Here is a 57,671-nt window from a genome sequence, read left to right on the forward strand (position 1 = left end):
GGTCTGCATCATTTCTTCCGTCACACCGGACAGATATGCGGAAAGTCCCCTGCTGCCCTTCACGGACGGTGTCAGCGGAGCATCCAGATTGCTAATGGTTCCGATCACATATTTCGTCATATCGCGCTCATCCGGGTCAAACTGCTCTAAGTAAGCCGGAATGCCCTCGTAGATCTCGTTTGTCTCTTTTAAGTTCGGGTCGCGGTACGATACCAGATAACCCTCGCCGGAACGTCCAAATCCGCTCATGCAGCCATACGCGCCGCCTTTCACGCGGATGTTCAGCCAAAGGTAATCGTAGCTTAAGATCACCTGAAGGATCTTTAATGCGCCGGTATATGCAAGGCCTGCATCGCGGAAATTGCCGCAGCGCGCCACATAGTCGACCTGCGCAGAGGTCTTTAAGCCCTCGTTCACATTCTTGACCGGATGGGTAAATGCATACATTTCGCGGCTTCCCTCCGGGAGCTTTGCGGAAAGCAGCTTTAAGGTCTCCGGAAGCTTTTCATAGCCATTTTCATCTGCCGTGTAGTTTACCAGCATATTGGAACGGGTGAAAAGCTTTCTGCTTACTTCCTGAAGCTTTGCAATGATCTCCTGTTTCTTTGCCGGATAATCCTTTTCCAGCTGCTCCAGGAAATGGTAATATGCTGTGCCGCCCGTCAGCTCATTGTAGTAAGCGGTCGCAGAGAAGTAAGAGGTTGCGCGGGATACTGCCGTGCTATGTCCTGCATTCTCCAGTTTCATTCTCGCACGGGAGCGTGTCTCCTGGATCACCTCGCCCAGACGCTTTTCATCCGTAAATACGGAGTGGTTTAAAATTTCTTCCAGCATGGTAAATCCAAAATCCAGCTTATCGTACAGCACACGGATGCTTGCCACAAACGCTCCGGTAAACTGCTCGGCATCCTGCAGGTTTGCGTAGGAAGTCACGGAAAAATCCATGCCGCCGCTGTTTAAATGGATCTCACTTGTCAGATCCGAATAGCTGTAATGCTCTGTGCTGATGGAACCCAGCACGGATTTTAACAGACCTGCATACGGAAGGTCTTCCTGCGGCAGTACGCTGGTATTGAATAATACCTTTAAATAGCCGATTCCGGAGGTAAAGAAATTGTGGTGCAGCACTTTGATGCCGTCCTCCTCTTTCTCGGTCCAGAAGAAGGTCTCTGCTTTTTTGTCAATGTCCTCGCGGGTTAAGAGCGGGATTTTTGCCAGGATTTCCGGAGTGGACGGGGTATCCTGGTACTCCTTTAACTCCCTGGTTGCCTTAACCAGCTTCTCCAGTTCCTCCTCAGAAAGAGATGCCTTATAATCGGCCAGCTTCTTAGCCAGCTTTTCATCTTCTTTTGCGGTCAGGTTTTTCTCCGGGGCTACCACGATCACAGCCTCAAACGGGTTATCCAGCAGGTAGTCTTTGATCAGCTGCTCAAAATAACCATTCTCCACTTCTTTTTTCAGGAAATCGAAGGTTTCCTGGTAGCAGAGGTGCGTCATCGGATCTCCGTCGTACAGCCAGCTGTCCAGGCACTGCAAACCATACATCAGGCCCTTCGGTGCAGAACCATAATCCGCCTCGCGGTATTTAAACTCAAAATAATTCATGCCGGCAAGCAAACTCTTGCGGTTGATGCCCTGGTCAGCAAGCTTTCTCAGCGTGCCCTTTACGATTGCCAAAAACTCGCCCTTCTGCTCTTTGTTGGCATCCTTTGCGATGACAGAGAAGAATGGCTGTAAAATGCCGCTCTCGTATCCGCCCAGGATGTCCTTACCGATTCCGGCATCGATCAGTGCCTGTTTTAACGGTGCTCCCGGTGCATCTAACAGGGTGTACTCCAGGATCTGGAATGCCACGTAAAGCTTCGGGTCCAGGTCGTCACCTACGACGGTATTTACGGAAAGGTAGGTTGCATCCTCCTCGGATTCTCCATCGGTGATGGAATAGGAGAACTCGCGCTCTACCGGTTTTTCAAATGCCTTCTGCTCCCGGATGCGGGAATCCACCGGGCGCTCCTCATAGTGGCTTAAATATTCCTCATCCAGCCATGTAAGCTTCTCGGCCATATCCATATCGCCGTAGAGATAAATGTAGCTATTGGACGGATGATAGTAGGTTCTATGAAAATCCAGGAATTTTTCATAGCTCAGCTCTGGAATATGAACCGGGTCACCGCCGGAATCCTTGCCGTAACAGGTATCCGGGAACAGAGTCTTCTGGGTCACACTGTCTAAGAGACTCTCCGGGGAAGAATACGCACCCTTCATCTCATTGTATACAACGCCATTGTAAATGAGCGGGGCATCCTTGCTCTCCAGCTCGTAATGCCAGCCCTCCTGGCGGAAAATCTTCTCTTCTTTGTAAATGTTCGGATGCAGGACTGCGTCCATGTAAACATCCATCAGATTCTGGAAATCCTTATCGTTGCAGCTTGCAACCGGATACACGGTCTTATCCGGGTAGGTCATGGCATTTAAAAAGGTATTCAAAGATCCCTTTACCAGCTCTACAAACGGATCCTTTAACGGGAACTTGTCGGAACCGCACAGCACGCTGTGCTCCAGAATATGCGGCAGCCCGCAGTCATTGTCGGGCGGAGTCCTAAACCCGATACAGAATACCTTGTTCTCGTCATCATTTGATACCAGGAACAGTCTGGCTTTTGTCTTTTTGTGTTCCAGGACAATGCCTTCTGACTGCATTTCTTCAATGGTTTTATGCTCTACCACACGGTAAGCACTCAGTTTTTCTATTGCTTCCAGCTGATTCATCCGTTGTCTTCCTTTCCTGTCTGTTTACGATCTTATTTCTTTGTCTTGCTTTCCTCTATAGATTGCCCATCAGGCGGTCTTTTAATAAAGCAATGCCGTCGCGCAGGGAAAAATGCACCAGAAGAACCTTATCAGCCTCCGATGCAATCCCGTAAATCATATCATAATGCTGTTTTTTTGCGATCATTCCTGCCCGGCAGAGATGAAAATTACTGGTCAGGACCCCAATCCGCACAGGCCGCGCAGATATCTCCTCCTGCGCTCCCTTACCATTTTTTTGCAGTTCTGGTTCTCCGGGTGCACGAAGAAGCTTCTCTGCCTCTGTCTTTCGTTTCTGCTCCTGCAAAAGCTTTTGTTCCCTGTTTTCGATCAGAAGCTTACTGTAGGCCAGATTCTCTACCGTACTAAAGGACTGCTTCTCCAGTAAAAGCTGTTCTGCAGCGGCTCCCTGCCCTAAGAGATACTGTTCCATGGCCTCTGCTTCCGGGCATGGCTCATCCTCACCTTTTGCGCCGGAAAGCACCAGTATGGTCTCCGGGTTTTCCTTTGCGTATTCCAGCGCCTTATCTAACCGCAGCTTTAAGGTCTTGCTCAGCGTTCCGTCCGGCTTCACCTTAGCGCCCAGCACAATCACATAATCCAGGGAAGGCTCTGCCGTCGCCGGGATCCGGCCAAAAATTAAGATCTGCGTGACTAAAAGGATCATAAGACCGGATGCACACAGGGTCACAAAGGAAACCGGAAGCCAGAGCGGCACCCGCTCCGGATACTTCTGGTAGAAATGGATTCCTGCCGCAGTCGTACCAAAGAATCCAGCGATCAAAAGCCATAGCACTGCAAAAGACGTGCCAAAGCCTGCATACACTACGATGATCCCGTAGTACACCAGGCAAAGCACTGCAGCCGCAGTGAAGACCCATATTAACATTGTTTCACCTCACATCATGTTTAGGCCGCAGCAAAGCGCCAGACAGCGGATTTCTACGGCCTTTTTATTCCATTGCGTATCGCAAAGGTACCAGTGGCGCATCTGCTGAATTCAAAAATACTGCTGCGCACGGGTACATTTATTTTCCTTCATAGATGATTGCAGATTCCACATCATATCCTTTGAGGCGGTCACGTCCCTTTAAGCCAGCTAACTCCATAACGAAGCAGAGCTTTACGACTTTTCCGCCCAGCTGCTCGACCAGGCTTACGATAGCCTCGGTGGTGCCTCCGGTCGCGATCAGGTCATCGACCACAACAACCTTCTGTCCCGGCTTGATGGCATCCTTGTGGATCTCGATCTCTGCGGAACCATATTCCAGATCGTACTTTGCAGTGATGGTCTCTCTCGGCAGCTTGCCTTTCTTGCGGATCGGCACGAAGCTCTTATGCTCTGCATAAGCAACCGGCACGCCAAAGATAAATCCACGGGATTCCGGACCGACCACAACGTCGTAGTCGAGATCCTTTATCATGTCACGGATGCTGTCAATGGCCAGAGCCAGTCCGTCTGCATCCTGAAGAATGGATGTAATATCGCGGAAAATAATGCCCGGCTCCGGAAAATCCGGAATACTTACTACATAATCCTCTAATTTTTTCATCGGTCAACCTCTCTTCTCTTTTCACTTGTTTTTATCGGAATACCTTTAACAGGTTCTTCACTTCCTTCTGGCATATGTCCTCCTGGAAGGAGCCATATTCATAGAAACAGTACCCGGCTACTGCACCGCTGGCCCGGCCGGCCTCTACCTGCCGGCTTATGATATTGTCATAACGCTTCCACTCCGGGATTCCGGTGTTGTCCCTCGCATTGCTCCCGGCCTTATACATGGCAAGTCCGATATAGAGCTTTGCATGGCCCTTCTTTACCAGGCTGATCCAGGTCTTCAGGTTATTTTCAAAAGCAAACGGTGCCGGGCTTCCATTGGAAAGCTGGTGTTCAAAACCCCAGTAGATCTGCGGCATAATGTAATCCACATACCCGTCGTGGGACAGCCAGGTGTCAATATCGGTAAACAGGCGGTTGTCACTGCGCAGATGGTCTACATACCCCTCCGGGCTGATGCCAAACTTGGCCGACGGACGAGCCTCCTTGACTGCACGGTACACGCCGCGGATCAGCTCATTGACATTTTCCCGCCGCCACTGGGCAATGGTCAGGCTGCTGCCAGAAGCGTCGTACTCCGGCTTGTCAAACCAGCGGCTGGCATTGGAGTTGTCCACCTCCGGATAAAAATAGTCATCGAAATGGATGCCATCCACTGTATACTTCTGCGCGATCTCCCGCACCCCGTTTATGATCAGCTCCCTGACCTGCGGGATCGCCGGATTAAAATAATAGGCGCCATTCTGCTTTAATACCCAGCGGTCATTGGACGGGTCCGCATCGGTCAACCACTTTTTCGCCGGATTCTGATCCGATACCTGCTCCCAGGTATTGTGGTATCCGGTCACACGGTACGGATTAATCCAGGCATGGAACTGCAGCCCTTTATTGTGCGCAGCCTTCACAAAGATCGCCAGTGGATCGTACCCCGGGTTCTGGCCCTGGGTACCCGTCACAAAGCGGGACCACGGAAAATATGCGGACGGATACACCGCATCCGCATCAGGACGCACATGCACAAACACCGCATTCATTTTTAATTCCAGACAGCGGTCAATCATCTTATCGACTTCCCGCTTAAAGGATTCCTGGTCTGCCGGGAGTCTTTCCCAGTCCAGATAGGAGATCCATACGCCCCGCATCTCATCAGAACGGATGACCGAAGCCGATGGTGCAGCAAAGGCAGTGAGCAGTCCTGTCTGCAGGAGCATAAGCCCTGTAAGCACCAGACATACTGCCCTCCGGAAAACAGAAAAGTGCTTTCCGGCACATATTGTATCTCTCTTTTGTATCAGCATTCAAATCCTCCCGGATGCCACAGCTTCTGGCATCGCAAAACGGGATTGTTTCCGCACTCCCGCCTTCCTTTTTCTTCCATTATTATTTTTATAATAGTATAGCAAAGGACAGCGAAAAGAACAACAAAACAAATATAAAGCAATCCTTAAGAAAAACTATAGGCAATGCACTACTCCCGGTCGATAAGGAATTCGCTTAAGACCACATTGCTGACATCGATGCCGCGCTCAGTCAGGCGGACCATAGGTGCCTCCACCTCAATGAGCCCCTGCTGTTCCAGTTTTTTTAATACATCCCCGTAAACATTCCACATATTCAGGCCAAAACGCTCCAGAAATTCACTGCCGGAAACGCCCTTCATCATGCGCAGGCCCACAAACATGAATTCCTCCATCTTGTCTTCGAGGGAAAGCTCCTCGATATCCCGTGCTGCCGCTCCGCCCTCGTAAAGATTTAGGGAAAGATATTCCTGCAGGTCCTCTGTATTGTGGTAGCGGTAGCCATAAGTGTAGGAGGAAGCCCCAAGTCCCAGGCCCAGGTATTCCACCCCGGTCCAGTAACCGGTATTGTGGCGGCATTCATAGCCCTTTTTTGCGTAATTGGATATCTCATAACGCTCATATCCCTGAGCCGCCATCATCTCTTTGGTCAGGTGGTACATCTCCCGGTCTGTGTCCTCGTCTGGAAGATCCGGCAGTGTCATAACCGCTGCCCGTGCCGCAACCTCGGATGCTGTTTCCGGCTTTTTACTGTTTTCCTGCTGTCCACCGGAAAGCAGGCCCTTTTTACATTCCGGCTCTCCAAAGCGCTCGAAAAACGGAGTTCCCTCCTCGATGATCAGGCTGTAAGCAGAAATGTGCTCCGGCTTTAACATCATGACCTTTTTTAACGTAGTTTTCCAGGAATGTACATCCTGCCCCGGAAGTGCCGACATCAGATCCACATTGATATTTTTAAAGCCCGCCTGTCTGGCACGCTGGTAGCTCTTTAAAAAGGAATCGTAGGAATGGATCCGCCCCAGGTATTTTAGTTCCTTGTCATCGGCAGACTGCAGGCCGATGCTCAGGCGGTTGATGCCGCTCTGGCGGTAAACCTCCAGCTTTTCCATGGTAAGCGTTCCCGGATTGGCCTCCAGAGTCACCTCTGCATCCAGTGCGATATCGAAATTCTCGGAGAGCGTCGCAAACAGCTCCATAATAAGGTCAGCCGGCAGAATCGACGGAGTACCGCCGCCCACAAAAATGGTGGACACACGGTACTCCTGAAAATTCGGGCCCTGACCGCAGATTTCTTCGATCAGCTTGTCCATGTATTCCCGGTACACCCGCTCCGGTGCTGCGAAGGATAAGAAATCGCAGTAAGAGCACTTGCGGGCGCAAAAGGGAATGTGAATATAAAGTTCCAGTTCTCGTTTATTCATCGTCTAATTTCAGAACACTCATGAATGCCTTCTGCGGGATCTCTACATTGCCCACCTGACGCATTCGTTTCTTTCCTTCCTTCTGTTTTTCCAGAAGCTTCTTCTTACGGGAGATATCGCCGCCGTAGCACTTCGCAAGGACATCCTTGCGCATCGCCTTTACGGTCTCGCGGGCAATGATCTTGCCGCCTACCGCTGCCTGGATCGGAATCTCAAACAGGTGGCGCGGGATCTCCTCCTTTAACTTCTCGCACATTTTTCTGCCGCGCTCGTAGGCGGAATCTGCATGTACGATGAAGGACAGGGCATCCACCTCCTCTTTATTGATGAGGATATCCAGCTTCACAAGCTCAGAGGTCTCATAGCCCTTCATGTCATAGTCGAAAGAAGCATAGCCTCTGGAGCGTGATTTTAACGCATCGAAGAAATCGTAGATGATCTCGTTCAGCGGGAGATCATATTTTAAGAGTGCCCTGGTTTCCTCAATGTATTCCATACCATGGTAGATACCGCGCCGTTCCTGGCACAGTGTCATAATGGCACCCACAAACTCGGTGGTAACCATGATTTCCGCACTGACGATCGGCTCCTCCATATACTCAATCTCGGTCGGGTCCGGGAGGTTGGACGGGTTGGTCAGCTCGATCATTTCGCCGTTTTTCTTGTGGACACGGTACACAACGCCCGGTGCCGTGGTAACCAGATCGAGGTTGTACTCCCGCTCCAGACGCTCCTGGATGATCTCCAGATGCAAAAGTCCCAAAAATCCGCAGCGGAAACCAAAGCCAAGGGCAATGGAGGTCTCCGGCTCAAAGAACAGGGATGCATCGTTTAACTGAAGCTTCTCTAATGCATCGCGCAGGTCATTGTACTTTGCACCATCTGCCGGGTAAAGTCCGCAGTATACCATGGAGGTTACCTTTTTGTAGCCCGGAAGCGGCTCTGCGCACGGACGCAGCGCATCGGTGATGGTATCACCCACACGGGTATCCTTTACATTCTTAATGCTGGCAGTGATGTAGCCAACCATGCCGGCACTCAGCTCGTCGCACGGAATGAACTGGCCTGCGCCGAAATAACCAACCTCAACCACCTCTTCCTCGGCTCCGGTTGCCATCATGCGGACACGGGTTCCTTTCTTTACGGTTCCCTCTTTGATGCGGCAGAACACGATAACACCCTTGTACGGGTCATAAAGCGAGTCAAAGATCAGCGCCTGAAGCGGTGCCTCAGGATCGCCCACCGGTGCCGGGACCTTGTGAACGATCGCCTCCAGCACATCCTCCACATTCAGGCCGGTCTTCGCAGAAATGCGCGGTGCATCGTGTGCTTCAATGCCGATGACGTCCTCGATCTCGTCTGCGACCCAGTCCGGCCTTGCACTCGGAAGGTCGATCTTGTTGATGACCGGGAACACATCCAGGTCGTGGTCCAGGGCTAGGTAAACATTGGCCAGGGTCTGTGCCTCGATTCCCTGTGCCGCATCCACGACAAGGATCGCACCGTCGCAGGCAGCCAGGCTTCTGGAAACCTCGTAGTTGAAGTCTACGTGGCCAGGGGTGTCGATCAGGTTAAAAATATATTCTTCTCCGTCCTTTGCGCGGTAAACGGTGCGGACTGCCTGGGATTTAATGGTAATTCCACGCTCCCGCTCCAGGTCCATGTTATCGAGTACCTGCGCCTGCATTTCACGGCTGGTCAGAAGGCCGGTCATCTCGATGATGCGGTCTGCCAGAGTGGATTTGCCGTGGTCAATATGGGCGATGATACAGAAATTACGGATCTTGCTTTGGTCCATTGATGCCATGTATTGATTTCCTCCAAATAAAATAAAACGTATAAAACCAGTTTTTGTTTCTTGTTTCTGTCCCATACAGAATGGAGACAATTCGTCAATTTATTATAATAACATTTTTTCAAGTCCCTTGCAAGACGGTATCGATGGCTTCCGCCAGCAGCTCCATGGCGTTTCTGGCTTCTTCTATGGTGTTGGTCTGCGCTCCGGCTTCAATCAGGGAAGACCGTCCCCTCAAATGCAGGTTGTAGCGCAGCCCCTTTAAATAGATTTTTCTTGTAAATCCCGGATAGCGGTTTAAGGCCAGCTGCATCTGAAAGCAAAATGCCAGGTTTTCCTTCAGATACGGGTTTGGCAGATAGGCGATCTCCCCCTCCGGTGTCCGGCTCATTCCCTGGAAAAACATGATCCGTGCCGCTGTTTTCCCCGAAACCTTCTGTACCAGACGCACCGAATCTGCTACACCGTCCCGGTGTACATCCAAAATCACCTCGATGCCCGGATGCTCCTGCAAAATTCCCTGGATCCCCTCCAGCGCATAGGTATAGGCCCGGCTACGCTCCAGCTTTCCCTCCTTCTGGTCATACGCTGTGGTGTCATGGATGACATTCCAACCTCGCTCTGAGAGAAGCTGGGCCAGATATGCTCCGGCTCCTGCCACAGTCGCATCGGGATGCTCCGGCCCGTAATCGGCATAGGTCTCGCTGGCATGGGTATGGTAGATGAGGATCTGGGGCTCATCCGGGTGTTTTTCCAGCTTGAGATCTGTTTTTAGCAGCGTATCTGCCGTCATCAGGCTCCGCTCCGCTGTCGTGGATGCGTGTACACTGAAATAATGCTTCATCAGGTAATCGTAATCCTGGATGCGGGAACGCTCCGCAGCTTCCACCTGTGCACTGGCCGCACTGCTTCCTTCATCAACAGCAGCTTCGCCATTTGTAGCATTTTTGCTGTCTGCGCCAGCCAGACTTCCCGTAGCACCAGCCCTGAATGCAGAAGCTTCGCCAGCCACAGCAGCCGTGCTGTTTTCTTGCGTTCTCCCATCTGCCCCGTCTGGCAACACTTCTGTATCAGAAAAGCTCCCGTCACCTGCTGCTTTTGGGTCTTCTGACAGCGCAAACAGGTATCCGTACTGCCTGTACGCATACCTGTAGGTTTCGTATATCTCATAAGAAGGATCCCTGCGCACAGGCCTTTCCTCACAAAAACGCACTGCCGGATACCGGATCTGAAGACACAGTGCCAGCAGCGTGCGCAGGATCCAGAGGACCAGACTATTCAAACCGGACGATTTCCTTTTTCAGCCGCTTCATGATCTTTTTCTCCAGACGGGAAATGTACGACTGTGAAATTCCCAGACGGTCTGCTACCTCCTTCTGGGTCATCTCCTCCCCTTCCGTATTTTTGAGCCCATACCGTAATTCCACGATCGTCTTCTCCCGCGGGCTTAAGCTCTCAATGGCGCTCTTTAAGAGCTGTCTCTCGGTCTCATCCTCCAGGCCCCGGTAAATCACATCGTCATCGGTCCCAAGAATATCCGAAAGCAGCAGTTCATTTCCGTCCCAGTCCACATTCAGCGGCTCATCGATGGAAACCTCTGCCTTTGTCTTGCTGCTCCGGCGAAGATACATCAAAATCTCATTCTCAATACAACGTGAGGCATAGGTAGCCAGCTTGATGTTTTTCTCCGGGTTAAAGGTATTGATCGCCTTGATCAGGCCAATGGTTCCGATGGAGATCAGATCCTCCACGCCCACTGCCGTATTATCAAACTTCTTTGCTATGTAAACCACCAGACGCAGATTATGTTCGATCAGAACCGATCTGGCTGCCTTTTCCCCCTCTGTTCCCAGAAGCGCGATCATCTCTGCTTCTTTTTTGCTTTCCAGCGGTGGCGGAAGAATGTCCGCCCCTCCAATATAATGAACCTCGCCCTTCTTTTGCCACAGCATGGTAGTAAATGAAGGAACTGCCTTAAACTGAAAACGGTTTGGTACTGAAACTTTTACGATCACTTTTCCATCCTCCCGGGTCTTTCCATATTATGATGCCTGGGGCAAAAAATCTTGCCCTGCGATATTTCTCCATGTAAAAGCATCCCATACCGGTTGTGTGGTGATAATGCTTCCCCGCTGAGTGCCACCCATGGCCGCTCAAGCTCCCAGACCAGCTTTCCCTTCTGCCTGACCTCCATGCGGTCCAGACGGACTGCCGGCAAAATCCCATGGCTGTTACCCACCGAGGTAAACGGAACATATAAGACCTGGCAGTCTTCTTCTAAAAGCTCCCCGCAGGCACGTTTCTCCAGAACGTGGACCGGCTGGTGCCCATACGGCTCATAGAGCTGGTTTCCGGTATCACGCAGGGCCAGAACCGTCTTTGTCCGCCCCCGGTAATACAGCGTTACCTCGTACAGGTTATTCCGGAACACTTCTCCCTGCCGTAAAAACCTGGCACCCCCAAAAAGTACACCTCCAGCAACGCCAAGGCCTTTGCCAAACTGCAGAAGGGACCAGGAAGTAAGCTCCCAGACTGCACCGGAAGTTCTTCCGGCCACCGGCTCCAGCAGCGAACAGATGCCGCCAGTCAGGGTTGCTGCCATCCACAGGCTTAAAAGGCGCCGGAACCATTCCGCCCGGCTGCATGCCCCAAAAGCAATGCGGAGCATGAGCCAGGAGAGAAGCATAAGCTCCAGAAGCTTCCATGGCAGGAGCGGCAGTTTTGGAAGGAACACCAGCGCACAGGCACTGACAGCCCCTGCTGCCGCTCCCCCCAATAATCTCCCTGCCCTTTTCCATGTGCACGCCTTTCCCAGCACCGCGGTCAGGACCAGCAGATACAGATCTGCAGCCAGATTCACCAGAAAAAACAGATCCAGATACAGGATTTCACTCATGCTACGTTTCCTCCGATGTACGGAACGCTATTTGCGTTACTGTTTGTGCATTGCGCAAATAGCAGCAAACGCTTTTCATGGATCCATGCTCCCCATTATAATCATTCTGAAGGAAAAACTTTGTCAAACGGACAGAGGCAAACTCCATTTTTGAACGACAAAAAAAGACAGAAAACCAAAGATGGTCTTCTGCCTTTGTCGATTTTTGTCTCCTGCACATACTTGTGTCAGACAAGCCATTCCATTCTTAGCGCTTATTCTTTAAGAAATCCGGAATGTTGATCTGGGTCTGGTTTAACGGACGGTAAGAGCCCTGGCTTACCGGTGCTCCCTGAGCCGACGCTGCAGTCTGTGCAGTCTGGGGCTGAACCGGTTTCACAGTGGAAGCCTGGGTATGGAGCTGCGGGGCAGCTGCCTTTGCAGCAGTTGCACTTGCCTCAGCAGCAGCAACGCTGCGTCCTGTGGTCTGGGTATGTAAGTTTAATCCGGACGGCATTTTCGGGCTGATCTTTCCGAACTCAGCCATAGCCTTGTTAACCGGAGTGTTTGCGTGTGCATCCAGGCCGGTTGCGATTACGGTGATGGTAGCCTCGTCCTGTGCATTCTCATCGTACATAGCACCGAAGATGATGTTTGCATCATCGCCAGCCAGCTCCTGAACATAGCTTGCAGCCTCGTTTGCCTCGATAAGGCTGATATCGCCGGAAATATTGATGATCACGTGGGTAGCACCCTCGATGGTGGTCTCTAACAGCGGGCTTGCTACTGCCTGCTTTACTGCCTCAACTGCCTTGTCATCGCCCTTAGCATGTCCGATGCCGATATGTGCGATGCCCTTGTCAGTCATAACGGTCTGTACATCTGCGAAGTCAAGGTTGATCAGACCCGGTACGTTGATCAGGTCGGTGATTCCCTGTACTGCCTGCTGAAGGACCTCGTCTGCTTTCTTTAATGCATCCGGCATGGTGGTTCTGCGGTCAACGATCTCAAGGAGCTTGTCATTCGGGATTACGATCAGGGTATCTACGCTTGCTTTTAAGTTCTCGATTCCAGCCAGGGCATTGCTCATACGTGCCTTTGCCTCGAAACGGAACGGCTTGGTTACAACGCCAACAGTCAGGATGCCCATATCTTTTGCGATCTTTGCGATGACCGGAGCTGCACCGGTACCGGTACCGCCACCCATACCACAGGTAACAAATACCATGTCCGCGCCCTTGATCGCCTGGGCGATCTCCTCAGAGCTCTCCTCTGCTGCCTTCTGTCCAACCTCCGGCTTTGCGCCTGCGCCTAAGCCCTTGGTCAGCTTTTCACCGATCTGCATGGCAGTCGGAGCCTTGCAGAACTGCAGTGCCTGTTTATCTGTATTAATGCCGATGAACTCCACACCCGCAATATCCTCGTCAACCATGCGGTTTACTGCATTGTTGCCGGCACCGCCGACACCGATCACAATGATCTTCGCGGAGTTTTCCGCTTCATTTATCTTAATCTCTAACAAGACTGATTCCTCCTTAATTTCTTTCATTGGCCTTTTGTAACAGTTTTGTAACATTATATCAAAAACTAGTCTAGATAATACTATAGGTGATTTCCTTCAAAATAGCAACCGTTTTTTTCGCAAAAAACTTAAAAAGAATGTGTCCTGGCACACTAATTTCTCGGCTTAAACGTGTACATCGGATTTGTCCTGGTCTCGTCGTAGCTGTCGAGATAAAGGGTCCCGCTCCTGCCCTCCAGCTTCGGAAGCATATCACTGAGCTCTGCGATCTTTCCATTCAGGCCGTCATTGTTTCCTAAGATCACCTCAATATCACCAAGATAAAGTGTTGCCTCCCCCAGTGTATTATACTGGATCTTATCCACGCTCAGGTCATAGATAGAAAGGATCTGGGTCAGGTTCATGATTTCCTCAAAAACCCGTTCACTCTCTACCGGCAGCTTCTGGTAAAGAACGATGTGACCGAACTTCAGTCCTGTGATCCAGGGAATCCCCGGCAGTTTCTGGCTGGCACTCTCCACAATGATACCGTCCTTGTCAAAATACATATAGCTGCTCATGTAGGACACGTAGCCAACGACACTTTTTTCATATACAATGATCTCTGCTTTGCGAAAGCCCTTCAGCACCAGCTTATAGTCCTCTACAAAAGGAATCTTTTCATGCTTGCCAAAGTGCTCCCGCAGATAGCACAGTACCGTACTCCGGCTCGCATTATCCGGAAATACCAGATCGACCAGCTGCTCCTCTGTGTAGTTTTTATTTCCCGTAACCGTAATCTCCTGAAGCTTTACGGAGCACACAGCTGCTGCAAGTACCAGCAGCAGGAGCATAACCGCAAACAGAATTCTTTTTTTTCTCTTGCCGGATCCATATTCCATCTGTTTTCTCTCCCATTTCCGTATACTGTCGTCCCTTCACAGGTTCAGACCAGCGAGATCCGCGCCCCAACAGCCGCCAGATCCCGGCTGATATCCTCGTAGCCGCGGCTGATATGCCCATAGCCCGAAACCAGGCTCTCCCCCTCCGCTGCCAGACAGGCCACCACCAGGGCAGCACCGCCCCGCAGGTCCGCTGCCTCTGCCTGCGCTCCACGCAGCAAAGGCACACCACACACAACCGCAAGTTTATCTTCTATTATAATATGGGCACCGAGTTTCTGCAATTCCTTTGCTGTGCAAAACCGGCTCTCAAATACGTTCTCACGGATGTAAGAGGTTCCATCCGCAAGACAGGCCGCCGCCAGCATCACCGACTGCATGTCGGTCGGAAACTCCGGGTATGGCCCTGTTTCCAGCTTTACCGGCCGTGGTCTTTCCTTACAGACAACCCAGATCCCGTTTTCCACAGGGCTCAGCCTTGCTCCCATCTGCTTTGCTGCCCACAGGGTTTTCCCCATATGGTCAAGCGGGGCATGCTCTAGAAACACACTGCCACCCGCACACAGCACAGCGCCCACATAGGTGCCTGCCACGATCCGGTCACCCGGAAGTGCAAAAACCGTATCGTGAAGGGACTGTTTTCCCTTTAGGCGGATCACTGGTGTTCCCGCCCCCTCCACCGGCACACCAAGTGCATTCAGAAAGTCGCAGAGAATCACAATTTCCGGTTCCCTGGCTGCGCCTTGCAGAACCGTCTCCCCCTCTGCCCCGGCTGCAGCCATCAGAATATTTTCCGTGGCTCCCACACTCGGGTACGGAAGCTGTATCCTGGTTCCCGTAAGGCCCTTTCCCGGACACTGCACAGACAACTCATCATCCTTTATCAGAACAGTTGCTCCCAGCGCCTCAAGCCCGCGGATATGAAGATCCACCGGCCGTTTTCCGATGCGGCAGCCGCCCGGAAGGCTGCTTTTTGCCATTCCAAAGCGTGCCAGAAGAGGCCCGAGAAGCATCACAGAGGATCGCATCTGCCCGGCAAGCTCTGCCGGTATTTTTGTATTGTCTATGGAGCCTGCCGAAATGATGAGGCGCTCCTCCTCCATCCTGCACTCTGCCCCCAGAGCGTTCAAAATCCCCAACATACAGAAAACATCCTGTATTTTGGGGATATGCTCCAGTACCGTGGTTCCGTTATGAAGAAGAGATGCTGCCATGACCGGCAGCACCCCGTTTTTAGAACCCTGTATTTTTATTGTTCCATCCAGACTGTGTAACCCTTCTATCCGAAGCACAGACACCCGCCGATCCCTCCTGTAGCATAAGCTAAAGCCGCAAACAAATACTTCCTGCTTTATCTTATGTACGTTCCGGTTCTCTGGTTACCGCTCCAGACGGATCTGGTTCGACACACCAAGTACCATTCCCATCTCGGCCATCAGCAGGATAACAGATGTACCTCCGTAGCTGATGAACGGCAGCGTGATTCCGGTATTCGGGATCGTATTGGTTACTACCGCGATGTTTAAGATGACCTGGATCGCAATGTGTGCCATAACCCCTACTACGATCAGCGCCCCCAGAAGATCCGGCGCATTGTTCGCGATCAGCACAAAGCGGGAGATCAGAAAGAGGAAGATCATGATCACACAGAGTGCCCCAAAAAAGCCAAGCTCCTCACAGATGATGGAAAAGATCATATCGTTTTGTGCCTCCGGCACAAAGCCCATCTTCTGGATACTCTCTCCCAGCCCTTTTCCGAACAAACCACCTGAGCCGATCGCATAAAGGCCCTGCAGCACCTGGTAGCCGCCATCCATCGGATATGCCTCCGGGGACAGCCACACATGAATACGACTTAACTGGTACGGCTTTAACACCTTGATCTTCTCCAGCAAAATTGCCAGTGGTCCGGCTATTGCAACCACCACAGCTGCAGCTATACCGCCTGCGTAAAATAGCACCTTATGGCGGCTCGCTATAAACAGCATCACAAACGCAATTCCGACAATAATGATACCGGAGCTTAAGTTATTCGCCCCAACAATGGCTGCGATCGGAAGTGCACGCAGCAGGCCAACCTTCATCACCTTTTTCCAGTCGTTAATCTCAGATCCCATCTTCGTGATCAGGACCGCCAGATATACAATCAGGGTAATCTTTACAACCTCCGTTGGCTGGAAACTGAAAGAACCAACTCCAAGCCATCGTTTTTTTCCGTTTACCTCTCTTCCCACAAGGCTTACTGCGATCATGAGCACATAGGAGATAAAGTATCCAAACCTGTACAGTCTGGCGTACCAGTGATAATCCACCTTAGAGATCACCAGGGCAGCACCCAGACCGATCAACGCAAAGGTTAACTGGCGCATCATAAAGTAGCCGGCATTGTTAAACTTTAACTGCGCAGTATAAGAACTGGCACTGTAGATCATGACTAGTCCAAATACCATCAGGAATATGATACAGAACAGCAGGCTGTAATCATAAAACCGTTTCGGCCGGTTCTTCTTTGCCATAATCCTCCTCCTACAGGTTTCTTACACATTCTTTAAAAATCTCGCCGCGCTGCTCGTAGTTATCGAACATGCCCCAGCTTGCGCAGGCCGGGGATAAGAGGACATTGTCCCCCGCATTGGCATAGGCTGCACAGACACGCACTGCCTCCGGCATATCCTCCGCATACATGATGTCGGTAAAGCCATGGCTTCTTGCGCACTCTGCGATCTTGTCGCGGGTCTGGCCGATCAGCACCAAATATTTTACCTTACCGCCAAACGCCTCGATCCACTCATCGTATTCGCTGTGCTTATCGTAGCCGCCCGCGATCAGAACAGTCGGTCCCGGCATTGCGCGGATTGCCTGGATCGCAGCGTCTGGGTTGGTTCCCTTGGAGTCGTTGTAATAGCGGACTCCAGAGCGCTCCAGAACAAACTCAATGCGGTGCTCTACCGCCTTGAACTCCTTAACTGCCTTGCGGATGCAGTCCATCGGCACACCCATGCGGATGCTCATGGCCACTGCTGCCATGACGTTCTCATAGTTATGCTTGCCCAAAAGCTGCATATCCGTTTTTACATTGAGCACTTCCTCTTTCTTGCCGTCATGCGCATAGATCATGGTATCGCCATCTAAGTACATGCCTTCCTTTAAGGTCTGGGTGCTGGAGAAGAAGAACACCTTCGGCTTTAACTCCTTCTTCTCGCCAAACTCGCGGAGAACCTTATCATCGTAATTCAGCACAATGCAGTCATCCTCTGTCTGGTTCACAGCCACGCGCTCTTTTACCTCAATATAATTTTCCATGGTCCCGTGACGGTTTAAATGGTCCGGGGTAATATTTAAGATTGCACTGACATTCGGGTGGAAATCCATGATAGTCTCAAGCTGGAAGCTGGAAACCTCTGCCACCGTCACGGATTTTTCGGTAGTGTCCAGCGCCACCTCCGTGTACGGGATACCGATATTTCCTACCACGAACACCTCGTCGAAAAAGGTCTTCATAATGGCCCCGGTCAGGGCCGTGGTCGTTGTCTTTCCGTTGGTTCCGGTAATAGCAATGAGTTTTCCCTTCGCTACATGGTAGGCAAGCTGGATCTCACTCCAGATTGGGATCTTTGCTTCATCCAGGACCGGGACAAACGGTGCATCTAACGGGATTCCAGGGCTGATGATAGAAAGCTCCACCCCTAACAGGTCCGGTCTTGTCAAATCCCCTAATACGATCGTAACCTTTGCGTCTTCCTCAAAATTTTCCTTGATTTTCTCCGGGTCCAGCTTGTCGTTGCCATCGTAAAGCACAACCTCGCCGCCCATGGCGAGAAGAAGCTTTGCTGCTGCGATACCGCTCTTTCCGGTACCTGCCACTAATACTTTCTGACTCATCTCATATACCTCCTGTCCTTCGATACTACAATCCCAGATATGCCACCAGGCAGAGCAGCGCGGTCACGATGGAAAATACCGCAACCACCCGGGTCTCAGACCAGCCGCCTAGTTCAAAGTGGTGATGGATCGGCGCCATACGGAAAATACGCTTTCCATGGGTTGCCTTAAAGTATGAAACCTGCATAATCACCGATAATACCTCAACCAGATAGATAAGGCCGATGATCGGGATAAATAACGGCATCTGCATCATGAAGGCGCTGGATGCCACAAAACCGCCCAGTGCCAGGGAGCCGGTGTCACCCATAAACACCTTGGCCGGGTAGACATTAAACAGTAAAAATCCAAGAAGACTTCCAACGACCGCCCCGGTGATCGGGCTGATGCCGCTGTTTTCGCCGATGGAAATGATGGTTAAAAAGGTTGCGACCAGAATGGTCACGCTGGTGCACAGACCGTCCAGTCCATCGGTAAAATTCACGCCGTTGTCGGTGCCAAGCACTACAAAGAACACAAACGGAATGAACAAAATACCAAGATTTAAGTAGATCCCGTGCTCAAACCCGCCGGTAAACGGAACCAGCATAGAGGTTCCCACCTCGCCGGAGCACACTAAATAATAAACAAAAATGCCGGTGATCACAAACTGTCCGATGAGCTTCTGCACCGGGTTAAGTCCCTCAGAACGCTTCATAACGATCTTGATATAATCGTCTAAAAAACCAATGATGCCAAAGCCCACTGTCATAAACAGCACCGGAATGATGCGCGGGTAATCGCGAATATATAACAGGGAGGTGATCACCACCGCAGTCAAAAATACCAGACCGCCCATGGTGGGTGTGCCCTGCTTCTTTAAGTGGGCCTGGGGACCGTCCTCACGGACCTGCTGTCCAAACTTCAGCTTATGCAGAAACGGGATCACGACCGGACAGAGGATCGCGCTGACTGCAAATGCGATAATGATCGCAAGAATGGTTTCGTTAATCATGATACTCTCCTACGTTCTCTATGTATTATGCGAAGGCACAAAAAGGCCGCTACGCATATGCATAAGTATACGTCTTTTCTATTTTCTTTGCAAGGCTGTTTGCGTCAAAGTTTTCACCCATATTACGGTTTGATTGTTGCTGTTCACGCGTTGCGCAAACAGCAACGCTTAACTTTCTTCTTCCCGTGATGTGTCACGGCTGATTCCCAGATAAGGAAGAATGTTCTGGAAGATGTCTGCGATCACCGGTGCCGCAATGGTCCCCCCGTAATAAATCCCCTGCGGTTCATCGATCGTGATCAGCGCGATCACCTGCGGATTCTCTGCCGGGGCAAAGCCGACGAAAGAAGAAATGTACTTTTTCAGGCTGCGCGGCAGCTTTTCCGAGGTAGCCGTCTTTCCGCCAATGCGGAACCCGGCCACCGCCGCCTTTTTTCCGCTGCCCTCTGCCACCACCTGCTCCAGCACATAGCGCATGGTCTGGCTTGTTTCTTCAGACAGGATCCGGCGGCCCTCCGGGTAAGAAAAACGGCGGATCACGCTCCCATCCGCTCCAACTGCCATAACGCCAAAGTGCGGCGTCACCCGCCTTCCCCCGTTGATGATGGAGGCCGCTGTGGTGATCAGCTGGATGGGCGTGATCTGGAAGGACTGCCCAAACGATACCGTTGCCAGCTCTACCAGTCCCATGTTTTCCTTCCTGTGCATGATGGTGGCAGCCTCTCCCGGAAGATCGATCCCGGTTTTCTCCCGCAGTCCAAACTGCGTAAAATAATCATAATACCGGTCAATTCCAAGGCGCTGCCCCACATCGATAAAGACCGGGTTGCAGGAGTTCATGGCTCCCTGCAAAAATGTTTCACTGCCATGCCCGCCAACCTTATGGCACCGGATCTTCCGGTCCTCCACCACACGAAAGCCCGGACAGGAAAAGTGGTCTGTCAGGGACACCACGCCCGCCTCCAGCCCCGCCGCCGCAGTAATGATCTTAAAGGTGGAGCCAGGCTCGTAGGTGTCATTAATGGCGGGATTTCTCCACATCTGGTTTAACAGCTCCTGCTTTTCCTTCGCAGAAATCCCAGGCGGCTCTTCTATATTTAATGTGAACGGATCGTTCAGATTAAATTCCGGCACATTGACCATTGCCATAATTTCCCCATTCTGGGGATCCATAACGATCACCGACACCCGCTTTGCACCCTTTTTTTCCATCACGGCCTGTGCTGCCTGCTGGGCATACTGCTGGATGTTCACATCCAGGCTGGTAACAAGATCTGCTCCTGCCACCGGCTCGATCCGCTCCTCAAACGTATTTTCAAGCTCTATCCCGGCCGCATCCGCCATCGTGAGGATCGTGCCGTTCGTTCCCTTTAAAACCGGCTCGTAGGCAACCTCAAGGCCAATGATTCCCTGGTTATCCCCGCCGGTAAAGCCTAATACCTTTGAAGCAAGGCTATCGAAGGGATAATAACGCTTATAGTCCTCGTCTACCTTCACACCAGCCAGATGCATTTCCCGGATCTGGTCACCGGTCTCTTTATCTACATTGGTCCGGATGATCTCCCGTGAGCTGCGCTTTTCCACTTTTTTGCGGACTGGTGCCTCCTCCATCCCCAAGGCGTTACAAAGACTGTGGATCACCTGCTTCGGATCTTCCACCTGGTTGTGGATCACCGAAACCGTACAGACAGTCCGGTTATCTGCGATCACCGTTTTATTTGCATCCAGAATACGCCCCCGGGCTGCTTTGATCGAGCGCTCCCGCTGGTGCAGGTCTTCTGCCATTTCACTGTAGTGATCGGCCCGGTACATCATAAGAAACACAAGCCGCCCTGTAAGTCCCACCATGCAAAGGCACAGCAGGCCAGACAGAACGGCTATTCTTTTCCGGTGATGGGTCAGGAAATCATATTCCCGTTTTGGCTGTATATCCATAAATTGAAAGCTTCCCATGCCGGCTCCCTGGACGGTCATTCTTATTCTATTGTATGAAGCAGCGGGATATCCTATTCTGCCCTAAGCAGTTTTCCGTCCAGATGACAGTCATGCTGCACTCCGGCAGTGCTCACTCTCCGGCAGCAGAAGTACTGCTCATGGTTTCGCGCTCCTGCCCGGAGCTTCCGGCTGCCGTGGAAGCTGCTTTACTCTCCGTTCCGGCTGCAGCAGAGTCTTCTGTCTTTGCTGCACCGGTACTTTCTGCGCCTGCCGCAGCTGTGGTTCCGGTACCTGTACTTCCTGCATTAGCGGAACCCGTGCTTCCTGTGCCAGCAGCACCAGTGCTCTCTTCATTTGCTGCCCCAGAGCTCTCTGCTGCGCTGCTTTCCGAAGCAGAGGTTTCCGGGACTGTCTGGGCCGGTGGAACATAGCCGCTTCCGGCTGTCTCATCCGTTCCATCTGCCTCCGTGCTCTCCGGCACATCCTCCGGCAGGTCAGAATCGGCACCCGGCTCCACATACTCTTCCGTCTCGTATACCTTCGGCTCAGTCTCCGGCTCCGGCGTAGTGCCGGTGTTGTCGGTAATGCCCTCAGCCTCCGGAAGCTGCGCTGCTGCCTCGCTCTGCTGCGCCTCAAAATCGACAGACGGGAAGACGTTCAGATAAGGAAGAATGTCACCCATGATTTTAGAAAATACACCGCTTGCATAAGAGCTATGTGCCTGGTCTTCTACATGCGGAGTGTCGATAATGACGTATACCAGTACCTGCGGGTCATAGGCCGGTGCGAAACCGCAGAAGGAAAGCAGATAGTTCTTTGCGGAACGCGGGATTTTCTCTGCCGTACCGGTCTTTCCGGCAATCTCGTAGCCCTCAACCGCTGCAGCTCTACCGGTTCCCTCGGAAACCGTGCGGAATAAGGCATCCTTAATGAAGTTGCTGGTAGATTCAGAAACAGTCTCACGCACCAGCTTCGGCTTTACTTCTTTTACCACAGAGCCCTGGTCATTTAAGATCTGTTTTACCACATGTGGCTCATAGTAGGAACCTCCGTTGATCACGGAACAGTAGGCTGCTGCCATCTGGATCATGGAGCAGTTATAGTTCTGGCCGAAGGAGTTGGTCGCTAAGTCCGCAGAGTTCATCTCGGAAGCACTTCTTACCAGACCCTTGGCATCTGACTCACCCGGAAGGTCAATTCCGGTCTTCTCACCAAAGCCAAAGGAGCTCATGTAGCGTGCAAATGTTTCCGCTCCTGTCTTGGCTGCGATCTGCATCATGGCATCGTTGCAGGAAACCATCAGCGCTTCTGCCACCGTCAGCATACCGTGACCACCCTTTTTAAAGGCCGTACACTTGATCTGGTGCCCCGCTACCTCCTGGTAGCCGTCACAGTAAAACGTATCGTTCGGGGAAATGATACCCTCCTCCAGTGCAGCCGCTACCGTAAAGATCTTAGATGGGGAACCCGGCTCGTAAGTATCACTGATATCGTAATTTCTCCATTTCTGGTTCCAGGCCACCTGCAGGCCATAGGAACGGATCTCGTCTGACGAGAAATGATCCGGCACCTGCTCCATGGTGATGGTGCTGCCATCGGTCTTTCTGTGCTGGCGGTTGTAGGTCTGCATGGCCTCCTTTAAGCCCAGCTCCCGGAGCGCATCCTCACTGAAGCTGTCTGCCGCACTTCTCGGATTATTCAGGTCAAACATACTGTCATTCGCCATGGCCAGAACTTCACCGTTATTCGGGTTCATGACCACGACACCCACATGCTCGGAGCCTGTCTCTGCCATCCATTCATTGATGCGCTTTTCCACTGCATTCTGAATGTTCACGTCGATACTGGAAACCACCGTGTTTCCGTTCTGGGCGGCTTTGATGACACGCTCCAGATTGGATTCATCGTTTAAATAGCCGTATTCCCGGCCATTGGTGCCGATCAGGGAATCGTTGTAGGACTGCTCAATGCCGCCGTTTCCCGTTCCGCCATCGCTGGTAGCAAAACCCACCACGTTGCAGGCCAGGGAATTGTATGGGTAAATGCGCTTAAACTCATCCTCAAACCAGATGCCCTTGACCCGGGCCTTGGAATCCGCCTTGGCATTGGCCTTGTTGGTATCGGACTGGTACTGCTCAAAGGCCTCCTTCTGATCGTAGGAAAGCTGTCTTGCATAGCGCAGATATGCCTTTGCCGAGTTATCACGGATCAGACTGCGCATTTCGCTGTCATCGTAGCCAAATACGGTTACCAGGGCCGTTACGGTCGCATCCAGGTAATCCTCCTCCGCGGACATGATCTGCTTTGGGTCAATGATCAGGTTATACACCTTCTCCGTGGTTGCAAGGTACGTTCCGTTGCGGTCCACGATATCGCCACGCCGGTAAGGAAGCACACGGCTGTCATACTGCTGCTGGGACAGCACGATCTGGTTATAGCTGTCCTGCTTTGTAGTCATGATCTGATATAACACATAGATTAATGCAAACAAAGCCAGCGTAATCACAATGACCGTGACCGCCAGCTTTTCCTGCATATATGTTGTGAAGACCCGGCGCACGCCGGATCTTCTCCTCTCTCCCTTTTGTGAATGCTGATTAGTGTTTTGGGATGTCCTCATATTGTCTTACATACTCACTTTCCGTTTTATCATATAATAATACCTGATTACGGTTGGCATATACCATGCCGAGCTCCTCTGTTGCCACTTTGTAGATATGGTCCAGATCCATGTCGGTGTTGATCCGGGTCTGAAGGGCGTCATTCTCCGAACGAAGCTGCTCTAACTCCTGCTCCAGTCCCTCGATATTATGGATCTTGGCAGTCATGGCAGACTGTACATGCAGATACCCCACACAGATATACAGTGTGCAGAAGGTAGCCAGTGTCAGCATGATCACATAAGGCAGGTCCATCTGAAGTGCCTTTTCCTGGTTTTTTCTGACAGTATGGCTCATATTCTGGCGGTACTGCACAACTCTCCGTTCTCTTGTCCGTTCCCTTTCTGCAGCCAGATCTCTGGCGGCAGTTCCATACACATAGCGGTTTTTTCCTGCTGCTCTGTGCGAAGCCATACCCATTCCTCCTTTTTCCTCTTAACGTAACATTCCCTTTTTATATTTATAAATCTGTAGCTTACTATTTCACGATGCAGCTGATCTTACGGCACCGCACTTAGGCTCATTCGGATACGTGCAGCTTGCTGCACCCTTCTTACGCCCGTTCGAATACACGGAGCTTAGAGCTCTTTGAACGTTTATTGTATTCCAGTTCCTCTTCCCCAGGCACGACCGGCTTTCTGGTAATGACCGTGCCCTTGCTCTTTCTGCCGCACATACATACCGGAAATTCCGGCGGGCAGATGCACGGGTTTTCATTGTCCCGGAAGCGTTTTTTCACGATCCGGTCCTCCAGTGAGTGGAAGGTGATGATGCTCAGACGACCGCCCGGATTTAAAAGATCAATCATGGTGTCAATAGAGCGGTTTAATACATCCAGCTCGTGGTTTAATTCAATGCGGATCGCCTGGAAGGTACGCTTGGCCGGATGCCCGCCCGTAGCCCGGATCTTTGCCGGAATCGCTGCCTTAATGGTCTCGATGAGCTCCCCGGTGGTCTCGTAAGGCTTCTCCTGGCGCTGCCGCACGATGTGCTTTGCGATATTCTTTGCGAAGCGGTCCTCCCCGTAATCGCGGATGATGCGGTAAAGCTCCATTTCGCTGTAATTGTTTACAATGTCCGCCGCAGTCTGCGGATTGCGCTGGTCCATACGCATGTCCAAAGGTGCATCCTCCCGGTAGGTAAACCCTCTGGATGCTGTATCCAGCTGGTAAGAGGAAACACCAAGATCCAGATAAATGCCGTCCACCTTTTCAATGCCAAGGTCATGAAGCACCGAAGCAATGTTTTCATAATTGCTCCGCACTACGGTAACCTTGTCCTGAAACTCGGAAAGACGCGCCGATGCAGCTGCGATCGCATCTGCGTCCTGATCGATGCCGATGAGGCGTCCGTGCTCCCCTAAGCGTTTGCAGACCTCATAAGCATGTCCGCCCCCGCCAAGGGTTCCATCTACATAAATGCCGTCCGGTCTGATGTTCAGACTGTCGACTGTCTCATAAAGTAATACTGATTTATGCTCAAATGCCATTTAAATTCCAAGACCCTCCATATTCTCTGCAATTTCTTCCATGTCGTCGTAGGTATTCGACTGATTCCAGTTATCTCTGCTCCAGATCTCAATCCGGCTTCCCACGCCGACTAACACTGCGTCCTTGTCGATCTTGGCGAATTCCCTCAAAACGGCCGGGAGCAAAATCCGTCCCTGTTTATCTACTTCACAGGTGGTAGCGCCCGCAAGAAAAAAACGGGAAAACTTTCGTGCGTTTGCATTGGTGAGCGGCAGGGCATGCAGTTTTTCTTCCAGAGCTTTCCATTCGGTGTTTTCATAGACGAATAAACAGCCATCGAGCCCCTTCGTTACCACGAATTCGTCTCCAAGCTGTTCCCTGAATTTGGAAGGGACGATCAACCTGCCCTTCGCGTCCACTGTATGATTGTATTCACCCATGAACATCTTCCATCACCTGCTTCGCCTGCACCGTGCGCATTCCGAATGCGTGCTGTCTGCTGTTCACATATCCATGAGCAGCAGCCACGACAAAACCCTTGTCCTACACTTTTGTACCATTTCGAACCACTTTGCGCCACTTTCCACCACTTGTAACATAAGTGTAGTACATGCGTAAAAAAATAGCAAGTTTTTTTCACAAAAAAGCAATGGAAAATTAAGGAAAAACGTAAGAATCAAAAGGTTTTTCCAATTCTGCAGTAAAAAAGGGAAACACCCTCTTATCATTTGCGGATGTTTCCCTTACAAAGTCTCCTAAACTTCGCTGCCGTCCACACATGCGCGCCCGGCAAAGGATCTTCATTTTCAGTATTCCATAGCGATGTAGATCTCGATCAGGCGGTCGAGCTCTACACTATTTTCGTAGATATAAGAATACTCAGCTCCTCCTTCAATACTGTCCTCCAGTTTTTTTCTGGCTTTCTCGATGCACACCACCAGCTCCTCCTTGGAAATTTCCATGCCCGCTTCCTCCAGGTATCCAGTGACACAGCTTTTTGGCCAGAATCTGTTTTTCCAGCTGTATCACGTCCAATATGTGACATGTTTTATGGCATTTGTAATCCCAACCTGCAGCATGCTTTTCATTCCCGTTTCGTTCCTTTTCATACACACATGCCCGACAATGGGATGTTTTATTTTATGCGGTCTTCTTTTTTCTGCCTCTCCAGATCAGATTACCCGCAGCAGCCAGGATCAGTACCAGCGACAGTGCCTGGGAAACCGGAAGTCCGGTTCCAAATAAAATGAGCTGGTCGGTCCTAAGACTCTCAATCCAGAAACGCCCCAGTCCGTAACCGCACAGATAGATCCAGAGCATCTGCCCATCGTACTGCTTGTGCTTCCGGAACCAGAGCATAAACAGCAACAGACACAGATTCCAGCAGGACTCATAGAGGAAGGTCGGATGCACCTGAATAAACTCCACCCCGTTTTCCACGATCTTGTGACTTAAAACATCTGCATTGAGCATATTGTCATTTACCAGCGAAAGTTTGATCCGCATAGCCAGCAGGCTGTCTGTATAGCCGCCGAACGCCTCACAGTTAAAGAAATTTCCCCACCGGCCAATGATCTGCCCGGTTACCAGTCCCAGTACACCCGTGTCTGCCATAGAGAAAAATGATACCTTTTTTGCGCAGGTATACACGATCATGGTAATGGCCCCGGCGATCACCCCGCCGTAAATAGCAAGGCCGCCTGCCCGCAGATTAAAGATCTGCAGCAGATTCTCTTTGTAGTAATCCCACTCAAAAAGCACATAGTAAATCCTTGCACCGATAATGGAACAAATGATCGCATACAGTGCAAAATCCAGATACAGCTCCGGGTCCTGTCCCCTTCGCTTCGCGTCTGACTGGGCGATCCATATGCCCGCCAGCATTCCGATTCCAATGATGATGCCATAAAACGCAATCCGGAATCCGAATACTGAAATACTGCTTTTCAGATGCTCGATCGTAATTCCGAGATGTACAAAACGGATGTCTGCTCCGTTCATTTCCGTTCTCCTTTCAACGCTGTCTTTATTCTAACGCAAACTGAATGCCAGGGCAAACAGATTCGTGCGACTTGTTTCGCGGTTGTTCGACAGCTTGTTTGTAATATATCGTAGTGCTGTGATAATTTGTGTTGTGCTGCTATCACACAAAATCACCACACAGCTATAATGGTATAAGGAAAGTAGGAAAAAAGCAAGAAAATAACAACGATTTTTTTAATTTCCATACTCCTTCGTGATCAACAGCTCCACCGCCAGCCGGTCCTGCAGCCGTCCGCTCTTCACTGCTTCTTCTGTCTCCACGCAGGATTCCACGTACGAAAGGATCTGCTCCCGGCTGAACTGTCTGGCCTGCGGCATGACCTTTCCTACCACAAATGGCTGCATTTTGAGCTTCGATGCAATGCTTCCCTTGTCCATGCCCTTTGCCATCAGCTCTTTGACCTGCAACAGCTGGTTAAACTGTCTCGCGATCAGGAAGAGAATGCGCATCGGCGGCTCTTTTAAGGTCAGGAGGTCTTCGTAGAGGTCCATAGCTTTCCGGGTCTGGCGGTTTACAATGGCTGCAACCATATCGAAGATGCGGTTTGTGACCTGCACCGTGCAGACCGCCATGACATCTTCATCGGTGATGACATCGCGCCCCAGCGTGTAGCTGATGACCTTTTCTAGCTCCATGCGGATGTTTTCCATGTCATCCCCGGTCATGCTTAAAAATAAATCCATCGTGCGGCTGGTGATCTTTTTCTGCTCCCTTGCCAGGATCCCGCCTGCCCATCGGGCCAGCTGGGCGCTGTCCTGGCGGTTTAATTCTGCTGCATAGCCCATGTCCTTGACTTTCTTGTAAAGGCGGTTGCGCTTATCGACCTCACTCTCCACGAATAGCAAGATGGTGGTGTCCGGCATGGACGGAAGGTACTGCACCAGGGCATCGGATGCACTTTTGAAAAATCCGCTGTCTTCAATGAGAATGAGGCGGCGCTCCGCAAAGAATGGCATGGTATCTGCCAGCCGGATCAGCTCGTTCACATCGAGTCCCTTTCCCTCAAACCGGGCAAAGTTCATGGTGTCATCGCCGATGATGGCTTCTTTTAAGCGGTTTTTGTAGCTGTTTTTTAGGAAGGCTTCTTCTCCATATAATAGATAGATCTGTTTAAACTGTCCTGTTTTGATATCCTGATTCAATACCTGCATGAAACGTTCTCCATTTCTTTTCTCTCGTTCGCGCCAAGGTGCAATTCCTTTGTATCATAACACAGCGTAAAAACGGATACAAGGCTGCAATTCACAGACAATCTGCCTAAACGATGCACCTGGACACGAAAGAGCCGTCGGATCTTCTCCGACGGCCCCTGCCCTTATCTCATATCCTGTTTTTTATGTTCGATCACTCTTTGGTTACCAGGGTATCTACGTTCTCCTGGGTTACCAGCTGGTTGTCCAGAACGACATGAGCTTCTACTTCTTTGCCTTCCAGATAATCATACGCGGTGTTCAGGATTGCTTTTCCAAGGAAGAACGGCGGCTCTGCAATGGTAGCCTCAACACGTTTGCCCTTGATTGCTTCCAGTGTATCATCGATTGCATCACAACCTACTTTTACGATGCTCTCGGTTCTGCCTGCTGCATCCATAGCTTCCAGTGCACCTAACAGCATTTCGTCATTTGCTGCATATAAACCATCGATCTCCGGGTTTGCCTGAAGGATGTTCTCCATAACGCTCATTGCTTTCGCACGGTCAAAATCTGCGACCTGGCAAGCTACGATTTCCATATCCGGATTCTCTGCAATCACAGAGTTGAAACCTTCGGAACGCTGCTGTGCAACGTTGGTTCCCATGATTCCCTGAAGCTCTACGATCTTGCCTTTTCCACCAAGGGAGTCTACAAGAAACTGTCCTGCCAGTTTACCGGATTTGATTGCATCGTAACCGATGTGGGAAACCACATCGCCGCCATTGGCTTCGCGGTCCATGGTGAATACCGGAATGCCTGCCTCGTTGCAGGCTTCGATGGAAGAAACAATTGCATCGGAATCACAGGTATCGATGATGATTGCATCCGGATTCTTGGTAATCAGGTTCTCTACATCCTTCATCTGGATGGTCGGGTCGTCCTGTGCATCGGTAATATACAGTTCAATTCCATGCTCATCTGCAGCCTTCTGAACGCCGTCTTTTACGTCTACGAAAAATGGGTTTGTCTGGGTGTTCATAGCCAGACCGATGACATAACCACCGTCTTTCTTCTCTGCTCCATCCTCAGTTTTTGCTTCGTCCTTGCTTTCTTCTGCCTTTTCCTCTGCTTTGGTCTCGGCCTTTGTCTCAGCCGGCGCATTTGTGGAAGAACCAGAACTGCATGCGGTTAATCCTGCACATACCATTGCCATTGCCATGAAAGCTGCTCCCAATCTTTTTCTCATAAATACGCTCTCCTTTTTATTTTCTCCCCGCAGGGATTATTTTTTTGTTTCGTTTTTCTTTACTCTGCCTTTGCGGACAGATCTTTTACTTTCTTATCTACCAGGACTGCGATCAGAATCACTGCACCTTTTACGATGTTAGTCGCATGCGGGTTTACGTTCATTAGCGTAAGGATGTTATCGATGATACCCATGATCATAGCACCTACAACCGTCGGCAGTACGAAACCAACACCGCCGCTTAAGCTGGTTCCGCCAAGGATTACGGCAGCGATCGCATCCATCTCGATGCCGGTTCCGCTGGTAGACTGTGCGGATCCAAGACGTGCGGTCAGAATCAGTCCGGCCATGCCGCACATCAAGCCATTCAATGTGTAAACCAGAAATTCGCTGGTCTTTACGCGGATGCCGGAAAGACGCGCTGCTTCCCGGTTGCCTCCTACGGCATAGACACTGCGTCCATAGGTAGTCTGGGTCAGAATATAGTGAGCCAGCAAAATACTACAATCAGGATGATAACCGGAACCGGGATTCCTGCAATGCTGCCTTTTCCGAAGAACTTATAAGAATCTACTTTGATCGGAATCGGAGATCCTTTTGTATAGACAAGAATCACACCGCGCAGCAGAGTCATCATGCCAAGGGTTGAAATAAACGGTGGAATTCCGCATACGGATACGAAAAATCCATTTACTGCTCCGCAGGCCACACCGACAATCAGGGATACGGCTACTGCTGCGGCTGTATTGCCGGTAGAGGCTAACACTCCGGATGCCAGAACGCCAGACAGACCCAGAATGGATCCAACGGACAGATCAATGCCTCCGGTTAAAATTACAAATGTCATACCGCATCCCACAATTCCTGCTACCGTGATCTGCTTAAATACATTGAACAGGTTTGTCACACTTAAGAAACTCGGGGACAAAATTGTTGCAAATACACAGATTACAAGAAGGATCAACACGGAGCGATAGATATTAATCTGATTGATTAATTTTTTCTTATTCATTTTCACTGACTCCTCCCGATGCATAAGCTAATATTGTTTCCTGATTCATCTCTGATTTATCAATTTCCAGGACGGTATATCCTTCCCGCATGATCACCACGCGGTCACTCATACCGATCACCTCCGGCAGATCTGTCGAAATCAGGATAATGCTCTTGCCCTGCCGGGTCAGTTCATCCATGATCTGATAAATTTCTGCTTTTGCGCCTACATCGACACCTCGTGTCGGCTCGTCCAAAATCAGGATGGAAGGATCTGCCTCCAGAACCTTTGCAAATACCACTTTCTGCTGGTTTCCGCCACTCAGTTTTCCGGCAAGCTGGGCCGGACTGCTGATCTTGATGTTCAGACGTTCTACCTGTGCATTGATATTTTCGGTTTCCTTCGCTTTATTCAGATGACCACCTGTACTGATTTTGTCTAACGATGACATGGAAACATTTTCTCGGATATTCCGGATCAGAACCAGTCCTTCCTGTTTTCTGTCATCGGATACAAAACCAATTCCTGCTTTCAGGGCTTTTCTCGGAGAAGAACAGTCTTTCGTTTCTCCATTGATGATCACTTCCCCGCTTGTCATTGGAAGAGCTCCATATACGATTTTGGAAAGCTCGATCGTTCCGGAACCAAGCAGTCCTGCGATACCAAGAATTTCTCCGCGGTGCAGCTTCAGACTCACATCGTGAACGCCCTTACCGCTTACCTTGCGAAGCTCCATGGCTACATCCTGTTTTTCATAATTCCGCTTCGGGTAGAGATTGGTCACACTGCGGCCAACCATCATGGATACCACATCATCATAGTCGGTTTCTCCAATGCGCTTGGTCGCAATGTACTTTCCATCCCGAAATACGGTAAGCCGGTCTGAAATCTGGAAGATTTCATCCATTCTGTGGGAAATATATAAAATGGAAATTCCCTTTTCCTTTAATTCTGCAATGATCCGAAACAGGATCTGGATTTCTTCATCGGTCAGAGCCGCGGTCGGCTCATCCATAATGATGACTTTCGCGCCAATTGTCAGGCACTTTGCAATCTCTGTCATCTGGGATTCCGCAACCGACAGATTTTTCACTTTGCTGTGGCTGCTGAATTTCAGTCCCAGGCGCTTCAAAACTTCATCCGCATCCTGGTAAAGTTTTTTCCAGTCCACACTTCCAAACTGGGTCCTGGGAAGTCTTCCAAGATACATATTTTCTGCCACGGAAAGCTCCGGAACCATATTAAATTCCTGATAAATCATGGCGATTCCCATTTTTTCAGCTTCCTTGGTTGAATGAAATACCACTTCCTGATCCTGGACATACATGTGACCGGATGTATACCCCTGCGCGCCTGCGATGATTTTCATCAGCGTTGATTTTCCGGCTCCGTTTTCTCCGCAGAGCGCATGGACTTCTCCTTCCCTGACATCCAGTTTCACTCCATCCAAAGCCTTTACGCCTGGAAATGTTTTCACGATATCTTCCAGCCGTAATACAACACGATCCCCCATTTTCCGCCTCCTTTGGATTTCCTGATAACTAATAAGCACATCCTGCTGTCAGGATTACATTGGTATAGCCCGTAAACTCTCCCGTAAGGATAATGGCCTTTGCGTCTGCACTTCTGGCTTTTAATTCTGTATGCGGAATATACTCGATCGGAAGATTTTCCGGAAGCAGTGCTTTCGCCTTTTCATGAAATTCTGGTGTCACACTGAGTGCTTCATTCGCAAACGTTGCTTTTTCTACCACGATATATTTCAAGATTTCTTTCAGCACGTCCAGATATGCCGGATCTCCCGGTCTCCAGCCAAGATCAATCCGCTCTACCCCTTTCGGAATCGGCAGTCCCGCATCTCCGATCACCAGCGTATCTTTATGACGCAGTTCTGCAAGCACTCTTGCCAGCTGTGGATGTAAAATTCCTGTTTTCAGCATAAATCTTTCCCCCTTAATTTTTATGCGTATTTAAAAACTCATCGATTTCATTTCTGAGTGGCATGGCCGGAGTCGTGCCGATCTTCTGAACAGAAAGCGCAGCCAGTGCATTTGCGAAATTCGCTGCTTCCCAGATGTCCTTATCCTCGGCCAGTGCTGCAAGAAGACCTCCATTGAAAGCATCACCTGCCCCGGTCGTATCAACTGCATCTACTTTATATGCCGGAATGATGCCCTTTTTCTCTCTGGTATTGATGTAAACGCCTCTGCCGCCCAGTGTAATGAGCACACGCTTTACACCTTTTGCAAAGAACCACTCTGCCGCCTTGTCTGCCGCTTCTTCACTGTCCACCTTTACTCCGGTGAGAATCTCTGCCTCCACCTCATTCGGTGTGATCAGATCAACCTTACTTAACACTTCATCGCTGATTGGCTGCACCGGTGCGGTATTCAGAATCACCTTCACACCCTTTTTGCAGGCGATATCCACAATACGTTCTACCGAAGACACATTCGTCTCAAGCTGAGTCAGCAGATACTCTGCCCCATCCAGAAGGTCTTCCAGGGAGTCCACCTCCGCATCGGTAATGGTGTTGCAGGCTCCTAAGATAACAACGATCTCATTCTGGCTGCTGTTCTCGTCTACCATAATAAGGGCACATCCGGTTTCGGTATCATCGGAATATAAAACCCTGTCTTTCTTCATACCGAGCTCTGTCATCGTGTTCAATGCAATATCCGCAAAAGAATCACGCCCGAGTTTTGTTACCATCGTTACATCGGCCCCCGCTTTATGTGCGGCAACACCCTGATTAAATCCTTTTCCGCCCGGTCCCATCTTAAATACCGTTCCCTTGACGGTTTCACCAGGTGCCGGAAGGTGTGGGGTTCTGCCCATCAGATCCACTACAAAACTTCCAAATACAACTACTTTTTTCCCCATACGACATTTCCCTCTCTGTTCAGTCTTCTTTTACAGCAGCACAACTCCGTTTCCTGCTCCGATCCGGTCTGCTCCGGCTTCTACCAGTGCTTTTGCAGCTTCCGGTGTGCGGATACCGCCGCTTGCTTTTACCTTTGCACGGTCCCCAACCGTTTTTCTCATCAGTGCCACATCTTCTACGGTAGCACCGCCTGTGGAGAATCCGGTAGATGTCTTCACAAAATCTGCACCGGCCTTGACAGAAAGCTCACATGCACGTACTTTCTCTTCATCAGTCAGAAGACAAGTCTCAATGATCACTTTTACGACTGCTCCTTTGGAAGCTTCCACAACTGCATGGATATCTTTTTCGACATAGTCATCGTCTTTGTCTTTCAGGGCACTGACGTTGATCACCATATCTACTTCGTCTGCTCCGGCTTTTACCGCCTCGGAAGCTTCAAACGCTTTTGCCGAAGTCAACATTGCTCCCAGTGGGAATCCTACGACGCAGCAGGTCTTAACCTTGCTTCCTTTTAACTGTTCAGAAACCAGTGGCACAAAACAGGTATTGACACAAACGGATGCAAATTCATGTTCCTTCGCTTCATTGCAATAGCGGATAATCGTCTCTTTTGATGCATCAGCCTTTAACATGGTGTGATCGATCATGTGATTTAAACTCATAATACCCTCTCCTTTTCCTTGTTGAATTATGGTCAATGTGTAATCGGTTACACATTTGATGAAAAGAAAAATGTGTATCTTACTACACATCATTTCTTCTATTTTCACTTTTCCATATGAACTCCCCGTTCAGAACCTCTGAGTACAACCTGATATGGGACCAGAATGCGTTTCCCCCTCTGACGGTTTTTGCTGTCCGCGAAGCACTCCATGAGAAGTTTCATGGCCTCAGCCCCCTGTTGCTTTGCATCGCGCTCCACGACAGAAAGTTTGTAATCAATGACACGGAGTGTCTCGATATCATCAAATCCTAATAGTGCGATTTCCCGCCCCGGAACCATGCCGCATTCTGTCAGACATTTCAAACAACCAAGTGTCGATTCGTTGTTGGAGGAAAAGATTGCTGTTGGCGGATCCGGCTGTTTCAAAAGAGATTTGGCGGATTCATAAGCTTTCTCGCGTTTAAAATCTCCGTATGCGATATAATCTTCCCGCACAGGAATCCCTGCATCTTCGAGAGCCTGTTTATAACCTGCAAGCCGTTCTTTTCCCGGCTTTGATGTGCTTGGTCCGGCAATCACTGCAATCTTTTTGTGACCATTCTGAATCAGTGCGCTGACTCCATCGTAAGCTCCACCGTAATTGTCCACAAACACGCCGTCAAAACGTGCTCCCTTGATATCGCGGTCAATCAGTACCACCGGAATCCCGGATTCTTCTAATTTGATCAGGCTGTCCTTGGTTTGAGTATCCAATTGGGAAATCGGTGCAATAATCACACCCTTAAGTCTCTGACTGATTGCTACATTCAGCGACTCGTGTTCTTTGCTCAGCGTTTCGTTGGTTCCAAAATATACGATATTGTAGTGAAAGGCATCAGCCACATCGCTGATTCCGCTGATCGCCTTAAAAAAGAATTCATTTTCAATATCCGGAATAATAACTCCGATGCTGGGATTGTCCTTAATACTTAAGTTTCTGGCAAGCGCATTGGGAACGTAATTATATTCTTCCACTGCTTCCAGTACTTTTTTTCTTGTTTCTTCTTTTACGTAACCTGAATTGTTCAATACTCTTGAAACAGTAGCAGAAGAAACTCCTGCACGCCTAGCCAGTTCTTTAATGTTCATTTTTAAGGTCCTCTTTCGCTCTCGATTTAGGAAACCGATTACATATATGATATTACCATATAAACTGGTAAATGTAAACACTTTTTTGTGATTATGCACAATTTCCTAATTTCTCATATTTTTCCTGTATCCACGTTTATTCTATCATCAATTTTGAGGAAATCAAAGAGCTTTCTTTTCGGAGTCCAAACGCAAAAAGATCAGGTTTCCAAGTATGGTCTGTAGCGGAAACCTGACCTTTTACATCGTCATTGTCGTTATTCATAATCGCAGTAGAACCGGTGGTGTACTGGCCTTTCGCATCCGGGTCCATAGCTACGCCCATGAACAGATCCATGCGGTTGTCGGTTGCCGGGCTGCAAAGAATCTCTGCGTGTTTCAGAGCTGTGCGCAGTACTTCCGGATCTGCCTGCTCCAGAGCGGACAGGCGGACAAACTCAACTCCGCCGACGGTAAAGTACGCATCGTCTCCAAGGTTCAGTGCTTTTGCAAGCTTAAAGAACATATAAAACCGGAGCATTCTTATCTTCCGATATCTGAAGCAGGCTTTCGATACTCTGCAGCCGGATCACGCTCTTTCCGGTTGTGTCCGGCATTTCCTCCACTTCAAAAAGCTGGCTTCCATATTTTTTCAGCAGGATCCGCTTGCGGCGTTCCCAAGTTTCTCTTTCATCCGGTTCCCTGGTGATCCAGAGCACAAACCAGATCAAAAACAAGCCGAAAAGGATTCCCACAATTCCGACAATGACATTTTTCCAGCGGACCGGGAGTACACTTGTCTGATTTTCCGTGATCTGTCCGCTTTGTACATCCGTCTCAGGCAAGTCTAAGTGTGTGGAAAATATCAAAAGAAGATACTGATATAGCACTGATGTTGCCTCCGTCTGCGGTATTTTCGAAAAAAATCACAGTACTCAGTCCTCTCCATTCACATCAATCTGGCAGCTTCTCATTGTTTCCAGTGCTGCCTTGTGTTTTTCCGGCGTCACCCCTGCGCAGCAGCTTGCATCCACCGATATCACAGCCTCCGGATATTTTGCTTTCAGGATCAGTGCATTGGATACCACACAGATATCCGTGCAGACACCAATCAGTTCAATCTCATCCTGAGTTCCAAAGTCATCCCAATGCATCCAGCCGAAAGTCGGTTTATCGACGTATTCACAATGTTCTGTTTCGAGTCCCGGTACAATCTGCCACCCCTCTGTACCCTGAAGACAATGTTTCACCGGAAGTTTTTTGCCTTCAGGGGTATCCAGATAATTTTCTCCGTGTGTATCCCGTGTAAAGATAATCCGGTCTCCACGATCTGCATACTGTTTAATTTTATTTTTTACATTCGGAACAATTTCTCTGGCCTCTTTGCTGCCGAGGGAATCGGTCACAAAATCATTCTGCATATCTACTACGATTAATACTTTGCTCATAGCGCTTTTTTCTCCCCAAGTACTTTAATTTCTTTTTCTGTATTCTGTTTTTATCTGCGCACTCATTCTGCCCTCTATGGATTGCATTTCTTACACGGATCATACCCGGCAGCAATAATTGCATCCCTGCTCTCAGATAAAGCTTTTTTATTACTTTCCTTCATCTGTTTCACGGATGAGCAAGAGGGACGATGAAATTTCTTCGTATTGGTATTGAGGATATAGGTTTCTGTGACCTTTGCAGTTTCTACGGTTTCTGTACTGTTCTGCTCTGACGATGCAGTTTGCATGACCTGCTCTTTTGTTGATTCACCTTGGAAATCAGAACTATCGCCTGTTGTATAATCAATCTCGATTCCAGGCTGCACATTGTAAACATACACGCAGAAAAGAACTCCAGCACCTTTATCCTCTACAGACTCTGCCTCCATTAGCACACCAGAAGCCAGCAGATTGTTTCCTTCAAAAATTGGTGTCACACGATACAAAACATGGTTTCCGGTTTCTTTGATATAGTCTGCTGCCATATTTTCGAAAGGCAGCATTCCCTGAACGTTTAAATATCTGGTACCTGTAATCAGATTCTTCTCATTGGCATTCTCCGCTGTAAGCTGATAACCAATCAGATGACAACGATTATAGAGATATTTTCCGTCTACATTATCATATTTAATGGTATGCCAGCCTGACGGTTTCACTTGCCCGATTGCTCCGCGTTCCTGTGTCGGCATCAAATCTGTTCCGACAGATGCGTATGCAGTCCCACATCTTCCGAGTGAATCCAGATCACTGTAAGTCTCGAAAGAATCTTCGGTCAGATCCGTATCCGCAAAATACGGTTCATTGTCGTGAACAACGATATATGGCTGACCAGAATAAGCCGGTACTGCTGCCAGGTCAAATGCCGATGTTCCAGCCAAGACACGGTCTGCAACATGCGACTCTGTAGACACAACAGCCACTGTTTCCTGCTGTGGTACCTGAGCACACGCTGATACCCCCAATGATACAGCAGACAAAAGTCCCCATAACCACATATTCAGTTTTCTCATATTCAGCACCTCTCCAAGCACTTTTTCTTTTATTATACTACCATTTGCCAGGCAGAGAAAGAAAAAACGCAAATCAAGATTTTTCCCGTCGCGCGATCAGCTTATAAAACAATGCCGAAAACAGGCAAAGCAGTACAATCGAAAGAACTACGCAGTCTAACTGGAATACCTGGCTGCCATAAATAATGAGATACCCCAGCCCTCTCCTTGCCGCCAGAAATTCCCCGATGATCACGCCGACCAGGCACAGGCCTACATTGACCTTCATATTGCTTAAGATCAGCGGCACGGAGCCCGGCAGCAATACCTTTAAAAGAACATCCTTTTTGTTGCCGCCGAGGGCGTAGATCAGGCGGATCTTATCCGGGTCCATCGAGGAAAAACCGGTGTGCAGCGTCAAGATCGAGCCAAACACGGCGACCGATACGGCAGCCGCCACAATCGTATGCACATGGCTTCCCATCCAGACGATCAGCATCGGGGCCAGGGCCGATTTGGGCAGGCTGTTTAACATGACCAGATATGGCTCCAGAATTTCGGATGCGCTCCGGCTGGACCATAGTAGCACCGCCGCAAGAATCCCCACCACCGTGACGATCAGAAAGCTGACAATGGTCTCAAACAGCGTGATTCCTATATGGGAAAAGATACTCCCATCCCGCATCATCTTCCAAAAACAAAAAAGAACCCTGGATGGGGAGCTGAATATGAAATCATCGATCATATCCAGCCTGGTGCAGAGTTCCCAAAGGGCAAGAAACAAAACAAGGAGCATACTCCTTATGATCCTTACCTTTCTCTTATGCAGTTTTTCCTGTTCCATATATGCTTCCTGAAACCGGATCACGGACTGAGACTGTGAAGCTTGGTCAGACATCTTCCATCCTCCAGTGTTGTCTTCCATATTATAGTATGACAAAGAAGTGTTGCTGGGCACGCATGCATGGACACGGATCATCCAATGTGCCGCCGATACTGCCTTCCTATGCCATGCAGCACAAAAGCCACCGCAGCTTTCCCTCCAGAAAGCTGCGATGGCTTTTCCATCTTTTTCTTTACGTTTTCGACACATTTCAGAACCTTAGTTACTCAAAAATCCCTTACCAATGATCTCGCTGGAGTTAGAAATCAGGATAAATGCGGTCGGCTCAACTTTTTTGATATAGTTACGCAGGCGTACCGCCTGGCTGCGTTTCATGGTCGTCATGATGACGGTCTTGCTGTGATGGGAAAATGCGCCCTGTGCCTTGTAAACGGTGGCACTGCGGTTTAAATCTTCTATAATAAAATCACAGATCGGGTCCGGATGATCGCATATGATGTTAAAACACTTGCAGAGATTGATATTCTCGATGACTCCGTCGATCACAAGGGATTTCGCCATCAGACCCAGGGAAGAATACAGACCTGTGGTCGGCCCGAACACGAAGAAGGACATCAGCACAGAGGTAAGGTCTGCCAACAAAAGTGCGGTTCCGATATTCATGCTGGAATGTGCCTTTAAGATCATGGCGATGATGTCCGTTCCACCGCTGGAAGCACCAATGTTAAACAGGATCGCAGATCCGATCGCCGGAAGGAAGATTGCAAAGATCAGCTCCAGCATTGGCTGGTCGGTAATGGTTCCTGTCATCGGCATAAAGCGGTCCAGTGCACTTAAGCTGAATGACATGAGCATGCTGGAATAAACGGTTTTAATACCCACATCGGTTCCTAAAAACAAAAAGCCCAATACCAGAAGACCGGTGTTTACGATAAAGGTAAAGTCACTGGCATTCATTCCGGTCAGTCTACTGACGACGGACGAAAAGCCGGTAACGCCGCCAAATGAAAAGTTATTTGGGAACTTGAAAAAATAAATTCCCACAACCATGATCCAGATGCTCACCGTGATCAGTGCGTATTCCACGATCTTGCGTTTGACCGGATCTTCGATGTTCTGTGTAGCCATAATGTTCCCCCTGAATTGAAAAGAATATGCCCAGACCTATTTTCGCCAAGTCTTTTGTTTTCTCAGGCATCATTCTTAATCTTGAAAATCAAAAAATGCAAAAGAAAAGCAGAAACGAGCCATAGGCTCTCTCCTCTGCCAGAGAGACTATAACTCGTTCCTATTCAAAAAACAAACACTATTCTTATTGGCTTTATTACAGCATTTCTATTGTGCTATTTTCTTGTTTTTCTTTTGTCATGCTGTAGTGTGCGTCTGTCTTTCCTGGAAAGACACATCACGCTCCATCCTGCCCGGTTTCCACCCAGCCGCCGCCCGTCCAGCTTTGTCTGGGCGTCCGGCTGTCTTCCGCCATGCTCTGCATTTCCTTAAATTTCTTTCCCTTCGGATCGACCCGCTGCCACAGCGTGTATGCTTTGGTTGTTTTCGCATCGTTCCACGGCACCGCCTCGCCCAGACAGTACGGGAAATAAAGGTCGGCATACATCAATGCCATCTCTGCCTTTAAGTCATCCGGCACCATGGTGATGGTCTGCTTTACCTGTTCCTGGATCACGGATTTTGCATACTGCAAAGACCAGTCTGCAAAATTCAGCAGTTCCGGATTCTCCGATCCGTTTGCTTTCGCCCATGCAGCCACATCGGCCTTGCGAGTCTCAAAGGTCATGTTATCCTGAAGATCCCAGCTCAGCATGCCATACTGGTTGCCCGGGAAGGAATACGGACTTAACACGATCTCATGAATGCCATCCTGCGTTCCCTCCAGTCCCGGTCCGGTCACATGCTCCCGGATGCGCTGCACATGCAGATGACCGCTGATATAAAGCGGCACCTGGTACTTTTCCAGCAGCGCCGTCACCTCCGGCCCGTTTTCCATCTCACACTGGGTTGTGAACAGTCGGCTTTCCTGAAGCAGGTTGTGGTGCGCCAGCACAATTACCTGAATGCCATGCTCCTTCGCCACCCGCAGATGGGTTTCCATCCACCCCAATGTCGCATCGCTGATCCGGCCCTCCACATGGTTCCCGTCATCGTAGATGCAGGAATCCATCATCAACAGCCAGTGGGACGGATCTAACGGGTACACATAGCTTAACGATGCCTCATCGCGGTTCGGAGACTGGTCATAGCCAAACTCATGATAGATATCATAAAAATCCTTTCCGCTCTCCAGATATTCTGCTTTCTCCCGCTTATCTCCAAAATAAGTCGAAGCATTTTTATTCTGGATGTCGTGATTTCCCGGGATCACCACGACCGGAATCCCGGCATCCTGCACCTTCTGAAGCTTCTTTGCAAGAAGCTCATGGTTGATGCGCTCCCCGTTCAAGGTAATATCCCCGGTCAGAGCCAGTGCCGTGGGGTGATTCTCGATTGCTGTCTCCACCAGCGTATCCAGCATTTCTTCGCTGTACTGGTCAATCTTTCCATCGTCATGCTCCACCATGCTCCAAAACGCTTTTCCATCATCATGGGTAGTGGAACTCATATAATGAAGGTCCGAAGCCAGCATCAGGGTCGGCGGCTCATAAGGTTTCTCCTCTTCCGTTTCCGCTCCCTCCCCAGATGGTTTCCGATGCCTGCGCCGCTGCCGCCGGTATTCCGCCAGCCACTTCTGGCGTTCTTTCTCCAGGCGGGCCTGACGCGCTTCTTCGGACTCCTGGTCATACTCTCCGGTGCCGCTCTCTGAACGTTCTGTCCCCTCTTTTGTTTCATCCAATCCGTTCTGCTGTCCGGACGTACCGTTGTTCTTGTCACTGTTTGATTCTTCTTTTCCCTGATCTGCTCCGGCCTGCGCACTGCTTTCCTGCCCTGTTTTATCCTGCGGTGAACTGCTTCCCTGTTTATTTAACGCACCAAGGAACCACACGATTCCAATACAGATCAAAAGGAGTGCCCCATAGATCAGGGCTGTGATTTTTTTGTAATGTTTCATATTCCAGTCTTATCCTCTTTTCCGTCTGGAGTGATGCCGGAATTTCCGTAGAAACAATCATTCTGGCAATCGCCTGTCATCACAGCAGGTACACATGTGCTCTGAATATTGCCTCGTAATCAGCGGACGCGCCACTGGCGCCTCCTCGATATGCCAAGCAAAAAAATGACGGGCGGCATCACTACCGCCCGCCATCATATCACAGATTGACGAAAAAAGAAAGTTTGTTACTGTTCACATACGCAAACAATCCGAAACGTTTGTTACTGTTCACGCATGCGTGCCCAGCAACAAACGTTTGCATTAAATAATATCATTCACGCAGATTGCGCCGTAAGGACGGATGCTCATGCGGTATGCACTGCCTGCGCCCATGGCATGCTCAATGTAGTCGATGTACTCGTCCACGATATCATTTGGCAGCATCGCCATGATGACACCTGCAAAACCGCCGCCGTGAATGCGGCATGCACCGCGCTGTTTTTCCGCGATGAACAGTTCTGTCAGAGCCAGCGCAATGGAGATTCCCTGCTCCTGCACGCTGGCTGTCGTGTAGCAGTTCTGCAGCCACTTCCAGGAAGAGTTTCCGGATGCGGTAATGTTGGTTAAGAAGTCCTCGAAACGTCCCTCCTTCAAGGCTGATACCTCTGCCTCAACGCGCTTGTTCTCCTCAAAGAAATGAAGAGCACGCATCACGGAACGGTCTCCGGCAAAAGCACGGACCTCCTGGATGTTGTCGATCACCTGCTGCTCCGTCACTTCCGCGCAGACTTCCTTGCCAAAGAACTGGGCTACCTTCTTCATTTCATTCGGTACAGAGGAATAATCCGCACTTAAATCTGCATGGCCTTTTCCGGTCTGCACGATGATGAGGCTGTGGTTCTGGGATGCAAAATCGAAATCGATCTGCTCGACCTTCGGCTCAGCCGGCTCTAAGAAATCAATAGTGATCAGGCCTCCCACGGCGCATGCCATCTGGTCTAACAGGCCGGAGGCCTTATCCCAGTACACATTTTCCGCATACTTTCCGATGTGGGCATAAGCTACGGTACTCATGCGTCCATCGTTGAAGAAACGGTTTAACATCGAGCAAAGAAGCATTTCAAATGATGCAGAAGAGCTCACACCGGCAGAACTGATGACATTGCTGGTAATGTACGCATCAAAACCGCCCACTTCATAGCCCGACTGCTGGAAGCCCTTTAACAACCCCTTTACCAGATCGATGGTTCCGGCCTTCTTGGCACTCGGCTGCAGCTCATTTAAATCGATGGTAAATTTCTGGTTGAAGGTTTCGCTGATGATGTTGACCTTGCTGGAGTCATTCTTTGCTGCGATTCCCACACAGTCTAAGTTGATGCTTCCGGCCAGAACCTTGCCATGGTTGTGGTCGGTATGGTTGCCGCTGATCTCCGTTCTTCCCGGTGAACTGAACATCAGGATATCCTTCTCTCCAAAATTTTCCTGAAATTTTTTCACCAGCTCCTCATAACGGCTGATATTCTCGTCCACGTGTCCGGCTCCGTATAATTCGGTCATGCGGACTCTGGCTGCTTCTGACTGTAACAATTCCAATGTTTTTGCTTCGTTCATCTTAACCCCTCCATATTTCATGGCTTTTGCTTTCTCGCCTTTTGGCTTTTGGCATTCTTCCCTTTTGGCTTTTTGCTTTCCAGGCCTTTTTGCCTCTCTCTTTTGATTTCTGACTGCCTGCCCAATACATGCGCCGGGCAAGCTGTACAGCCACCTTGTTTTCAGTATAGCACAGCGCTTGTTTTTCCGGCAATACAATATTCTTTTACATATCTGTGTTTTTTTACGCTGCCGTTTATGCGTTGCGCATGCGGCAGCAACTTTTTGCAAAAAGAGTCCGCTCCACGCATTGTGCAGACAAAAAGAATCCGTTATGCTATACTATCTATATGAGTGAAAAAAGAACGTAACCGTGAAGCTACTGAACAGTTGCGAAAGAATCACTGCGAAAGGAAACATACCTCACACATGAACTGGAACGGCAAACCCTACCACTCCCTGGACTTTGAGATGAAGTCCCGCTTCGGCCAAAAGGTTTACAAAATTGCCTTAGATGGCCATATGACCTGCCCCAACCGGGACGGAACGCTCGGCACGCGCGGCTGCATTTTCTGCAGCGAAGGCGGATCCGGCGATTTTGCCGCGCCGCTTGCATTTTCAGAAGTCTCCGGATTTTTAGAATCCTCCATAGCTTCCGCCGTAAACGCACAGATCGAATCTGCCATCCTGCGCATCAAAAATAAGATGGGAACGGCGCCGGACGCCTACATTGCCTATTTTCAGTCCTACACCAACACCTATGCCCCGCTTTCCTATCTGGAAGCACTCTTTACCGCTGCCATCCGCCATCCGAAGGTGGTTGCGCTTTCCATCGGCACGCGACCGGACTGTCTGCCGGGTGAGGTCGTAAAGCTGTGTGCCCGTTTAAACCAGGAAAAGCCGGTCTGGCTGGAGCTCGGCCTGCAGACAATCCATGAGGATACCGCCCGTTTCATCCGCCGCGGCTACCAGCTCTCCACCTTCACCGATGCTCTGAAAAGACTGAGGGCAGAGAACCTGGAAACCATTGTCCATGTCATTTTGGGTCTGCCCGGCGAGAGCCGGGAACAGATGCTGCAGACGGTCCGCTATCTCGCCGGACAAGACATTCAGGGCATCAAACTGCAGCTTCTCCATGTATTAAAGGGAACGGATCTTGCCACTGTCTATGAACAGCATCCATTTCCTGTCATGGATCTGGAAGAATATCTGGATCTGGTCATCGACTGCATCGCCCTGCTGCCGCCGGAGCTTGTCATCCACCGGATCACCGGGGACGGACCGAAAAATCTCCTGATTGCGCCGCTCTGGAGCGCAAATAAGCGCCTGGTGCTCAATTCGCTCACCAGACGCTTCAAAGAACGCGGGATCACTCAGGGCTGTGCGCTGACTGCGCCGTCCGCCCCGATCGATACGCCAAACGATATGCTTTCTAAGTATTGATAAAACTGTGTCATTTCCCCGGAATCCGTCAGCATGCGGGTATAGCCGCCCGATGAGATTCCCGGAAGCAAGCGAAGACTTAGGTTTTCTCCCTGAAACTCCGCCTGCACCAGCATGGTTTTCGGGATGGAACTGCCAAACACAAAGTTTCCAAGACTGTAAAAGATTGGTTTCCCTTTATAATACTCGATGCCCTGCAGCACATGCGGATGGCTTCCGATCACCAGGTCTGCCCCGGCATCGATGTAGCGCTTCGCCAGCGCCCGCTGGTATTCCTGCGGCTTTTCATCGCGCTCGATGCCCCAGTGGATCAGGACCACCACCTTTTCTCCATCTGCATGGCAGCTCGCGATCTGCTGGAGCAAAGGCTCTACCGAAACCTCATAAGAGGACAGCATGCCCGGATGCCCGTTCGTGGCCGCCCAGCCAGCTTCCGGGATGACGCGGGTGGCTCCAATCAGCGCCACCTTCTGTCCATTCTTCTCAAACACAACCGGCTGTTTCGCCGCATTCAGGTCTTTTCCGGCGCCGGTATGCAAAATCCCGGCACCATCCAGTACCTCACAAGTATCAAGAAGTGCATCTACCCCATAATCCAGTGCATGGTTATTGGCCAGTGTCACGGCATCGATTCCCATTTCCTGAAACAGGGAAACCTTTTCCGGTGCCAGACGGAAGGTATACTGCTTGTCTGCTGCCTGCGTTCCGCGGCTGCTGAACGGAAACTCCTCATTGACTGCAAAATAATCGACGGACTGGATTGCATTCCGGTAATTCTGGTCCAGGACACCGGAAATTCCGCCTGCCCGGCTGTAGGCATTCAGCACATGGTCAGACAAAAGCATGTCACCAGAAAAGAGAATCGACATGGAAGCGCCAGAATCTTCTGAAAATTCGGCAGCTTTTCCGACCAGATTTTCCGGAAGTTCCCCCGGATTTCTTTCCTGATCCCCGCCCGGATTGTTCGCCTGGGCCCCGTCCGGATTTTCTCCCCTTGCCGCTCCGGCATCAGCTGCTTCTGTCTCCAGCACAATCTCCGCTGCCGTATTCTCACCGTAATCTTTTTCTGTCCCGGCTTCTTCTTTTCTGTTTTCACTCTGCCCGGCACCGTTTTCGGCTGTCTGTGCAGTCGTGATCTTCTCATAGGATCCATAGCCACACCCCGGCAGGGATAGTAGCAGCAGCAATGCTGCCACCAGCACACCGCCCCGGTAATTTTTCCGTCTTTTTTCCGGCTTTGTGGGCTGCACATACCAGTTTTTCCACATTTTGTCCGTCATATTTGTTCTCCAATCCACTTTACAGCCTCATTCACAAGAAAATGAGATAAAAATGCGCATCTTCGCGGAACATTTTTATTTCTCAGGATGCAATTTCCCGTGAAGCACGGAATCAGAGCATCAGTTCCGTGATCAGTTCCCATGTAATCTCCTGTTTTTCCATTTCCTGCTGCAGGGCTTCTCTCGCCTCCAAAGGCGCCATGAAACACAGTCCGCAGCCAGCGGAAATGGCACTGGGAAGCGGAATGATCCGGCCCGGAAGTCCTGCTTCCTTCATGGCTTTCTCCATGCGGATGGCCATGACCGTGTCGCGAAACGTAATGATCAGATGAAGTTCTTTTTTCAGCATCTTATCCCTCCCAGGCCAGGATCCGCATGGCTTTTACGGCCTCCTGTACTTCTTCCATGGTATTAAAATGGGAAAAGCTGAAGCGCACCGCTCCCTGCTTTCCGGTTTTGAGTGCTTTATGCATGAGCGGCGCACAATGACCGCCGGAGCGGACTGCTATATCAAACCGCTGCATCAGCTCATCGGCAACTGCGGCAGAATCATAATCTTTCAGGTTCAGCGTCACGACCGGAGTCCGGAGTGCAGCTTCAAAATCTCCGTAAACCTGAATCCCCGGCAGATTCCGCACTCCCTCATAAAAGGCACGCGCATACGCATCTGCCTGCCTGAAGATGGCATCGGTTCCCTTCTCCAGAACGTATTCCACTCCGGCCAGAAGACCTGCGATCCCAGGCATGTTCAGCGTTCCTGCTTCCAGGAGTGTTGGCATCTCATCCGGCTGTTCTTTGTCAAACGTGCGGATTCCCGTGCCGCCCACACGAAACGGTTTCAGTTTCACGCCTTCCCGCACACAGATCCCGCCCATTCCCTGGGGTCCTAAAAGTCCCTTATGACCGGAAAAACACAGCACATCGATCTGCATCCGCTCCATATCAATCGGAAGAAGACCTGCACTCTGGGCTGCGTCCACCACAAATAAAGTGCCATTTTCATGGCAAAGTGAGCCAAGCTTTTCCAGGTCGTTCACATTGCCGGTCAGATTCGAGGCATGGGTACAGACCAGTGCTTTGGTATCCGGCCGGATACTTCCCTGCAGAACATCCAGGCACAGCCGCCCCCGTTCATCACAGGGAACGATGGTCAGCTCCACGCCCTCTTTTTCTTTCCGGTACAGAGGACGCAGCACGGAATTATGCTCCATCTGCGTCGTGATCACATGGTCTCCCGGCTCAAACAACCCCTGGATGGCCATGTTCAGACTGTCCGTTGCATTCATGGAAAATGCCACCTGGTTCGGATGCGGATACCCAAACAGTTCTCCCAGGCGGCTTCTCGTCTCCACGGCCAGACGCAGTGCCTGCAAAGATGCCTCATTGCTTCCCCGCGCTGCATTGCCGACACTGCCGGAAACCAGGACCTTATAAACGGCATCGGCCACCGTCTCCGGCTTGTGCAGAGAGGTGGCCGCATTGTCCAGATAGATCATGGCCGTACAACCAGGTCAGCTTCTGCCATGGTCTGTGCGATCACATACATGTTGGTGACACCGCCAACCTGTAATTTTTCGGTCAGTCCATAGTAGTTTAAGCAGGTACCGCAGGTCAGAATCTGCACGCCTGCTGCTTCCAGCTTCTTCAAATCTTCGATGGAATCGGAGCCTTCGCAGGTCAGCTTTGCACCGCCGTTGTAGAATAAAATCGTATCCGGCAGAGTCTCAAGCTGGGTCTGGGCAAATAAAAATCCTTTGATGAGGACCTTACCAAGCTCTTCATTGCCCTCGCCCATATGATCTGCAGTCACGGCAACTACTGTTTTTTTCTTAGCCGGTACCAGGCAGCTGTCTGCCGGGATCTCTTCGGCAGATTTCTCCTGACCGCTCACATGAAGGACCACCTTCCAGGTTTTCTCTTCCGTTTTGGAGGACTCTGCGCCATATCCCATCTGACCAGCCATCTTCTCCAGGTTCTGTACCGCGATCTCGTTATCTACGAGAACCTCTACGTCACCTGCACCATTTAAATTTTTGATTGCCTCTTTCGCTTTCATTAACGGAATCGGGCAAACATCGCCTCTTGCATCTACAGTTGTCATCGTTTTCTTCCTCTCCTTCTGTTATCGTTCATGCTGCTTTCCATCCTGCCTGCTTCCTATAGCACCGTGATCTCCTTCTGAAATCCGGCATCTCCCGGCTGGATCATTCTTCCCACGATCTGTGCCGGAAGTCCAGCCTCTTTTAATTCCTGTAAGAGCGCTTTTCCTTCCTCCTGCGGCACTGCAAACAGCAGCCCGCCGGAAGTCTGCGGGTCAAATAAAATTTCTTCTAACGGGAACGGGACACCTTTAAAGTCCACAAACGAGCCTACATGATTGCGGTTTCGCTGCCCGGCAGCCGTGATCATAAAGTTTTCCGCATGGGTGTATGCCTCTTTGATATACGGAATACTTAACGTGTCCACCACAGCCCACAGACGCTTGTCCAGCATTTCATGCAGATGACCCAAAAAGCTGAATCCGGTCACGTCCGTACAGGCATGTACCGTATACCGTTTGGAAATGGCCGCCGCATATTTGTTCAGCGTAGTCATGGAAGCTATCGCCTCTGCCATGGCTTCTTTTGATGCCACTCCCACGCGGTTTGCGGTGTTCATGATCCCGACACCCAGCTTTTTCGTCAGGATCAGCACATCGCCTGCCTGTCCGCCATTATTTTTATAGATCCGGTCCGGATGTACGACACCGTTGACGGAAAGTCCGTACTTCACATCCTTGTCATTGATGGAATGTCCGCCGCAGAGCACAGCTCCGGCCTCAACCACCTTCTCCGAACCGCCCCGCATGATCTCTCCGAGCACATTTAAGTCCTCATCCTGCGGGAAACATACAATGTTTAAAGCACTGATGACCTCGCCTCCCATGGCGTACACATCGCTCAGCGCATTTGTGGCCGCGATCTGGCCAAACACATAAGGATCTTCCAGCATTGGCGGAAAGAAATCCAGAGTCTGCACCACAGCCACGTCATCGCTGACGCGGTAAACGGCAGCGTCATCGCTGCTGTCAAACCCGACCAGCAGGTTTTTATCCGGTGCGCCGCGCTCGATCCGGCTCAATACCCGCTCCAGAATATCCGGTCCAAGCTTCGCCGTACAGCCGCCGCTGCTGCAAAATAAACCTCCTGCCATGCCATGCCTCCTTTTCGGAATTTTATAAATCTCATGATAGCACATGGATATTTATCTGTCCACTGACTTTTCCTTACGCCCACAGCCAGCGTTCCACCAACACTTCATACACTTTCTGGCACCGGCGGATATCTGCCTCATCCACGTACTCATCGGCCTTGTGTGCCATAGCAAGGGTGCCAGGTCCGTAAGAAAGGCAGTTACAGTTTCCGGTCATTCCGGCAATGACCGCCGTATCGGTGTAACCCGGAAATGCAGAAACCACCGATGCTTTTCCGGTTGCTGCTTCTACGGCTGCCTTGAGACATGCCAGCAGCTTTGCATCTTCATGATGTGCGATCGGCGGGCGGTTTCCGGTAACTTTTATTTCTGCCTGTAATCCCGGGATTTCCTTTGCCGCATCCTCTGCGGCAGCTTCCAGAAGTGCCTTCACATCCCCGATGTGATAAGGCGGAACCACACGCATATCCACAGACACCTTACATTCTGCCGGAACCTGATACGGATGGACGCCGCCCTGGATCTCGCCGAACACGATCGTGGATTTTCCCAGGAACGGGTCTTCCTTTAATTTCTTCATCCGATTGCGGGCGGAAGCCAGCAGATATGCCATTCCTGCGATCGCATCCATACCCTGCTCCGGACGGCTTGCATGAGCCGCCTTTCCATGCATGGTGACTTCAAACCAGTATCGTCCCTTGTGGGCAGTCTGAATCTCACCGTCTGTCGGCTCGGTATCCATTACCAGGCTGTCTTTCGTCACCCAGCCAAGCTCGATGACACGCTCCGCACCGGTCATGTCCCCTTCTTCATCACAGGTTCCGATCCACTTTAAGGTACGCTCCGGAACTTTGCCGGTGTCCTTCCTCTGCGCTGCTGCCTCCAGAAATGCACAAAGGGCAGACGCCAGGCCGGATTTCATATCGCAGGAACCACGGCCAAAGAAACGACCATCTTTCCCATCCTCTCCCAGTGGATTCTTTGTCCAGCCACCGGCGACCGGAACGGTATCCATGTGACAGATAAACACCAGTTCTTCCTTTGTTTCTCCCGGAAGGACCGCCATCAGGACCGGACGTCCATCCTTCGTGTAATCCTTTTTCAGTTCTCCGCACTCCGGGAGTGCTGCCTTGATCTCCTGCTCCAAAAATCCGGCGATCTCATGCTCTTCTTTTCCCGGATTTGTGCTCTCAATACCGACTAATTTCTTCGTCCATGCCACTGCATCCGTATTCTGCATGTCTGTGCTTCCTTTCTTTCCGCTTTTTGCGGGCTGTATCCGTCTCCGGGGCTTTTCCAAGGCTCCGGACCAGATCTTCTAGTTTTACCTTATTCTGCCAGAGAGCTCGTTCCCCGCTTCAGATACTGTCCTTCCCCGCGTGTTCCGGTAAAAGTGCCATCCGAAACAATCTCATGGCCACGCAGGAATACCTTCTCGATCGCACCAGTCACCTTCCTGCCCTCATAGCAGGTGTAGTCTGCGTTGCCGTGCATCTTCTCCGTGGTAATGGTCCACTCTTTTTTCGGATCGATGAGTACCAGGTCTGCATCGGAACCTGCCTGGATGGTACCCTTCCTTGGATACAGGCCTGCGATTCTCGCCGGGTTGGTGCAAAGGTAATGCACCAACTGCGGGATTGTCAGGTGTTCTCCCTTTACTGCCTCAGAAAACATCAGCGGCAGACGTTCCTCCACACCCGGAGCTCCGCTCGGGCACTGGGTAAAGTCTTTCGCGCCCTGCTGCTTTTGTTTGGCAAAGGTAAATGGGCAGTGGTCAGTCGCAACTGCATCCAGTTCCCCATCCTCCAGCGCCTGCCAGAGCGCCGCATTATCCTCTTTCTTTCGAAGCGGCGGTGCCATGATCGCCTTTAAGCCCTCCTGATCATCTGCGTAGCGGTCATCTGTCAGAAACAGATACTGCGGACAGGTTTCCACGCCAAAATGCTTCTGTCCGCGTCTTCTCGCACGGCGCACTTCCATGAGTCCCTGTTTGCTGGATAAATGTACAACATAAACCGGTGCTTCCCCTGCTGATTCTGCCAGATACAGGAAACGGTTCACGGCCTCAGCCTCAGTCTCGGCCGGACGGCTGAGCGGCTGGTAGCGCGGCTGGGTGTGCCCCTCCTTCACAAATTTTTCCCGGTAATAGTTCACCATACCGTCATTCTCACAATGGGAAGCGATCAGAATGCCATCTTTTTTCGCCTGGGTTAAAATCTGCATCAGTTCTTTATCGTTCAGTCCGTAGCCGTAGGTCATGTACACCTTAAAACTGGTGATGCCCTCTTTTTTTGCAATCTCGCCCATCTCTTCCAGTACCTGCGGATTTACATGCTGGAACACTCCGTGGAAACCATAGTCTACCACGGCGTTGCCATCTGCCAGCTTATGATATTCCCTGACCTGATGCCACAGGCTGCAGTCCTTTGGTCCGAATGCCATGTGATCCACAATGGAGGTGGTGCCGCCGCAGGCAGCTGCAATGGTTCCAGTGTAAAAATCGTCAATGACGCGGGCGATCCCCACATCCAGATCCATGTGGGTATGGATGTCTACCGCTCCCGGTAAGACATACTTTCCAGATGCATCAACGATTTCAATCTCTGCATCTGCCGAACCCAGTTTGCTCTCATGTTCCGCAAGACCAGTCCCGATTTCACGGATCACGCCGTTTTCGATCAGAATATCCGCTTCATAGACACCGCTCTCGGTGCAGAGCATTCCGTTCTTCACTATCGTTTTCATCGTTTTCTTCACTCCTATTTCTATGCGAAAATCTTTCGGTTTTACCCCTGTATGCAACTTTAACCGCAAGAGCGGACAGACCACTCCTGCGGTTATTTCGTTGCTTTGCATATCGAGGAGGCGCCAGTGGCGCGTCCGCTGATTGCTTTGCATATTGTATCTGTGTTATTTACTGGTGAATTCTGGTACCGGTCAGACCGTTGATACCATCTTTTGCTTTTTCAAGCAGGGTGATAAGAGACTCGCGTCCCGGTGCAGACTCTGCAAATGCGACAGCAGCCTGTACCTTCGGAAGCATGGAGCCCGGTGCAAACTCACCAGCCTCGATATACTTCTGTGCAGTCTCCGGAGTCAGCTCAGACAGCCACTCCTGATCCGGCTTGCCGAAATGAACGGCAACCTTCTCCACTGCGGTTAAGATGATCAGGCAGTCTGCATTTAACTGCTCTGCCAGCTTCTCTGCTGCAAAGTCTTTATCGATGACTGCTGCAGCACCCTTTAAGTGATGACCCTCGGTTACGAATACCGGGATACCGCCGCCGCCGCAGGCAACAACTACATAATCATTTTCTACCAGATTGCGGATGGTGTCAATTTCGATGATAGACTGTGGCTTCGGGGAAGCAACCACACGGCGGTAGCCGCGTCCTGCATCCTCTACAACCTTGTAGCCCTGCTCTGCAACCATCTTGTCAGCCTCTTCCTTGGTCATAAATGCACCGATCGGCTTGGTCGGGTTCTCGAATGCCGGATCCTTTGCATCGACCTCTACCTGGGTCAGGATGGTGGTGCAGCCCGTGGTGATACCGCGGTCTAACATTTCCTCGCGCAGCGCATTCTGAAGGTCATAACCGATGTAGCCCTGGCTCATAGCCACACATACAGACAGCGGGCACGGAATATATTTTTCCGGATTGGAACGGGTCAGCTCAGACATGGCATTCTGGATCATGCCAACCTGCGGTCCGTTTCCATGTGCGATTACCACTTCATTTCCAGCCTCGATCAGATCTACGATCGCGGAAGCCGTTTTCTTTACTGCGATCATCTGCTCCGGCAGGTTATTCCCCAATGCATTGCCGCCAAGAGCGATTACAATTCTTTTTCCCATAATATAATCTCCTGAAGTCCGCCTTCTCCTACGGACTATATTTCTTATTGTTCATTTTCAAAGCAGTGATGGCAGCCCGTTTAAGGACTGCCACCGCTTTTGCTGCATCGCATGTCAGGGAGACGCCAGTGGCGCATCCGCTGACAGAGCAAGTTGTTGTATAAAAAGGGGGTGTACCCAATTTACTGATGTAACATAACCCGTCACCTTACCGGTTACAGTACTGCCGTGTTGGCAGATTAAGCCATATGTCTCTCGGTTGCTTTCTCAGCCAGCTTTGCAAGAGTCTCCTGCGGGCACTGCTGTTTTGCAAGCAGGATCATAGCTGCGATGATGTATGGCTTGTAGCTTGCCTCTTTGTACAGAGGAGTACGATAGCGGTCGAATACAGATGCCTCTACCTCGCCGTCCTTGCAGGATACGTCGTTGATATCAGCCGGTAAGCAGTGCAGGTACAGAGCCTTGCCATCCTTGGTGGTAGCCATTAACTCTTCGGTGCAGCACCAGTCTTTGTGCTCTGCGTTCTGAGCCAGCAGCTCTTTCTCCAGAGCCTTGATGCCGTCGGTGTCGCCCTCAGCGTAGAGGTTGGTTCTCTTCTCCATAGCTGCGAACGGAGCCCAGCTCTTCGGATATACGATATCAGCATCCTTGAATGCCTCTGCCATGGAATTAGTCTTGGTGAAGCTGCCGCCGGTCTTCTCAGCGTTCTTACGTGCAACTTCCTCAACCTCCGGCATTACCTCATATCCTTCCGGATGAGCCAGAACAACATCCATACCGAATCTGGTCATCAGGCCGATAACACCCTGCGGTACGGAAAGCGGTTTGCCATAGCTTGGGGAGTAAGCCCAGGTCATAGCTACCTTCTTACCCTTTAAGTTCTCAACGCCGCCGAAGGTGTTGATGATGTGAAGCATATCAGCCATACACTGGGTCGGATGGTCGATATCGCACTGTAAGTTAACCAGGGTAGGTTTCTGCTCCAGAACGCCGTCTTTGTGACCCTCGGTTACTGCATCTACTACATCATGCATGTACTTGTTGCCCTTGCCGATGTACATATCATCACGGATACCGATAACGTCTGCCATGAAGGAGATCATGTTAGCGGTCTCACGAACGGTCTCACCATGAGCGATCTGGCTCTTGCCCTCGTCCAGATCCTGAACTTCAAGACCCAGCAGGTTGCAGGCAGATGCGAATGAGAAACGGGTACGGGTGGAGTTATCACGGAACAGGGAAATGCCCAGACCGGACTCAAATACTTTGGTAGAGATGTTGTGCTCTCTCATGTAGCGCAGAGCGTCAGCAACGGTGAAAACAGCCTCGATCTCGTCGTCGGTCTTCTCCCAGGTCAGGAAGAAATCGCCCTCGTACATATCTTTAAAGTTCAGTTTGTTCAATTTGTCAATGTAACCCTGTAATACTTTGTCCATTTTGATCTCCTTCTTTTCACATGTGAAATTATTATTTTGATGCGGTCAGCGCAGCATGGCGCTGACCTGCCGGTTACTGAAATAATATCAGATTATTTGATATCGTTGTTGGTCTTGCCTGCACGGAACTGGGAAATGTCATCCGTTTTCTTGGAAGCATCGTACAGGTTTGCTGCTGCTACATACATAGCTGCGCATCTTACAAGGTCATCTTTGTAGGTGATCTCGTTCGGAGCATGAGCCTGGCTCTCAGCGCCCGGGCCAAAGCCTACGCACGGAATGCCGTAACGTCCCTGGATTGCAACACCGTTGGTGGAGAAGGTCCACTTATCGATCAGCGGACGGTTGCGGAGCTCCTTGGTGGAATCCGGTCCCATACGCTTGTCGCCGAACAGTGCAACATGAGCATCGTACAGAGCCTGTACATGTGCTGCGTTCTCTTTGTTGATCCAGGTCGGGAAGTAGCACTCGGTCTCATATACTTCGCCGGTCCATGACGGACGGTCGTACATGTACATGGAAACCTCTACGTCATCGCCATATTTCTTTACGCTCGGCAGCTGACGGATCTCTTCCAGACAGGAATCCCAGGTCTCGCCTGCAGTCATACGGCGGTCAACAGAGATTGCACAGCTGTCTGCTACTGCACAGCGGCTCGGAGAGGTATAGAAAATCTGGGAAACGGTGCAGGTTCCTCTTCCAAGGAACTGAGCGTCCTCGTAGTGCTCCGGATTGTATTTCGGGCTCAGCATCTTTACCAGACCCTTGATGTCGGTATCTTCGTCGCAGCCGTTGTTATTCAGTGCGCGGATATCGGAAATGATGTCAGCCATCTTGTAGATTGCGTTAGAACCACGCTCCGGTGCGGAACCATGGCAGGAAACGCCCTTTACGTCTACACGGATCTCCATACGTCCGCGATGTCCACGGTAGATACCGCCATCGGTCGGCTCAGTAGAGATTACGAACTCCGGAACGATCTTGTCCTTGTTGTAGATGTACTGCCAGCACATACCGTCGCAGTCCTCTTCCTGTACGGAACCAACGATCATGATCTTGTAGCCCTCCGGAATGAGGTTTAAATCCTTCATGATCTTTGCGCCGTAAACAGCACTTGCCATACCGCCTTCCTGGTCGGAACCGCCGCGGCCGTAGATGATCTCGTCAGTCTCGTAGCCCTCGTACGGATCTGCTTCCCAGTTGTTGATGTTGCCGATACCTACGGTATCAATGTGGGAATCGATTGCGATGATCTTATCGCCTTCGCCCATCCAGCCGATTACGTTGCCAAGACCGTCTACTTCTACTTTATCGAAGTTTAATTTCTCCATCTCAGCCTTGATGCATGCTACAACTTCCTTCTCCTCGCAGCTCTCGCTCGGATGAGAGATCATGGCTCTCAAAAATGCAGTCATATCTGCACGGTATCCTTCTGCTGCTGATTTGATCTTTTCAAAATCAAGTCCCATTGTTTTACCCTCCTGGATTATATATGTTCTTGTTATTAGGTTCTTAACTGTCTGTATCCCGTTCCTGATTACTCAGCAGTCGGATACTCGCCGCCCCATACGATCTTTTTGTACTTGTCCGGATCGGTGTCTCCCTCGGTAGAGAACATCAGTACCTTACTGTCGCGGTTCAGCTCTAATGCATCGCGCAGCTCTTTGTATTCGTCGTCCTGCATGATGGTAGAGATCACACCCATACCAACAGCTCCGGACTCACCGGATACAACCTTCGGATCTCCCTTAACCGGAGCAGCCAGCATTCTCATACCCTTTGCTGCTACCCAGTCCGGGCAGGAAACGAATGCGGATACATGGTTTCTTAAGATATCCCAGCCGATGATGTTCGGCTCACCGCATGCAAGACCGGCCATGATCGTCTGAAGGTCACCGCCAACGATGCGCGGCTCGCCGTCTCCTGCAACTGCACCCTTATACAGGCATGCTGCAGCGCCAGCTTCCATAACAACGAATTTCGGCGGATTCTCCGGATACAGGTTGGTGAAGTAACCAACCACTGCACCTGCAAGGCTTCCGACACCTGCCTGAACGAATACGTGGGTCGGACGGTTTACAGAAACCTCACGCAGCTGCTCTGCAGCCTCGCCTGCCATGCTTCCGTAACCCTGCATGATCCATGCCGGGATCTCCTCATAGCCTTCCCATGCGGTATCCTGAACGACTACACCGTGCGGGGTTGCTTCTGCCTCAGCTGCTGCCATACGTACACAGTCGTCATAGTTGACTTCCTCGATGGTTACCTTAGCGCCCTCTTTTGCGATGTTGTCGAAGCGGGTCTTGGTGCTGCCCTTCGGCATATGTACAACTGCCTTCTGGCCCAGCTTGTTTGCTGCCCATGCAACGCCTCTGCCGTGGTTTCCGTCAGTAGCGGTAAAGAAGGTAGCCTGGCCAAACTCCTCACGGAATTTCTCGCTGGTCAGATAATCGTATGTCATCTCGGACACATCACGTCCCATCTCACTTGCGATGTAGCGTGCCATTGCGAAAGAACCGCCCAGCACCTTAAATGCGTTTAAGCCAAAGCGATAGCTCTCGTCCTTTACAAACAGACCGCCAAGGCCAAGACCCTCAGCCATACCGTCCAGCTTTGCGAGCGGGGTGATGGAATACTGTGGGAAGCTCTTGTGGAACTCACGCGCCTGTTTGATATTCTCAATGCTCATAACAGGCAGGCACTTGTCTTCGCTTTTCGGCATCTTGTTCAATGCCCAAAGAATTTTCTCCATGTTTACTCTCCTGACAAACTTTTTGTATTTGTTCAAACTTTTTGTTTGTTTCTATAGCTATCATAACACATTCTGGCTCTATGTCAAGTATGTACAAAACTTTTTTTCATTTTTTTCTCATTTTGTTCATCTATCATAAAACCAGAATGCGTGAAAACCTATTTCTTCCTATAATATGTATCTTCTAACGGAAGGGACTTGCGGAACTTATGGTCCAGTGCATAATATGCGCCCTGGATCGCCGGTGCCGTCGGGATGGTTGCGATCTCGCCGATTCCCTTTGCTCCGTATGCCACACCAAGGAGTTCATCCTTCTCCACGTAAATGGCATGGATATCCGGGATCTGGGTGGAACGCAGAAGTCCCAGCGTGCCATACTTCACCTGCGGAACGCAGTCCTTTAACGGCCAGTCCTCCGTAAGTGCGTAACCCATACCCATGAGCACACCGCCCTCGATCTGGCCCTGAATGGAGATCGGGTTTACGACCTTTCCGGAATCGTGTGCGGCATAAACCTCTTTGACTTTTCCTTCGTCATCCAGGATCACGACATGGGTTGCGTAGCCATATGCGATGTGGC

General features: G+C 50.5%; 52 protein-coding genes (2 of these 52 running past the window's edge). 1 reads left to right on the forward strand and 51 read right to left on the reverse strand.

All coding sequences use genetic code 11. The annotated features are described in order from the left end of the window. The 39 genes from DW922_RS04525 to DW922_RS04715 form a co-directional block, all read right to left on the reverse strand. Nucleotides 1-2,769: the 5' portion of an insulinase family protein gene (locus DW922_RS04525; protein WP_195715002.1), read on the reverse strand. It extends 165 nt beyond the left edge of the window; only the first 2,769 of its 2,934 coding nucleotides appear in the window; the start codon lies at nucleotides 2,767-2,769; its stop codon lies off the left edge, out of view. Nucleotides 2,770-2,824: 55 nt separating this feature from the next. Then, nucleotides 2,825-3,697, reverse strand: coding sequence for a YdcF family protein (locus DW922_RS04530; protein WP_118718967.1), 873 nt, complete (start codon nucleotides 3,695-3,697; stop codon nucleotides 2,825-2,827). Nucleotides 3,698-3,836: 139 nt separating this feature from the next. Beyond that, complete coding sequence (locus tag DW922_RS04535) at nucleotides 3,837-4,361, reverse strand: adenine phosphoribosyltransferase (protein ID WP_118725953.1); 525 nt, start codon at nucleotides 4,359-4,361, stop codon at nucleotides 3,837-3,839. A gap of 31 nt (nucleotides 4,362-4,392) precedes the next feature. Beyond that, entirely contained in the window at nucleotides 4,393-5,664 is a 1,272-nt protein-coding gene (locus DW922_RS04540; protein WP_118725954.1) for a family 10 glycosylhydrolase, read from the reverse strand. A 170-nt stretch (nucleotides 5,665-5,834) separates the two neighbouring features. After that, the gene (locus DW922_RS04545; protein ID WP_118725955.1) at nucleotides 5,835-7,085 is read right to left on the reverse strand and encodes a coproporphyrinogen-III oxidase family protein; all 1,251 of its coding nucleotides are present in this window, start codon (nucleotides 7,083-7,085) and stop codon (nucleotides 5,835-5,837) included. Next, nucleotides 7,078-8,892, reverse strand: coding sequence for a translation elongation factor 4 (lepA, locus tag DW922_RS04550; RefSeq protein ID WP_118543482.1), 1,815 nt, complete (start codon nucleotides 8,890-8,892; stop codon nucleotides 7,078-7,080). The genes DW922_RS04545 and lepA overlap by 8 nt, the downstream gene beginning before the upstream one ends. A gap of 109 nt (nucleotides 8,893-9,001) precedes the next feature. Further along, nucleotides 9,002-10,162, reverse strand: a complete 1,161-nt coding sequence (locus tag DW922_RS17925) for a stage II sporulation protein P (protein WP_243032049.1) — start codon at nucleotides 10,160-10,162, stop codon at nucleotides 9,002-9,004. Beyond that, complete coding sequence (gene sigE / locus DW922_RS04560) at nucleotides 10,155-10,895, reverse strand: RNA polymerase sporulation sigma factor SigE (protein ID WP_118725956.1); 741 nt, start codon at nucleotides 10,893-10,895, stop codon at nucleotides 10,155-10,157. The genes DW922_RS17925 and sigE overlap by 8 nt, the downstream gene beginning before the upstream one ends. Further along, entirely contained in the window at nucleotides 10,892-11,776 is an 885-nt protein-coding gene (locus tag DW922_RS04565; protein WP_118725957.1) for a sigma-E processing peptidase SpoIIGA, read from the reverse strand. The genes sigE and DW922_RS04565 overlap by 4 nt, the downstream gene beginning before the upstream one ends. 247 nt (nucleotides 11,777-12,023) lie before the next feature. Beyond that, a complete protein-coding gene (gene ftsZ, locus DW922_RS04570) occupies nucleotides 12,024-13,277 on the reverse strand; it encodes a cell division protein FtsZ (protein WP_118725958.1) in 1,254 nt (417 codons plus the stop codon). Nucleotides 13,278-13,429: 152 nt separating this feature from the next. Then, entirely contained in the window at nucleotides 13,430-14,158 is a 729-nt protein-coding gene (locus DW922_RS04575) for a cell division protein FtsQ/DivIB (RefSeq protein WP_118725959.1), read from the reverse strand. A 44-nt stretch (nucleotides 14,159-14,202) separates the two neighbouring features. Continuing rightward, entirely contained in the window at nucleotides 14,203-15,456 is a 1,254-nt protein-coding gene (gene murA, locus DW922_RS04580) for a UDP-N-acetylglucosamine 1-carboxyvinyltransferase (RefSeq protein WP_118725960.1), read from the reverse strand. A gap of 81 nt (nucleotides 15,457-15,537) precedes the next feature. Continuing rightward, nucleotides 15,538-16,674, reverse strand: coding sequence for a putative peptidoglycan glycosyltransferase FtsW (locus DW922_RS04585; RefSeq protein WP_118725961.1), 1,137 nt, complete (start codon nucleotides 16,672-16,674; stop codon nucleotides 15,538-15,540). Between the two features lie 10 nt (nucleotides 16,675-16,684). Next, nucleotides 16,685-18,040 (reverse strand): UDP-N-acetylmuramoyl-L-alanine--D-glutamate ligase, encoded by a 1,356-nt coding sequence (murD, locus tag DW922_RS04590; RefSeq protein ID WP_118718955.1) that lies wholly within the window; start codon nucleotides 18,038-18,040, stop codon nucleotides 16,685-16,687. A 25-nt stretch (nucleotides 18,041-18,065) separates the two neighbouring features. Next, the gene (gene mraY / locus DW922_RS04595) at nucleotides 18,066-19,034 is read right to left on the reverse strand and encodes a phospho-N-acetylmuramoyl-pentapeptide-transferase (RefSeq protein ID WP_118725962.1); all 969 of its coding nucleotides are present in this window, start codon (nucleotides 19,032-19,034) and stop codon (nucleotides 18,066-18,068) included. A 168-nt stretch (nucleotides 19,035-19,202) separates the two neighbouring features. After that, on the reverse strand, nucleotides 19,203-20,882 hold the full coding sequence (locus tag DW922_RS04600) for a penicillin-binding transpeptidase domain-containing protein (RefSeq protein WP_347560267.1): 1,680 nt from the start codon (nucleotides 20,880-20,882) through the stop codon (nucleotides 19,203-19,205). A 217-nt stretch (nucleotides 20,883-21,099) separates the two neighbouring features. Next, complete coding sequence (locus DW922_RS04605) at nucleotides 21,100-23,529, reverse strand: penicillin-binding transpeptidase domain-containing protein (protein WP_347560263.1); 2,430 nt, start codon at nucleotides 23,527-23,529, stop codon at nucleotides 21,100-21,102. Nucleotides 23,530-23,566: 37 nt separating this feature from the next. Next, nucleotides 23,567-24,043, reverse strand: coding sequence for a septum formation initiator family protein (locus DW922_RS04610; protein ID WP_243032053.1), 477 nt, complete (start codon nucleotides 24,041-24,043; stop codon nucleotides 23,567-23,569). A 139-nt stretch (nucleotides 24,044-24,182) separates the two neighbouring features. Beyond that, nucleotides 24,183-25,118 carry a 16S rRNA (cytosine(1402)-N(4))-methyltransferase RsmH gene (gene rsmH, locus DW922_RS04615; protein ID WP_118725965.1) on the reverse strand — a complete coding sequence of 312 codons (936 nt, stop codon included), beginning with the start codon at nucleotides 25,116-25,118 and terminating at the stop codon, nucleotides 24,183-24,185. Next, complete coding sequence (gene mraZ, locus DW922_RS04620) at nucleotides 25,119-25,544, reverse strand: division/cell wall cluster transcriptional repressor MraZ (protein WP_118718949.1); 426 nt, start codon at nucleotides 25,542-25,544, stop codon at nucleotides 25,119-25,121. 360 nt (nucleotides 25,545-25,904) lie between these two features. After that, nucleotides 25,905-26,060, reverse strand: a complete 156-nt coding sequence (locus DW922_RS04630; protein ID WP_118718945.1) for a Spo0E family sporulation regulatory protein-aspartic acid phosphatase — start codon at nucleotides 26,058-26,060, stop codon at nucleotides 25,905-25,907. Between the two features lie 178 nt (nucleotides 26,061-26,238). Beyond that, nucleotides 26,239-27,099, reverse strand: a complete 861-nt coding sequence (gene lgt, locus DW922_RS04635; RefSeq protein ID WP_118725966.1) for a prolipoprotein diacylglyceryl transferase — start codon at nucleotides 27,097-27,099, stop codon at nucleotides 26,239-26,241. A 216-nt stretch (nucleotides 27,100-27,315) separates the two neighbouring features. Then, nucleotides 27,316-28,293 (reverse strand): DNA polymerase III subunit delta, encoded by a 978-nt coding sequence (gene holA, locus DW922_RS04640; RefSeq protein ID WP_118725967.1) that lies wholly within the window; start codon nucleotides 28,291-28,293, stop codon nucleotides 27,316-27,318. A 193-nt stretch (nucleotides 28,294-28,486) separates the two neighbouring features. Further along, a complete protein-coding gene (locus DW922_RS04645) occupies nucleotides 28,487-29,521 on the reverse strand; it encodes a substrate-binding domain-containing protein (protein WP_118543465.1) in 1,035 nt (344 codons plus the stop codon). A gap of 59 nt (nucleotides 29,522-29,580) precedes the next feature. After that, entirely contained in the window at nucleotides 29,581-30,018 is a 438-nt protein-coding gene (locus DW922_RS18285; RefSeq protein WP_279221318.1) for an ABC transporter permease, read from the reverse strand. Next, nucleotides 29,997-30,533: a hypothetical protein gene (locus tag DW922_RS18290; RefSeq protein WP_279221319.1), complete on the reverse strand. Its 537-nt coding sequence runs from the start codon at nucleotides 30,531-30,533 to the stop codon at nucleotides 29,997-29,999. Before DW922_RS18290 ends, DW922_RS18285 begins: the two co-directional genes overlap by 22 nt. Next, nucleotides 30,526-32,028: a sugar ABC transporter ATP-binding protein gene (locus tag DW922_RS04655; RefSeq protein WP_118725968.1), complete on the reverse strand. Its 1,503-nt coding sequence runs from the start codon at nucleotides 32,026-32,028 to the stop codon at nucleotides 30,526-30,528. Before DW922_RS04655 ends, DW922_RS18290 begins: the two co-directional genes overlap by 8 nt. A 28-nt stretch (nucleotides 32,029-32,056) precedes the next feature. After that, nucleotides 32,057-32,455, reverse strand: coding sequence for a D-ribose pyranase (gene rbsD, locus DW922_RS04660; RefSeq protein ID WP_118725969.1), 399 nt, complete (start codon nucleotides 32,453-32,455; stop codon nucleotides 32,057-32,059). Between the two features lie 13 nt (nucleotides 32,456-32,468). Continuing rightward, nucleotides 32,469-33,398, reverse strand: a complete 930-nt coding sequence (gene rbsK, locus DW922_RS04665; RefSeq protein WP_118543461.1) for a ribokinase — start codon at nucleotides 33,396-33,398, stop codon at nucleotides 32,469-32,471. A 30-nt stretch (nucleotides 33,399-33,428) separates the two neighbouring features. Next, on the reverse strand, nucleotides 33,429-34,064 hold the full coding sequence (gene deoC, locus DW922_RS04670) for a deoxyribose-phosphate aldolase (protein WP_118725970.1): 636 nt from the start codon (nucleotides 34,062-34,064) through the stop codon (nucleotides 33,429-33,431). Nucleotides 34,065-34,168: 104 nt separating this feature from the next. Beyond that, on the reverse strand, nucleotides 34,169-35,194 hold the full coding sequence (locus tag DW922_RS04675; protein ID WP_118543459.1) for a LacI family DNA-binding transcriptional regulator: 1,026 nt from the start codon (nucleotides 35,192-35,194) through the stop codon (nucleotides 34,169-34,171). Between the two features lie 136 nt (nucleotides 35,195-35,330). Further along, a complete protein-coding gene (locus DW922_RS18385) occupies nucleotides 35,331-35,714 on the reverse strand; it encodes a hypothetical protein (protein WP_195715003.1) in 384 nt (127 codons plus the stop codon). Then, nucleotides 35,689-36,063: a DUF5305 family protein gene (locus DW922_RS04685; RefSeq protein WP_118725971.1), complete on the reverse strand. Its 375-nt coding sequence runs from the start codon at nucleotides 36,061-36,063 to the stop codon at nucleotides 35,689-35,691. The genes DW922_RS18385 and DW922_RS04685 overlap by 26 nt, the downstream gene beginning before the upstream one ends. Nucleotides 36,064-36,108: 45 nt before the next feature. Next, entirely contained in the window at nucleotides 36,109-36,621 is a 513-nt protein-coding gene (locus tag DW922_RS04690; protein WP_118725972.1) for an isochorismatase family cysteine hydrolase, read from the reverse strand. 74 nt (nucleotides 36,622-36,695) lie between these two features. Further along, nucleotides 36,696-37,673, reverse strand: coding sequence for a DNA/RNA non-specific endonuclease (locus DW922_RS04695; RefSeq protein ID WP_118726022.1), 978 nt, complete (start codon nucleotides 37,671-37,673; stop codon nucleotides 36,696-36,698). A 73-nt stretch (nucleotides 37,674-37,746) separates the two neighbouring features. Continuing rightward, a complete protein-coding gene (locus DW922_RS04700; RefSeq protein ID WP_347560264.1) occupies nucleotides 37,747-38,496 on the reverse strand; it encodes an ABC transporter permease in 750 nt (249 codons plus the stop codon). Nucleotides 38,497-38,754: 258 nt separating this feature from the next. Beyond that, a complete protein-coding gene (locus DW922_RS04705) occupies nucleotides 38,755-39,624 on the reverse strand; it encodes a YitT family protein (protein WP_118718927.1) in 870 nt (289 codons plus the stop codon). A gap of 277 nt (nucleotides 39,625-39,901) precedes the next feature. Further along, nucleotides 39,902-41,560: a metallophosphoesterase gene (locus tag DW922_RS04710; RefSeq protein ID WP_118725974.1), complete on the reverse strand. Its 1,659-nt coding sequence runs from the start codon at nucleotides 41,558-41,560 to the stop codon at nucleotides 39,902-39,904. Nucleotides 41,561-41,863: 303 nt separating this feature from the next. Then, on the reverse strand, nucleotides 41,864-43,153 hold the full coding sequence (locus tag DW922_RS04715; RefSeq protein WP_118719035.1) for a galactokinase family protein: 1,290 nt from the start codon (nucleotides 43,151-43,153) through the stop codon (nucleotides 41,864-41,866). A gap of 408 nt (nucleotides 43,154-43,561) precedes the next feature. On the opposite strand from DW922_RS04715, the gene DW922_RS04725 reads away from it, so the two are divergent. Beyond that, a complete protein-coding gene (locus tag DW922_RS04725) occupies nucleotides 43,562-44,575 on the forward strand; it encodes a TIGR01212 family radical SAM protein (RefSeq protein WP_118725976.1) in 1,014 nt (337 codons plus the stop codon). On the opposite strand, the gene DW922_RS04730 is transcribed toward DW922_RS04725, so the two are convergent. The 12 genes from DW922_RS04730 to xdh form a co-directional block, all read right to left on the reverse strand. Continuing rightward, the gene (locus tag DW922_RS04730; RefSeq protein WP_347560265.1) at nucleotides 44,506-45,855 is read right to left on the reverse strand and encodes a CapA family protein; all 1,350 of its coding nucleotides are present in this window, start codon (nucleotides 45,853-45,855) and stop codon (nucleotides 44,506-44,508) included. The genes DW922_RS04725 and DW922_RS04730 overlap by 70 nt on opposite strands. A gap of 112 nt (nucleotides 45,856-45,967) precedes the next feature. Next, nucleotides 45,968-46,204 (reverse strand): DUF3343 domain-containing protein, encoded by a 237-nt coding sequence (locus DW922_RS04735; protein WP_118544300.1) that lies wholly within the window; start codon nucleotides 46,202-46,204, stop codon nucleotides 45,968-45,970. A gap of 1 nt (nucleotide 46,205) precedes the next feature. Beyond that, entirely contained in the window at nucleotides 46,206-47,351 is a 1,146-nt protein-coding gene (locus tag DW922_RS04740; protein ID WP_118544301.1) for an aminotransferase class V-fold PLP-dependent enzyme, read from the reverse strand. Beyond that, nucleotides 47,348-47,956, reverse strand: coding sequence for a sulfurtransferase-like selenium metabolism protein YedF (yedF, locus tag DW922_RS04745; RefSeq protein ID WP_118544302.1), 609 nt, complete (start codon nucleotides 47,954-47,956; stop codon nucleotides 47,348-47,350). Before yedF ends, DW922_RS04740 begins: the two co-directional genes overlap by 4 nt. Before the next feature lie 56 nt (nucleotides 47,957-48,012). Next, complete coding sequence (gene selD / locus DW922_RS04750) at nucleotides 48,013-49,047, reverse strand: selenide, water dikinase SelD (RefSeq protein WP_118544303.1); 1,035 nt, start codon at nucleotides 49,045-49,047, stop codon at nucleotides 48,013-48,015. Between the two features lie 73 nt (nucleotides 49,048-49,120). Then, nucleotides 49,121-50,287: a M20 family metallopeptidase gene (locus tag DW922_RS04755; RefSeq protein WP_118725977.1), complete on the reverse strand. Its 1,167-nt coding sequence runs from the start codon at nucleotides 50,285-50,287 to the stop codon at nucleotides 49,121-49,123. Nucleotides 50,288-50,376: 89 nt separating this feature from the next. After that, nucleotides 50,377-51,792, reverse strand: coding sequence for a dihydropyrimidinase (gene hydA, locus DW922_RS04760; RefSeq protein ID WP_118725978.1), 1,416 nt, complete (start codon nucleotides 51,790-51,792; stop codon nucleotides 50,377-50,379). A gap of 169 nt (nucleotides 51,793-51,961) precedes the next feature. Further along, the gene (gene arcC / locus DW922_RS04765; protein ID WP_118708838.1) at nucleotides 51,962-52,903 is read right to left on the reverse strand and encodes a carbamate kinase; all 942 of its coding nucleotides are present in this window, start codon (nucleotides 52,901-52,903) and stop codon (nucleotides 51,962-51,964) included. Between the two features lie 239 nt (nucleotides 52,904-53,142). Beyond that, nucleotides 53,143-54,339, reverse strand: coding sequence for a knotted carbamoyltransferase YgeW (gene ygeW, locus DW922_RS04770; RefSeq protein ID WP_118718919.1), 1,197 nt, complete (start codon nucleotides 54,337-54,339; stop codon nucleotides 53,143-53,145). Between the two features lie 92 nt (nucleotides 54,340-54,431). After that, nucleotides 54,432-55,808 carry a YgeY family selenium metabolism-linked hydrolase gene (locus tag DW922_RS04775; protein WP_118708894.1) on the reverse strand — a complete coding sequence of 459 codons (1,377 nt, stop codon included), beginning with the start codon at nucleotides 55,806-55,808 and terminating at the stop codon, nucleotides 54,432-54,434. A gap of 68 nt (nucleotides 55,809-55,876) precedes the next feature. Then, nucleotides 55,877-57,091: a diaminopropionate ammonia-lyase gene (gene dpaL, locus DW922_RS04780; protein WP_118725979.1), complete on the reverse strand. Its 1,215-nt coding sequence runs from the start codon at nucleotides 57,089-57,091 to the stop codon at nucleotides 55,877-55,879. Nucleotides 57,092-57,249: 158 nt separating this feature from the next. Then, nucleotides 57,250-57,671: the final stretch of a selenium-dependent xanthine dehydrogenase gene (gene xdh, locus DW922_RS04785; RefSeq protein ID WP_118725980.1), read on the reverse strand. 2,158 nt of this gene lie beyond the right edge of the window; only the last 422 of its 2,580 coding nucleotides appear in the window; its start codon lies off the right edge, out of view — the gene reads right to left on this strand; the stop codon is at nucleotides 57,250-57,252.

The organism is Clostridium sp. AM42-4, from assembly GCF_003480105.1.
Lineage (GTDB): Bacteria > Bacillota > Clostridia > Lachnospirales > Lachnospiraceae > Brotaphodocola.

Excerpts from the sequence above, each read along its gene's own strand:
- DW922_RS04530 (WP_118718967.1), bottom strand. The coding sequence starts at position 3,697 with ATGTTAATATGGGTCTTCACTGCGGCTGCAGTGCTTTGCCTGGTGTAC.
- DW922_RS04535 (WP_118725953.1), bottom strand. The coding sequence starts at position 4,361 with ATGAAAAAATTAGAGGATTATGTAGTAAGTATTCCGGATTTTCCGGAG.
- DW922_RS04540 (WP_118725954.1), bottom strand. The coding sequence starts at position 5,664 with ATGCTGATACAAAAGAGAGATACAATATGTGCCGGAAAGCACTTTTCT.
- DW922_RS04545 (WP_118725955.1), bottom strand. The coding sequence starts at position 7,085 with ATGAATAAACGAGAACTGGAACTTTATATTCACATTCCCTTTTGCGCC.
- lepA (WP_118543482.1), bottom strand. The coding sequence starts at position 8,892 with ATGGCATCAATGGACCAAAGCAAGATCCGTAATTTCTGTATCATCGCC.
- DW922_RS04565 (WP_118725957.1), bottom strand. The coding sequence starts at position 11,776 with ATGAGTGAAATCCTGTATCTGGATCTGTTTTTTCTGGTGAATCTGGCT.
- DW922_RS04575 (WP_118725959.1), bottom strand. The coding sequence starts at position 14,158 with ATGGAATATGGATCCGGCAAGAGAAAAAAAAGAATTCTGTTTGCGGTT.
- DW922_RS04585 (WP_118725961.1), bottom strand. The coding sequence starts at position 16,674 with ATGGCAAAGAAGAACCGGCCGAAACGGTTTTATGATTACAGCCTGCTG.
- murD (WP_118718955.1), bottom strand. The coding sequence starts at position 18,040 with ATGAGTCAGAAAGTATTAGTGGCAGGTACCGGAAAGAGCGGTATCGCA.
- mraY (WP_118725962.1), bottom strand. The coding sequence starts at position 19,034 with ATGATTAACGAAACCATTCTTGCGATCATTATCGCATTTGCAGTCAGC.
- DW922_RS04600 (WP_347560267.1), bottom strand. The coding sequence starts at position 20,882 with ATGGTGGGACTTACAGGGCGGCTTGTGTTTCTTATGATGTACCGGGCC.
- DW922_RS04610 (WP_243032053.1), bottom strand. The coding sequence starts at position 24,043 with ATGGCTTCGCACAGAGCAGCAGGAAAAAACCGCTATGTGTATGGAACT.
- rsmH (WP_118725965.1), bottom strand. The coding sequence starts at position 25,118 with ATGGCATTTGAGCATAAATCAGTATTACTTTATGAGACAGTCGACAGT.
- mraZ (WP_118718949.1), bottom strand. The coding sequence starts at position 25,544 with ATGTTCATGGGTGAATACAATCATACAGTGGACGCGAAGGGCAGGTTG.
- DW922_RS04630 (WP_118718945.1), bottom strand. The coding sequence starts at position 26,060 with ATGGAAATTTCCAAGGAGGAGCTGGTGGTGTGCATCGAGAAAGCCAGA.
- lgt (WP_118725966.1), bottom strand. The coding sequence starts at position 27,099 with ATGAACGGAGCAGACATCCGTTTTGTACATCTCGGAATTACGATCGAG.
- holA (WP_118725967.1), bottom strand. The coding sequence starts at position 28,293 with ATGCAGGTATTGAATCAGGATATCAAAACAGGACAGTTTAAACAGATC.
- DW922_RS04645 (WP_118543465.1), bottom strand. The coding sequence starts at position 29,521 with ATGAGAAAAAGATTGGGAGCAGCTTTCATGGCAATGGCAATGGTATGT.
- DW922_RS18290 (WP_279221319.1), bottom strand. The coding sequence starts at position 30,533 with ATGAATAAGAAAAAATTAATCAATCAGATTAATATCTATCGCTCCGTG.
- DW922_RS04655 (WP_118725968.1), bottom strand. The coding sequence starts at position 32,028 with ATGGGGGATCGTGTTGTATTACGGCTGGAAGATATCGTGAAAACATTT.
- rbsD (WP_118725969.1), bottom strand. The coding sequence starts at position 32,455 with ATGCTGAAAACAGGAATTTTACATCCACAGCTGGCAAGAGTGCTTGCA.
- rbsK (WP_118543461.1), bottom strand. The coding sequence starts at position 33,398 with ATGGGGAAAAAAGTAGTTGTATTTGGAAGTTTTGTAGTGGATCTGATG.
- deoC (WP_118725970.1), bottom strand. The coding sequence starts at position 34,064 with ATGAGTTTAAATCACATGATCGATCACACCATGTTAAAGGCTGATGCA.
- DW922_RS04675 (WP_118543459.1), bottom strand. The coding sequence starts at position 35,194 with ATGAACATTAAAGAACTGGCTAGGCGTGCAGGAGTTTCTTCTGCTACT.
- DW922_RS18385 (WP_195715003.1), bottom strand. The coding sequence starts at position 35,714 with ATGCTCCGGTTTTATATGTTCTTTAAGCTTGCAAAAGCACTGAACCTT.
- DW922_RS04690 (WP_118725972.1), bottom strand. The coding sequence starts at position 36,621 with ATGAGCAAAGTATTAATCGTAGTAGATATGCAGAATGATTTTGTGACC.
- DW922_RS04695 (WP_118726022.1), bottom strand. The coding sequence starts at position 37,673 with ATGAGAAAACTGAATATGTGGTTATGGGGACTTTTGTCTGCTGTATCA.
- DW922_RS04700 (WP_347560264.1), bottom strand. The coding sequence starts at position 38,496 with ATGGAACAGGAAAAACTGCATAAGAGAAAGGTAAGGATCATAAGGAGT.
- DW922_RS04705 (WP_118718927.1), bottom strand. The coding sequence starts at position 39,624 with ATGGCTACACAGAACATCGAAGATCCGGTCAAACGCAAGATCGTGGAA.
- DW922_RS04710 (WP_118725974.1), bottom strand. The coding sequence starts at position 41,560 with ATGAAACATTACAAAAAAATCACAGCCCTGATCTATGGGGCACTCCTT.
- DW922_RS04715 (WP_118719035.1), bottom strand. The coding sequence starts at position 43,153 with ATGAACGAAGCAAAAACATTGGAATTGTTACAGTCAGAAGCAGCCAGA.
- DW922_RS04725 (WP_118725976.1), top strand. The coding sequence starts at position 43,562 with ATGAACTGGAACGGCAAACCCTACCACTCCCTGGACTTTGAGATGAAG.
- DW922_RS04730 (WP_347560265.1), bottom strand. The coding sequence starts at position 45,855 with ATGACGGACAAAATGTGGAAAAACTGGTATGTGCAGCCCACAAAGCCG.
- DW922_RS04735 (WP_118544300.1), bottom strand. The coding sequence starts at position 46,204 with ATGCTGAAAAAAGAACTTCATCTGATCATTACGTTTCGCGACACGGTC.
- DW922_RS04740 (WP_118544301.1), bottom strand. The coding sequence starts at position 47,351 with ATGATCTATCTGGACAATGCGGCCACCTCTCTGCACAAGCCGGAGACG.
- yedF (WP_118544302.1), bottom strand. The coding sequence starts at position 47,956 with ATGACAACTGTAGATGCAAGAGGCGATGTTTGCCCGATTCCGTTAATG.
- selD (WP_118544303.1), bottom strand. The coding sequence starts at position 49,047 with ATGGCAGGAGGTTTATTTTGCAGCAGCGGCGGCTGTACGGCGAAGCTT.
- DW922_RS04755 (WP_118725977.1), bottom strand. The coding sequence starts at position 50,287 with ATGCAGAATACGGATGCAGTGGCATGGACGAAGAAATTAGTCGGTATT.
- hydA (WP_118725978.1), bottom strand. The coding sequence starts at position 51,792 with ATGAAAACGATAGTGAAGAACGGAATGCTCTGCACCGAGAGCGGTGTC.
- arcC (WP_118708838.1), bottom strand. The coding sequence starts at position 52,903 with ATGGGAAAAAGAATTGTAATCGCTCTTGGCGGCAATGCATTGGGGAAT.
- ygeW (WP_118718919.1), bottom strand. The coding sequence starts at position 54,339 with ATGGACAAAGTATTACAGGGTTACATTGACAAATTGAACAAACTGAAC.
- DW922_RS04775 (WP_118708894.1), bottom strand. The coding sequence starts at position 55,808 with ATGGGACTTGATTTTGAAAAGATCAAATCAGCAGCAGAAGGATACCGT.
- dpaL (WP_118725979.1), bottom strand. The coding sequence starts at position 57,091 with ATGGAGAAAATTCTTTGGGCATTGAACAAGATGCCGAAAAGCGAAGAC.